This window comes from Pseudomonas sp. B707, from assembly GCF_022496685.1.
GTDB lineage: Bacteria > Pseudomonadota > Gammaproteobacteria > Pseudomonadales > Pseudomonadaceae > Aquipseudomonas > Aquipseudomonas paraglycinae.
Genome location: NZ_WTVE01000034.1, coordinates 1 through 56422, shown reverse-complemented (window position 1 = coordinate 56422; position 56422 = coordinate 1). Strand labels below are relative to the sequence as shown.

Below are 56422 nucleotides of genomic sequence, written 5' to 3'. Positions count from 1 at the left end.
CCACAGCGTCGAACGCGCCTGAACCGGCACATGCAGGGTCGGCCGCAACGAGGCCCATGCCCCGGCCTGCGGCGAGACGCTTTCCGGCAGGCGCCAAACATAGATGCCCTGCAACACAAACAGCGCGAGCAGCAACCAATAGGTCAATTGCAACGGCGCCGGTGCGAACTCAGCCAGCAAGCCGCAGCCCATGCCGCCCAATGCCATGCCGAGCAACGGCGCAACGCTGTTGATCAACGGCCCTTGCTGGCGATCAGTGTCCAGCAGCGTCGCGCTCAACACAGCGGTGGCCATGCCGGTGGCGAAACCTTGCAGCACTCGCGCGCCGATCAGCCAGCCCACGCTGTCCGCGTAGATAAACAGCAGCATCGCCAGCGCATTGAGCGTCACGGCGGTGAAGATCACCGGTTTGCGTCCCAGGTGATCCGACAGCGAACCGACCGTCAGCAATGCGGCCAGTAGGCTCAACGCATAGACGCCGAAAATCAGGGTCAGTACCGCTGCCGAGAAATGCAGCTGATCCTGATACAGGTGATACAACGGCGTCGGCGCAGTGGAAGCGGCGAGAAAACTCAGTAAGGTGATCGCCAGAAACCACAGGCTGGAACGATGGGAAGCAAGGCTGGTCATGGGCACACTCCGCAAAAGCTAATTTTTTGCTTTTGCGGAGTGTGCTCTCGGCTTGCGCTTAAAGCAAATTCTTTGTGTTAAGGTCTGCCGCATGGCTATTAAAGAAGGTTTACGCCCTGGCGGTCGCAGTGCCCGGGTGCAGGAGTCGATTCATTCGGCAGTCCGCGCGCTTCTGCAAGAACAGGAGCGCTCAACGGTGACCGTCCCGCAAATCGCGGCGCGGGCCGGCGTGACGCCGTCGACGATTTATCGGCGTTGGGGAGATCTGGCCGCCTTGCTGGCCGACGTCGCCCTCGCCCGCATGCGTCCCGACAGCGAGCCGGCTGAAACCGGCAGCCTGCGTAGCGACATCCGTGCATGGGCCGAACAGTATCTCGACGAAATGAGTTCGGAGCCCGGACGCAACATGATGCGCGACGTGCAGGCGAGCGCGACGCCGGGCTATTGCGTAACGATCATCGGCGCGCAACTCCAGACCATCATCGAGCGCCACCCCAAGGAAACGGCGCCGAGCGTGGATCGTCTGATCAATCTGGTGGTGTCCCCGGTGGTGTTCCGCATTCTGTTTTCGGCAGCGCCGCTGGAAGTCGAAGAACTGCACCGCTTGATCGACATCGCGCTCAAACCGGACTGACCCCAGAACTGCCCGGTTCTGTTCCTGCGACACCCCGCCGCGCCACGACCTTGGTCGACACTGACTAACCGTCGCGCCCGTGCGAGACTGTCTGACCGGGCGCGAGTCCGGTCGTTTTCTGTCGGGAGTGTTCCATGTCGTTGTCCACCGGGCTGATCGCCGCAGTCGCCCTGGCCTATATGGCCATCATGTTCGCCATCGCCTTCTACGGCGACCGTCGCAGCGCACCGCTGCCGCCACGGGTGCGCGCCTGGGTGTACAGCCTGTCGCTGGCGGTCTACTGCACCAGCTGGACGTTTTTCGGCGCGGTCGGTCAGGCGGCCGAACAGCTGTGGTCGTTCCTGCCGATCTACCTGGGGCCGATCCTGCTGCTGCTCGGTGCGCCGTGGGTGCTGCAGAAGATGGTGATGATCAGCAAACAGGAGAACATCACCTCCATCGCCGACTTCATCGCCGCCCGGTACGGTAAATCCCAGTCGTTGGCGGTGGTCGTCGCGCTGATCTGTCTGGTCGGCGTTCTCCCTTATATAGCCTTGCAACTCAAAGGCATTGTCCTCGGCGTAAACCTGCTGATCGGTGCCGGCGCCGACGCCATGGGCACCCGCGCCCAGGACACGGCGCTGATCGTGTCACTGGTGCTGGCGCTGTTCACCATCGTTTTCGGTACGCGCAACCTCGATGCCACCGAGCACCACCGGGGCATGGTGCTGGCGATTGCTTTCGAGTCTCTGGTCAAACTGTTCGCCTTCCTCGCCGTCGGCGCCTTCGTCACCTACGGGCTGTATGACGGCTTCGACGACCTGTTCAATCAGGCGATGCTCGCCCCGCGCCTTGAGGAATACTGGAAAGAAACCATCAACTGGCCGTCGATGGTGGTGCAGACCGGCGTGGCGATGATGGCGATCATCTGCCTGCCCCGGCAGTTCCACGTGACGGTGGTCGAGAACATCGACCCGCAGGATCTGCGCCTGGCCAAATGGGTGTTCCCGGCCTACCTCGCACTGGCCGCGTTGTTTGTCGTCCCGATCGCCCTGGCCGGTCAGATGATGCTGCCCAGCTCGGTCATCCCCGACTCTTTCGTTATCAGCCTGCCATTGGCCCAGGCTCACCCGGCGCTGGCGATGCTGGCGTTTATCGGCGGTGCATCGGCCGCCACCGGCATGGTGATCGTGGCGAGTGTGGCGCTGTCGACCATGGTCTCCAACGACATGCTGTTGCCGTGGCTGCTGCGCCGCAACAATGCCGAGCGGCCGTTCGAAGTTTTCCGCCAGTGGATGCTCTCGGTGCGCCGGGTCAGCATCGTGGTGATTCTGTTGCTGGCTTACGTCAGCTACCGCTTGCTCGGATCGACCGCGAGCCTGGCGACCATCGGCCAGATCGCTTTCGCGGCAGTCACTCAACTGGCCCCGGCGATGCTCGGCGCGCTGTACTGGAAACAGGCCAACCGCCGCGGCGTGTTCGCCGGCCTCGCCGCCGGCACGTTCCTGTGGTTCTACACCCTGATCCTGCCGATCGCTGCGCGCAGCCTCGGCTGGTCGCTGGACAGTTTCCCCGGGCTCGCCTGGCTGCACAGCAACCCGCTGAACCTGCCGATCACCCCGCTGACCCAAGGCGTGGTGCTGTCGCTGGCGGGCAACTTCACGTTGTTTGCCTGGGTATCTGTGCTGTCGCGCACCCGGGTGTCGGAGCACTGGCAGGCCGGACGTTTTATCGGTCAGGAGATCAGCGCACGGCCGAGCGCCCGCTCGATGCTGGCGGTGCAGATTGATGACTTGCTGCAACTGGCCGCGCGGTTTGTCGGTGAAGAACGCGCGCGGCAGAGCTTCATCCGCTTTGCCTATCGCCAGGGCAAAGGCTTCAACCCGAATCAGAACGCTGACGGCGAATGGATCGCCCACACCGAGCGATTACTGGCCGGTGTCCTTGGCGCCTCTTCGACGCGAGCTGTAGTAAAAGCCGCCATCGAAGGTCGGGAAATGCAGTTGGAGGACGTCGTCCGGATCGCCGACGAAGCCTCGGAAGTGCTGCAGTTCAACCGTGCGCTGCTGCAAGGCGCCATCGAAAACATTACCCAAGGCATCAGCGTGGTCGACCAGTCGCTGAAACTGGTGGCCTGGAACCGGCGCTATCTGGAACTGTTCAACTATCCGGACGGTTTGATCAGCGTTGGCCGACCGATTGCCGACATCATTCGCCACAACGCCGAGCGTGGTTTGTGCGGCCCCGGTGAAGCAGAAGTTCATGTCGCCCGGCGCCTGCACTGGATGCGTCAGGGCCGCGCCCACACGTCTGAGCGGCTGTTCCCCAACGGCCGGGTGATCGAGCTGATCGGCAACCCGATGCCCGGCGGCGGTTTCGTCATGAGTTTCACCGACATCACCGCGTTCCGCGAAGCCGAGCAGGCTTTGACCGAGGCCAACGAAGGGCTGGAGCAACGGGTCAGCGAACGGACGCAGGAACTGTCGCAACTCAACGTCGCGCTGACCGAAGCCAAGGGCAATGCCGAGGCGGCCAACCAGTCCAAGACCCGTTTCCTCGCCGCCGTCAGCCACGATCTGATGCAGCCTCTGAACGCCGCACGGCTGTTCTCTGCCGCCCTCTCCCATCAGGAAGACGGCCTGAGCGGCGAAGCGCAGAAACTGGTGCAGCATCTGGACAGCTCGCTGCGTTCGGCCGAAGACCTGATCAGCGATCTGCTGGACATTTCCCGTCTGGAAAACGGCAAGATCAACCCGGATCGCAAGCCGTTCGCGGTCAATGAGCTGTTCGATATTCTCGGCGCGGAGTTCAAGGCGCTCGCCCAGGAACAGGGCTTGAGCTTCCGGGTACGCGGAAGTCAGTTACGCATCGACAGCGACATCAAACTGCTGCGGCGCATTCTGCAGAACTTCCTCACCAACGCATTCCGCTACGCAAAAGGCCCGGTACTGCTGGGCGTGCGTCGACGAAAAGGCGAAATCTGTCTGGAAGTGTGGGATCGCGGGCCGGGGATTCCGGAGGACAAACAGCAAGTGATCTTCGAGGAATTCAAACGCCTCGACAGCCACCAGACCCGCGCCGAAAAAGGTCTGGGCCTGGGTCTGGCGATCGCCGATGGTCTCTGCCGCGTGCTCGGCCATACCTTGCGCGTGCGCTCATGGCCGGGGCGCGGCAGCGTGTTCAGTGTCCGCGTACCGTTGGCCAAAGCGCAGACGGTACAGCCGGCGGCGGCGGTGGAAATCAATGGCAAATTGCACAGCGGCGCGCAGGTGCTGTGCATCGACAACGAAGACAGCATTCTGATCGGCATGAACAGCCTGCTCACGCGCTGGGGCTGCCAGGTCTGGACCGCACGCAACCGCGAAGAATGTGCGGCACTGCTCGACGACGGCGTGCGGCCACAATTGGCATTGGTGGACTATCACCTTGATCACGGCGAAACCGGCACCGATCTGATGGCCTGGTTGCGCACAAGGCTGGGCGAACCGGTGCCCGGCGTGGTGATCAGCGCCGACGGGCATCCGGAAACCGTGGCCCAGGTTCACGCAGCGGGGCTGGATTACCTGGCCAAACCGGTGAAACCGGCGGCGTTGCGGGCGTTGTTGAGTCGCTATTTGCCGCTCTAGCAGAGCGGCTTATTCAGGCAGTTCGACCAGGCCGTCGGCATCGGTCATTGCGCGCTCCAGCAGGTCTGCGGGCAGGCTTTTGCTGGCCCGCGCGCCGAGCAGCTTGAGCTGTTCGCTGCGGCTGACCAGGTTGCCCCGCCCTTCCGTCAGCTTGTTGCGCGCCGCGCTGTAGGCCTTGTCCAGTTGCTGCAAGCGATTGCCGACTTCGTCCAGATCCTGAATGAACAGCACGAACTTGTCGTAAAGCCAACCGGCGCGCTCGGCGATTTCCCGGGCGTTCTGGCTCTGGCGCTCCTGCTTCCACAGGCTGTCGATGACTCGCAAAGTGGCCAGCAGCGTGGTCGGGCTGACGATCACGATGTTGCGGTCGAAGGCCTCCTGAAACAGCGTCGGCTCGGCCTGCAACGCGGCGGAAAACGCCGCTTCGATGGGCACGAACAGCAAGACGAAATCGAGACTGTGCAAACCTTCCAGACGTTTGTAATCCTTGCCGGCCAGGCCTTTGACGTGGCTGCGCAAGGACAGCACGTGCTGCTTCATGGCGATCTGGCCGATGGCATCGTCGTCCGCCGCGACGTATTGCTGATACGCGGTGAGGCTCACCTTGGAGTCGACCACCACCTGCTTGTCGCCCGGCAGATAAATGATCACGTCCGGCTGGAAACGCTCGCCGTCCGGGCCCTTGAGATTGACCTGGGTCTGGTACTCGCGGCCCTTCTCCAGCCCGGCATGCTCAAGCACACGCTCGAGAATCAGCTCGCCCCAGTTGCCCTGAGTCTTCTGGCCCTTCAGGGCGCGGGTCAGGTTGGTCGCTTCGTCGCTGAGGCGCAGGTTCAGTTGCTGCAAACGCTCCAGCTCCTTGGCCAGCGAAAAACGCTCGCGGGCTTCGGCCTGATAGCTTTCCTCGACGCGTTTTTCGAACGACTGGATGCGTTCCTTCAAAGGATCAAGCAATTGGCCGAGGCGCTGCTGGCTGGTTTCGGCGAAGCGTTGTTCGCGCTCATCGAAGATCTTGCCGGCCAGTTCGGCGAACTGTGCGCGCAGCTCGTCACGGGAACCTTGCAGGTCATCCAGGCGTTGTTGATGGCTTTCCTGTTGCTCGCGCAATTCGGCATTCAGCGAAGCCGCTTGGGCGTCCAGGCGCCGTAACTCGGCTTCTTTGTTGGCGCGTTCGAGGTTCCAGGCATGGGCAGCGTCACGGGCATCATCGCGCTCGATCTGCAACAGCTCGACTTCCCGGCGCACGGCCGCGAGATCAGCTTGTTTGGAGGCGTTGGCCTGGCCGAGATCGGCGATTTCATCGCGGCAGGCTTCAAGTTGAGCAGTGAGGCCGTCTTGGGCCATTTGTGCCATGGCCAGCCGCTCTTCGAGCAAGGCGACTTCAGACTGGTTCTGACTGGCCCGGCGTTGCAGTTGCCAGGCCAGCGCCAGCAGCGGCACGGCCGCGCCTGCCAGCCCCAGCAGGATGCTGGTCAAGTCCATCGCCATAGTGATTCCCGCCGATCCGATAAAGCCTGAAGGTTAACCAAGGCGTCTGGTCTTGGACAGCTCAGTCTTCGATCAGGCCGAGTTCCTGTTGCGCGCGGCGGTCACCGGCGCGGGCGGCCTGACGCAACAGGTCCTGGCCGATCCGGCGATCCCGGGCATTGCCGCACTCGCGGCACATCAACTGGCCGAGGCGACTTTGCGCGGCGACCACCCCTTCCCGGGCCGGTTGCTTGAGCAGGCGGCCGGCGAGGTGCTTGGCATTCTGGCTATCGCCCAGGCGCGGGCTGTCCAGCAGCCATTCGGCCACGCGCACGGAAAATCGCTTGGGAGCGGTAACACGAAGGGGTTGGGAGGTAACAGATTCTGGAGCTGAACGAAACTTCATAAAGCACTGTGGGACAGATCGGAAGGCGCGCCACTCTACTCTTTTTTTCGCACAGGTAAAGTCGAAAAAAACCCGGCACGCCCGTGCTAGAGCAAGCGCTCGGGACAATCCACAGAAGCTGTGGATAACTCAGTGGACAACCGCCCTCCAGTCGCCGCAAAGCCTTGTGGAATGGGGCTCGCAGTCAAACTGACGATTTTTTCACCAGTTAAAAAAAGCGATGTTTTTCATTGACTTAAACTTTCGATGCAGGCAGCCATCAGGGTCAGGATCGTTGTGACAGCGCCGTTACAGTCCGCGCAACTAATGTGCACAAGTACCTGTTACGCGGTTATATCGATGCGCCTTTTCGGGTCGTTTTGGCATTCGGACTGGGGATAAGCGCCTGCGCCGAGCGTTCGCATCTGTCGGGTAGTGGCGACCGACGGTCGTTTAGCAAGCCAGATCGGGGCAGGCGCGGAGTTCGGGCACCGCGCCCGGGAATTTTTTTGATGACCGGGTTTGCCTTCTTCAGACCGTTCCGTTAGTATCCGCGGCGTTAGTACCAAGCTGAAAGTCAATTCCGGTCGAACAAACCCCCACAGTCAAGTTTCTCTTACATAGACCTTCACTGAAAAAAGCGGGATCGACCCCTCGATGGTTTCCAGGTAAATCTTGCGACGACACAGTCTTTGAATCGAATGCAAAGAGTGTTGCGAAGACCACTTACTCTGACCGAACCAACCTGCAAATTGATCAGGATCTTCACCAAGGGCCCAGAACCTCTGCCCTCGATGTGTTGCCTGTCCTCCTAAGTACCTACCTGCCAGCCCAAGCGCGCCAACTTTTATAGCGCTCGAACTGGCTGCCTTGTTCCAGTCGGGTTCTTCGCTCGACCAATGGTGGTTGACGTTACTGGAACGTTTTAACGTTGCACGGTTCTTATCCGTGTCATTTGTAGGAACACCTAATAACTATGTCGACTCAAATCCAGACTCAGGATGCCATTCGCACCCTAACCAACGCTTTTGCCCCAATGAACTGCCTGATCATGGCCGCTCGCAAAGGCTGCTTCAGCTTCACCGTGGTCAATGAACACGGGATCGCCCGCCACAGCGAGCGTCTGTACCCCGATCAATACTCCAGCGCCGAACCGCTGCAGGCCGTGATTGATCGCACCCGTCAGGCATTGATCGCCTGAGAGGCCGAAATGGCTGCAAAAGCAAAAGCCCCGCTGAGAACGCGGGGCTTTTTATTGCCCGATGTTTCACTTCTGTCACTTTCTGCCTAATCACTAACCGATATAACGGTTATAACGCCTCGCCGGAAATATTTTAAAAACAGGCCTTTACGTCGCGAATATGACACTACACTTCAACTCAAGCGGCGTGATCCGCTTCCGGCGAGCCTGAGTCGATCCACAGCTGCCAAGCTCCCCTTCAGGTCTCGCCGCCCGATAACAAGATCCGAGGGTTTTATGGGTATCGCTGCCAGCGAACTGTGCCGCTACGTGATCCGTCCCACGCTGATCTACCTGGGACGCCACTGCGCAACTGCCGAATCCCTTCTGCTGGGCATTGCTGCCAGCCAGTCCGCCCTCGGTTCCGCCCTGCATGACCGCCGTGGCCACGGCCTGTACCGGATTGCCGAACACCGTCACCAGGCCCTCTGGGATCATTACCTGGCGCTGGACCCGGAACGCGCCAGCCTGGTTCGCGGCCTCGCCAGCCAACATGCATTTCTCAGCGGGCCGCACCTCGAACTGACGGTCAACCTGCGTTACGCCACGGCCATTGCATGGCTTCTGGTGGAAGAACAAAACCCCATCCTCCCCGAGCCGGACGATCTGCTGGGCATGGCGCGCATCTGGCGTCAGACCTTCCAGCCTCAAGGTCGTCTGCGCGATTTCACCTGCGCCTGGCAAACCTGTGTTTCACCGCTGAATCAGGTCGCTTGCTGACCCGCCGGTTTCACAACATCGCCCAACGGGTCGCGAATCTGGTCGGATTGTCCTACAAAACCGCTCTAACTCAAGGCATACGGACTATAGCGCTGGGACGAAAATGTTGGTAATTTTCGCCCCGGTGATCACCAGGAGTTCTAATAATGAAAAAAGTCATGCTCAAAACCACCCTTAGCCTTGCCGTAACCGTGGCATCCACCCAGATCTTCGCAGCTGGCTTTGCCATCAACGAACACAGCATCAGCGGGATGGGGACTGGGTACGCCGGGCGATCTTCTTCTGCCGACGACGCAAGCACTGTTTACGGCAACCCTGCCGGCATGTCGCGCATCACGCGCGAACAAGTCACTGGCGGTGTTGCATTCCTCGACGCAAAAACCGATATCAGCGATGGCAGCTCCAGCCCTAACGGCGGCAGCAACAAAGGCGATATGGTGCCCTTCACCTCCGTACCTATGGGCTACTACGTCAAGCCGATCGACGAGCATTGGGCATTCGGCCTGGGTGTGTACGTACCCTTCGGCCTGATCACCGACTATGAAAACGGCTTCGCCGGCCGTTACTTCGGCAGCAAGTCAGAAGTCAAGATCATCACCTTCCAGCCAACGATCAGCTACAAGTTCAACGATGTCGTGTCGATCGGTTTCGGCCCGACCATCAACCGCATCGACGGGTCGCTGGAATCCAACCTGTCGATTACCCAGGCACTGCCGGACGGCAAGGTCAAGATCAAGGGTGACGACACCGCGCTGGGCTACAACATCGGCGTGCTGGTACAAGCTACCGATACCACTCGCCTGGGTCTGACTTACCACTCGAAAGTCGACTACAAGCTCGAAGGCAACACCAAGGTCAACTACGGCGCACTGGCGGCAGTCGGTCTGGGTGCCAACCAGAAGTACGACGCTTCGCTGAAGATCACCACGCCAGAATCCGTGGACCTCTCGGTCACTCAGGCGATCAACGATCGCTGGAACGTCTACGCCGGTACCACCTGGACCCGCTGGAGCCAGCTGGAAAAGATCACCGTCAAGAACTCCGGTGTACAGCCGCTGCTGGCTGGCCAGTTCGGCGAAATTACCGAAGAACAGAACTGGCATGACACCTGGGCTTACGCCATCGGTACGTCCTACCAGCTGAATAAGGAATGGGTACTGCGTACCGGTCTGACGTTCGACCAGTCGCCGACCAACAACGTCGACCGTTCGCCACGCATCCCGACCGGCGACCGGACCATCTTCAGCATCGGTGCCGGCTGGAGCCCGACCGAAGACCTGACCATCGACGTTGCCTACTCGTACCTGAAGGAAGAGAAGGTCAACATCCGCAACGAAAACGATCGCGGCCAGACCTACAACTCCCAGTATGAAAACTCGGCAAATGGCTTCGGTGTCGGCGCAACCTACCGCTTCTGATGCTGTACGGCGAGGCTGAGCTCCTTACCATTTGAGGCCTCGCCCATTAAAAAGCCCCGCTCTCTTCACAGAGGCGGGGCTTTTTGATGGGCGTCGATCAGGGTTTCAGCGGCTGGGAGGCAATGGCTTTCTCGATGGCTGCGAGAAATTCCGGATCATCCGGTTTGGTCAGGCTGGAGAAATTGGCGATCACCTTGCCCTGGCGGTCGATGACGTATTTGTAGAAATTCCACTTCGGTGCGCTGCTCTGTTTAGCCAGCACCTGGAACAGGTGAGTCGCATCGTCACCCCGGACCTTCTGTGGCTCGGTCATGGTAAACGTCACGCCGTAGTTGGCGTAGCAGACCTTGGCGGTCTCGGCGCTGTCCTTGGACTCCTGCTTGAAGTCATTGGAGGGCACGCCGAGCATTTCCAGGCCTTGGGCCTTGTAGCGCTGATTGAGCGCTTCCAGGCCCTCGAACTGCGGCGCGAAACCACAGAAGCTGGCCGTATTGATCACCACCAGCGGTTTGTCGGCGTAGCGCTGACACAGGTCGATGGATTCCTTGGCCCGCAACTTAGGCAACGAACCTCGCAACAGATCCGGACAGTCCGCGGCCTGGGCCAGTCCGGTCAACGCCATCAGCAACGCGGGAACAGCACACCAGCGCTTGAGCATGTCGGGCATCCTTGAGCAATCGTCAGACCTCGACGTTACTCGCCCTCCCGCCGGTCTAGCAAGCACCCATGCCCAACTGCATCAGCGCCAGCCCGCCCTGATGCCAGCCCCACCACACCAGCGCCAGCAACGCGGCGCCGAGTGCGGTGACGACGATCTGCGGCCAGAAACGGTTCATGCAGCGCTCGCACGCGGTTGCAGGCGCTCGACCGGACGCTCGCGCACCGGCCAGTTCAGCGCTGCCGCCAACAGGCTCAAAAGAATCGCTACTTGCCAGATCAAGTCATAACTCCCGGTCCGGTCATACACCACCCCGCCCAGCCAGCCACCGAGGAACGACCCCAACTGATGGAACAGGAACACGATACCGCCGAGCATGGACAGGTTTCGCACGCCAAACAAGGTTGCCACCGTACCGTTGGTCAACGGCACCGTCGACAGCCACAGGAAGCCCATGGCCATGCCGAAGAGATAGGCCGAGGTCGTCGTCACCGGCAGCCACAGGAACAGCACGATCACCACGGCGCGCAGCAGATAAAGTCCGGTCAGCAGACGCGGTTTAGACATGCGCCCACCGAGCCAACCGGCGGTGTAAGTACCGAAGATGTTGAACAGACCGATCAACGCCAGCACGGTGGTGCCGACACTCACCGGCAGATGCTGATCGACCAGATACGCAGGCAAGTGCACGCCGATGAACACCACCTGAAATCCGCAGACGAAGAAGCCGAACGCAAGCAGCCAGAACCCGGAGTGCGAACACGCCTCGCGCAGGGCTTCGGACAGGGTTTGTTCATGGCCGAGCACCGGCAGCGGCTTGTCCTTGAGCATGCTCACCAGCGGCACGATCAGCGCCACCAGCAAGCCCAGCACCAGCAACGCCGCCGACCAGCCGAGCCAGCCGATCAGCCCGAGGGTACCCGGCAGCATGGCGAACTGGCCGAAAGAACCGGCAGCACTGGCGATGCCCATGCCCATGCTGCGTTTCTCCGGCGGCACAGCGCGGCCGACCACGCCGAGGATGACCGAGAACGAGGTGCCGGACAGACCGATGCCGATCAGCAAACCGGCGCTCAGGGACAGACCCAACGCCGTTTCCGACAGCCCCATAAACACCAGGCCCAAGGCGTAGAGCACACCGCCGATCAGCACCACTTTTGCCGCGCCGAAGCGGTCGGCCAGTGCGCCGGTGAACGGTTGCGCCAGGCCCCAGATCAGATTCTGCAAGGCGATGGCAAAGGCGAACACTTCACGGCCCCAGCCGAACTGGGCACTCATCGGCGACAGAAACAGCCCGAAACCGTGCCGCACGCCCAACGACAACGCCAGAATCAGCGCACTCCCCAGCAACACCCAACCGCACGTACGCCACATCGAACTCATTGTTATTCTCCAGTCGCGGGTATATACCCGCTTAGATTCGGAAAAAACCGGCCCTCAGGCCAGTTCATCCAATAGCCGCAGCAAGGTTTCACGCTTCTCGGCACCCAGCCGGTCGATCAACCGCTGTTGCGCCGCTTCCCAGGCCGGCAGGGCTGCTGCCAGGCGTTGTGCACCGGTTTCGGTGAGCCGGACGATGCGGTTGCGCATGTCCTCGCCCTCGGCCAGCGCCACCAGGCCCTCGCCTTCCAGCACCCGCAAATTGCGCCCGAGGGTGCTGCGATCCAGGCCCATCGCTTCGGCCAGTTCGGAAATGCTCGGCTGATCCAGCCGCTGCAGGTTGCACAGCAAAGAATACTGGGCAACGTTGATCCCGAAGCCGTCGAGAGCGCCGTCGTAATGCCTGCTGACGCCACGCGCGGCGCGACGCAGGTTGGTGCACAAACACTGAGAAGGAAGCATGATGCGTGTATATACCCGCGACTGTGTTAAATCAAGTTACAGATCAAAGTTACTTATCAAAACAAGGCCAGCCCGACCAGCACTGACATCTCCAGCAATTCCAGCAACGCACCGGCCGTATCACCGGTGGTTCCGCCCAATCGCCGCAGCATCAAATGCCGCAGCCAGATGAACACGACGACCGCCAGCAGCAACGCCACGAAGGCGCTGAACCCGGCGATCACCACGCATACCGCTGCACTCACCGCCAGCACCTGCCAACCCGTCTTGCGCGGCAGATGATCGGCCAGCGCCTGTCCCAATCCACCGGCCCGCACATAAGTCGTGGTGAGGAACAGTCCGAGCAGCGCCGCACGCCCGATCAGCGGCACGATGATCAACGCCATGCCCTGCTGTTGTTCGATCAAGGCCAGCAACGCGGCGAACTTGAGCAGCAACACCAGCACCAGCGTCACCACCGCGATCGGCCCGCTGCGCGGATCCTTCATGATCGTCAGCGTGCGCTCGCGATCACCGAAACCGCCGAGCCATGCATCGGCGCTGTCCGCCAGGCCATCAAGGTGCAACGCGCCGCTGAGCAGCACCCACACCGCCAGCAACAGCGCCGCGTGCAACAGCAATGGCGCGCCCGCCAACGCAATGTTCAGCGCCCACAGAATCACGCCGAACAGCAAGCCCACCAGCGGATAAAACAGCAGCGACCGGCCAAGTTGTTCGGGCGTCGGCATGCCCGGCAGACGAATCGGCAGGCTGCTGAGAAATTGCAGGGCAATCCACAGGGGCAGCATCTCAGCACACTTCCCTGAGCGAACCGTCGGCCTCGACGATCAGCGAAAACAGCGCGCCGTGGCCGACTTCGACATTGAGCAGTTGTTCACGGGGCAAACCACGGGCCCGCGCCAGCAACAGACGCATGACGCCGCCGTGGCTGACCAACAACACCCGCTCGCCCGCGTGCGACGCATGCAGTCGCATCACCGCCGCCATCACCCGCGCAGAAAAATCGCTGACCGGCTCCCCCTGCGGCGGGGTAAAAACATAGGGATCAGCCCAGAACAGCCCGAGCGCTTCGGCATCAGTCTGCATCAGCGCCGCCGCGCTCTGCCCTTCCCAGGCACCGAAATGCAGTTCTTGCAGATTCTTGTCCAGAGACACCGGCAGATCCCGTTGCGCGCTCAACTCTTCAGCAAACCGCGCGCAACGCTGCAACGGCGAACTGACCAGCCGATCCCACGGCCCCTGCCCGTTCACCGCCTCGCGCATCTGCGCCCAGCCTTTTTCGGTCAATGCATCGTCGAGGCTGCCGCGCAGGCCGCCGCCGAGTTCGGTTTCACCGTGGCGCAGCAGATCCAGACGCAAGGTCATGCCGGACGATCCGCCACCGCAGCTTCGGCGAAGGTCGCCATCTGCCCGTGCAGGTCACAGGCCAGACGCAGCAACGGCACCGCCAGCGCCGCACCACTGCCCTCGCCCAGACGCAGACCCAGTTCCAAAAGCGGTTCAGCGCCAAGGGTTTCCAGTACATGACGATGACCCGGTTCGGCCCCGCGATGTCCGAACAGCAGCCACTCACGGCACGCCGGATTCAGGCGCACCGCCACCAGCGCGGCGACCGTGCAGATAAAACCGTCCACCAAAACCGCCACACCTTCCTGCGCACAGGCCAGATACGCGCCGACCAAAGCCGCAATCTCGAAGCCGCCGAGATTGAACAGAGTCTGCAGTGCATCACCGCGCCGTGCCGCATGCAGCGCCAGCGCGCGCTCGATCACCTGCGCCTTGTGGCTGACGCCTTCGGCATTCAGCCCGGTGCCAGGACCGGTCAAATGCGCCACCGGGCAATCGAGCAGCGCACAGGCCAGCGCACTGGCGGCAGTGGTGTTGCCGATGCCCATTTCACCGCCGATGAACAATTGCGCACCAGCAGCCTTCGCGCGCAGCACGCTGTCACGGCCGCCCTGCAAGGCGAGTTCACCCTGGGCCCGAGTCATCGCCGCGCCCTTGGCGAAATTCGCCGTGCCCGGGCCGATGTTCAGGTGACGCACGCCCGGAAGATTCAGCGACGGGGTCACTGTGCCCAGATCCACCACTTCCAGCTGCGCGCCAAGTTGCCGCGCCAGCACGCTGATCGCCGCGCCGCCGCTGACGAAATTCAGCAGCATCTGCCCGGTGACCTCCTGCGGAAATGCGGAAACCCCTTCGGCGACAACACCGTGGTCACCGGCAAAAATCGAAATCCAGACCTGATCGAGTGTCGGTTTGACCTGGCCCTGCAATCCGGCCAGTTGCACCGCCACCGATTCAAGCTGACCGAGCGAGCCGGCGGGTTTGGTCAATTGCTGCTGACGCGCCGCCGCGTTTTCAACGGCGTCCGTATCCACCGGTTTGCACGGGTTCAGCCACCAGGCTTGGGTCATAACGCAGGTCCTTTCAGAGTCAGAGGCAGGCCGGCGACCGTCAGGACGACTCGCTGACAACGCTCGGCCAGAGCTTGATGCAGCCAACCGGCTTCATCGACGTAGCGGCGAGTCAATTCGCCCAGCGGCACGACACCCATTCCGGTCTCGTTGCTGACAAAAATGATTTCACCCGGCAGCGACGCCAGGCATTCGAGCAGGGCTTCGCGTTCGGCGGCGAGGCGTTCGGCGTCGTCGAGCATCAGCAGATTGGTCAGCCACAGCGTCAGGCAATCCACCAGCAGGCAACGCTCGGCACTGGCGGTTTCGCGCAGGACACGGGCCAGTTCCAGCGGTTCTTCGATCAGCCCCCATTCAGCGGGACGGCGGGCGCGATGATGAGCGACACGCTCATTCATCTCGCCATCCAGCGGCTGGCTGGTAGCGATGTATGTCACGGCCAGCGCGCTGTCAGTGGCGAGTTTTTCGGCGAGGCGACTTTTGCCGGAGCGGGCGCCGCCGAGGATCAACTGGAGCATGGGGAGATTCCACAGAGTTCACGTAACAGCCCGGTATCCAGGTGCTTCTCCACCAGATCCGCCAGCCGCTCGATATCGCGTTCGCGCAGGCCGTGGTAATCCACTTCCTGTACATCGTTCAGGCCGGCCCAGCGCAACAGCGCCGCACTGGCCGCCGGCGATTCGAACAGGCCATGCAGGTAGGTGCCGAAAATCTGCCCGTCGAGACTTTGCGCGCCGTCGCAACGACCGTCGTCCAGATGCACAGCAGCATTTTCCAACGCAGTTCCTGTCGTCACGCCGGCATGAATTTCATAACCGCTGACCTCGGCATCTTCCAGCGCCAGACGCCCGCGCACGTTGCGCAATTGCTTCTCGGCTTCGAGCTGCGTTTCAAACGCCAGCAGCCCCAGACCGGCGCTGGAACCTGGCGCGCCTTCAAGGCCCAGCGGATCGTGCACCTGCTCGCCGAGCATTTGCAGACCGCCGCAGATCCCCAACAGCTTGCCGCCGTAACGAAGGTGACGGCGGATGGCCGATTCCCAACCATTGGCGCGCAGATACGCCAGGTCACTGCGCACGCTTTTCGAGCCCGGCAGGATGATCAGGTCGGCGGGTGGAATTGTTTGTCCGGGCCCTACGAATTGCAGATCCACCTGTGGATGCAGACGCAGCGGATCGAAATCGGTGTGGTTGCTGATGCGCGGCAGCACCGGCACCACCACTTTCAGGACTTGCTCGGCCTTATCGGTCTGGCGCTGGTCGATGCCGTCCTCGGCTTCCAGATGCAGGTCCATCACGTACGGCAGCACGCCCACCACCGGTTTGCCGGTGCGCTGTTCCAGCCAGTCGAGGCCCGGTTGCAGCAAGGCGATGTCGCCGCGAAAACGGTTGATGATGAAGCCTTTGACCCGCGCCTGTTCGCTCGGCGACAGCAGTTCCAGCGTGCCCACCAGATGGGCAAACACCCCGCCACGATTGATATCGGCGATCAGCAGCACCGGACAATCCACCGCTTCGGCGAAGCCCATGTTGGCGATGTCGCCGGCACGCAGATTGATCTCGGCTGGCGAGCCCGCACCTTCGACCATCACCAGCGGATAGGCGGCGCTCAAGCGCTCGTGGGAAGCGAGCACGGCCTGCATGGCGATGGCTTTGTAGTCGTGATAGGCGACGGCGTTCATGCTGGTGACCGCGCGGCCGTGGATGATGACCTGGGCGCCGGTGTCGCTGTTGGGCTTGAGCAGCACCGGATTCATGTCGGTGTGCGGTTCGAGAAACGCCGCCTGGGCCTGCACCGCTTGCGCGCGACCGATCTCGCCGCCGTCGGCAGTCACCGCGCTGTTGAGCGCCATGTTCTGCGGCTTGAACGGCACCACGGCAACGCCCTGGCGGGTGGCCCAGCGGCAGAGCGCCGTCACCAGCGTGCTTTTGCCGGCGTCGGAGGTAGTGCCCTGCACCATTAATGTGGTCATGCTGGTTTTTCCATGGAGCAATGCTTGGCGAATGCTTGCAGGGCTTGCTCAAGGCGCGCCTCGTCGGCGGCATCGGCGGGCAGCCCGAAACGCAGGCTGCTGTTGTGCGCGAACAGGCGCAGAAGAATGCCGCGGCGGGCCATGAATTCGTGCAGCGCGGCGGCCTGTTCGGTGATCAGCCACTGAAACAGCGCGCAGCCGCCCTGCGGTTTGAAGCCGTGCCGCTCAAGCAGCGCAGCCAGCCGTTCGCTGGCCTCGTCGCTGCGGATGCGCTGGCGGGTATGGCCTTCGGTGTCGCGCAGACAGGCCTGGCCGAGTACCCGGGTCGGCCCGCTGACTGCCCAGGGCCCGACCTGTTCGGCCAGCAACCTGAGCAACTTGCGCTCGGCCAGCACGAACCCCAGCCGCACACCGGCCAGACCGAAAAACTTGCCGAACGAACGCAGCACGATCAACCCCACTTGATGCGCATGCGGGGCAAGGCTCAACTGCGGCGTGTTGTCCATGAACGCTTCATCGACCACCAGCCAGCCGCCGCGCTGGGCCAGCCGCGCGTGCCAGTCGAGCAGACGCGCCGGGGTCAGGTTCAGGCCTGTTGGATTGTTCGGATTGACCACCACCAGCACGTCGAGGCTGTCGAGAAAGAAATCGACTTCCTGCTCCAGCACCTCACGCACGATATAGCCGCTGCGCCGCCAGGCTTCGGCATGCTCGGCGTAACACGGTGAGAGCACACCGACCTTACCGGCGCGGCGCAATCGCGGCAGCAGTTGAATGGCCATCTGCGAACCGGCCACCGGCAGCACTTGGCTGGCACCGTAATAATCGCAGGCGGCCTGCTCCAGACCGTCATCGTTTTCCGGCAGGCGCGCCCACGCCCGCAGCGGAATCTCCGGGACCGGAAACGGCCACGGCGCAAGACCCGTGGACAGGTCGAGCCAGTCTTCTTCCGCGATGCCGTATTCGAGCGCCGCCCTGCGCAACCGGCCACCGTGCTCAAGCATAGAATTCAGCCCCCACGCAGAGAATCAGCAGCCATAACCATACCCCGCGCTGGACCAATTGCCAGCCGCGATCAATGGAATCGGCATCCGCCTGCACGCCCTCGCCCAGTTGCGGACGCTCGTGCAGCTCGCCGTGGTAAATCGCCGGACCGCCCAGCTCGACGCCCAAGGCACCCGCCCCGGCGGCCATCACCGGGCCGGCGTTCGGGCTGTCCCATTTCGGCGCCTGGGTGCGCCAGCATTTCAACGCCTGTCGGGTCTTGCCCAGCAAGGCGTAGGTCAACGCCACCAGCCGTGCAGGAATGTAGTTGAGGACGTCGTCGATTTTTGCCGCTGCCCAGCCGAAACGCTCGAAGCGTTCGTTGCGATAGCCCCACATCGCGTCGAGCGTATTGCTCAGACGATAGAGCACCACGCCCGGCGCACCGGCCACGGCAAACCAGAACAGCGCGGCGAACACCGCATCGCTGCCGTTCTCCAGCACCGATTCAGTGGCGGCGCGGGCGACGGCGGTGCTGTCCAGCTCATCGGTCTGACGGCTGACCAGATAACCCACACGCTTGCGCGCCTCCTCCAGATCATCGGCGCGCAAAGCCTTGGCCACCGGCTCGACGTGCTCACCCAGGCTGCGCATGCCGAGGGCGCAATACAGCGCAAGAATCTCGACGACCCAGCCCACATACGGCGCCCAGGAAAACGCCGTGACCAGCAGGGTCAGCGGCAACACCGCGATCACCCACGCGGTGACACCATGGCTGCGCCAACCACGACCAGCGCTATTGAAGCGTTGCTCGATGCGCCCGGCGAAATTGCCGAACGCCACCAGCGGATGCCAGCGTTTCGGTTCACCCAGCAGCGCATCCAGCGCAACCGCGGCGACACTCAACAACGCCACACTCATTGACTCACTCCCCAAAAATTTTCATACAGCAGCTCATTGAGCGGACGCGCCTGCGCCCACCCTTCGAGTACCAGCATCGGCGCCGGATAGAATTCCTTGACCGGCCCCAGGCAAAGCACCGCCAGCGGCTTGGCCCCGGCCGGCAGTTTCAGCAGATCGGCCAGCGCCTGTGGCTCGAACAGCGACACCCAGCCCATGCCCAGGCCTTCGGCACGCGCGGCGAGCCAGAGATTCTGGATTGCGCAGGACAACGACGCCATGTCCATTTCCGGCAGCGTGCGACGACCGAAAATATGCCGCTCGCGATCGTCCATCAACGCCGCGACCAACACTTCGGCGCAGTCGTTGATGCCTTCGACCTTGAGCTTCATGAATTCGTCACTGCGCTCGCCGAGGGCTTCGGCGGTGCGCACGCGCTCCTCTTCAACAAGGTTCTGGATCTGGCCACGTAGCGCGCGGTCGCTGATACGGATGAAGCGCCACGGCTGCATCAGGCCGACACTCGGCGCCTGATGCGCGGCTTCAAGCAAACGGCGCAACAGTTCAGGCTCGACCGTGCCGCCGCTGAAGTGGCGCATGTCGCGGCGTTCGGCGATGGCGCGGTAGACCGCTTCGCGCTCGGCGTCAGTGAAGGCGTTGTCGGTCATGGCACCAACAGTGCGGCAATCGCCGACGGATTCGACGGGAAGTAAAAATGCACGTACGACGCGGTCATCCGTCCTTGCCGATACACCGCTTCGGCACCGCGCCCGCCGTTGGGGCTGTGGCCACGGGCAATCGGCGTCAGTTCGGTGGTGGTCAGGGAATGGTGATAGGTGTGGCCGCGCAGCATGCCTTCCGGCAGGTCGACCTCTTGCAGCGCCAGTGCGGCGAGGCGCTTTTGCATCACGGCGTCGCCACTCAACAAGCCGACCAAATCAGCGCGGGTGCCTTCGACATCGGTCAGTGAGTCGAGCAGGTAGAGCATGCCGCCACATTCGGCAAGCAGCGGTTTGCCAGCGGCGTGATGCGCGCGGATCGCTTCGAGCATGTCGGCGTTCTGCGACAAGGCAACGTGGTGCAATTCCGGATATCCGCCGGGCAGGTACAAGCTGTCGGCATCGGGCAATTGCGTATCGCGGATCGGCGAGAAGAAACTCAACTCGGCACCCATCGCCCGCAGCAGATCGAGACTGGCGCCGTAGGTAAAAGCGAAGGCTTCGTCGCGGGCGACGGCAATTCGTACGCCTTCTAGTAGTTTTTCTGTCTCAACGATTGCTGGCGCGGCGAACTCCACGGCGGGTGGCAGCGCTACCTCGCAAGTGCCGGCCAGCGCTTCGGCGGCGGCGTCGAGGCGCACATCGAGGTCATTGAGTTCGCTGGCCTGCACCAGCCCCAGATGACGGCTCGGCAGTTCGATCCCGGTTTCCCGGGACAACGCGCCGTACCAGCGCAGGCCTTCAGTGAGGCTACCTTCCAGCAACTGCGCATGGCGCACCGTGCCGACACGATTGGCCAGCACGCCGGCGAACGGCAGATCCGGCTGATAGCGCGCCAGGCCTAGCGCCAGTGCGCCGAAGGTCTGGGCCATGGCCGTGCCGTCAATCACGCCAAGTACCGGAACGCCGAAATGCCGCGCCAGATCGGCGCTCGACGGCGTGCCGTCGAACAGGCCCATCACGCCTTCGATCAGAATCAGATCGGCTTCAGCGGCGGCTTCCCACAACAGGCGACGACTTTCCTGCTCGCCGACCATCCACATGTCCAGTTGATAGACCGGCGCACCGCTGGCGCGCTCAAGGATCATCGGGTCGAGAAAGTCCGGGCCGCATTTGAATACGCGAACCTTGCGCCCCTGATTGCGATGCAGACGGGCCAGCGCGGCGGTGACGGTGGTCTTGCCCTGGCCGGAGGCCGGTGCGGCGATCAGTACCGCCGGGCAGTGACGTGGTTGATTCAAAGTTCGACGCCTTTCTGCGCTTTGATGCCGGCCTGGAAGGCGTGCTTGATCATGCCCATTTCGGTGACGGTGTCGCCCATCTCGATCATTTCCGGCTTGGCAGCGCGGCCGGTGACGATCACGTGCTGCATCGGCGGACGCGCTTGCAGATCGCTGAGCACCTGATCCAGATCGAGGTAACCGTGCTTGAGGGCGATGTTCAGTTCATCGAGCACCACCAGACCGATCGACGGATCACGCAGCAGTTCGCGGGAGACTTCCCAGGCCGCTTCGGCGGCGGCGATGTCGCGCTGGCGGTCCTGGGTTTCCCAGGTGAAGCCCTCGCCCATCACATGAAAACGCACTTGCTCGGGGAAGCGGCGGAAGAACAGTTCTTCGCCGGTGCTGTTGCGCCCCTTGATGAACTGCACCACGCCGCACTGCATGCCGTGGCCCATGGCGCGCGCGAGCATGCCGAATGCCGAGCTGCTTTTGCCTTTGCCGTTGCCGGTCAGCACCAGCACCAGACCGCATTCGTCTGGCGAATTGGCGATGCGCTCGTCGATCACGGCTTTTTTGCGCTGCATGCGCGCCAGGTGGCGCTCGTCGCGTTCGGGGGAATCAGTCATGGGGGAGCTCTCCGTTGAGGCTGGATAACGGCGGGCAGGCACAAGAATAGACGGCAACAAGCCTGGCATCGCCCACCGTGATGCCGCTGGATGGATCAGGCCGGTCTCCGGGCTCATGAGCGGCTGGTGCCTGGCTGCGCGCCTTCCCGCTTTTACGCAGTGGCATCAGACGCAGCTTTTACTCATTTACCGTTGCGGGGGCAGCGCCGGGATCGTGAGGGTTCATCGCTTGAAGACCCGCCTCACCGGCTTCCCTGTTTCACTCTGTCGACATGCGCCACAGAGCACCTGAAACAAGCCGCGAAGGTTAGAGGGTTGGGGGTGGAGCGTCAATTGAAGAGGGGCTTGTGCGGCGAATAACTGCCGCCGATCAATTAACTGACGCCAATCTTGTGCCACACTGCCAGCAGTGATATCAAAGAGCCATGCTTTTTGACTGCAGAGAGCACATCACAATAACAAGGGAGAGCACCATGCAAGGCATGATCATCAGCAATCCGCGGCTGGAATTCCTGCGCCCGGTGCTGGAACGCTGGTTTGACTGTATCGACCGCTACAACGCCGTGCGCGGCGACAATGACACACCTTATTGGCACGACGAAAAAGCCAACCTCGGCCTGCTTTCGGCCGCTGCCTGGATGGCCGAACTGGTCACCCTGCGCGACACCGCCACCCGCAAACAAAACGAAGAAGGCGAGCGCAATGCCCGCGCCGACCTGTTTATCGCTAGCGCCGAGGATCGCGCCTTCATTCAGGCCACCCAACGCTGGCCACGCGTCACCAGCCTGAATCTGACGCAGGCCCTGGCGGATATCACCAGCGACGCCAAGCGCATCAGCTACGCCAGCGACCTGAAACTCGGTTGTCTGTTCGTCGCCCCGCAAAAGGCCCAGCACAGCGCCAGCCCGGAAGAACTGCAGGACATGGTCGACGACCTGCAAAAGGAACACTCCTGCGCCGTCGCCTGGTACTTCCCTTACGCCTACCGCAAATTGCGCAGCGAAGCCGGCAACTATCACCCCGGCATTGCCGTGCTGTTCAAGGAAGCCCGCGGCTGAGGGTTGAACCATCGGGCTTGTGCGCTTCTCTATGTTTAGGAATGCATTCATAGGGAAGATCAGCAATGCGCAAGCCCCAGCTCGTTTTCGTCATCATGATCGCCGGAGGGCTCGCCGCCTGTGGTGAATCCTCCAGCTTGCAAGTCTCTGACGGCACCGGCCCGTCACCGAAACTGCCCGAACCGAACAAGACCCTGATCCCGACGGTGAACATCGCCCCGGCCATCGGCTGGCCGGCCGGCGCCAAACCGACGGCAGCGACAGGTACGCAGGTGGCAGCCTTTGCCGAGAATCTCGATCACCCGCGCTGGCTGTACGTGCTGCCCAACGGCGACGTGCTGGTGGCGGAAACCAACGCTCCGCCAAAACCGGACGACAGCAAGGGCATTCGTGGCTGGGTGATGAAAAAGGTCATGGGGCGTGCCGGTGCTGGCGTTCCCAGCCCGAACCGCATCACCCTGCTGCGCGATGCCGATCATGACGGCGTGGCCGAGACCCGCACGGTGTTCCTGCAGAACCTCAACTCGCCGTTCGGCATGACCCTGGTCGGCAACGATCTGTACGTGGCAGATACCGATCGCCTGCTGCGCTTCAACTACGAGCCCGGCGCGACCGAAATCAAGAGCCAGCCAATCAAGGTCGTCGACCTGCCGGGCGGGACGCTCAACCATCACTGGACCAAAAACGTCATCGCCAGCAAAGACGGCAGCAAGCTGTACGTCACCGTCGGCTCGAACAGCAACGTCGGCGAAAACGGCCTCGATCAGGAAGAAGGCCGCGCGGCGATCTGGGAAGTGGATCGCGCCACCGGCAACCACCGGATTTTCGCTTCGGGCATCCGCAACCCCAACGGCCTGGCCTGGGAGCCGCAAAGCGGTGCGCTGTGGACTGCCGTCAACGAACGCGATGAGATTGGCAGCGATCTGGTGCCGGACTACATCACATCGGTCAAGGACGGTGGTTTCTATGGCTGGCCGTTCAGCTACTACGGCCAGCACGTTGATGTGCGCGTGGAACCCCAGCGGCCGGACATGGTGGCCAAGGCCATCGCTCCGGACTACGCCGTCGGCCCGCACACCGCATCACTGGGGCTGACCTTCGCCGAGGGCAATCGCTTGCCGGCACAGTTCAAGGAAGGCGCATTCATCGGCCAGCACGGCTCGTGGAACCGCAAGCCGCACAGTGGCTACAAGGTGATCTTTGTGCCGTTTGCCGCTGGCAAGCCGAGCGGAACACCAGTGGACGTACTGACCGGATTCCTCGACAAGGACGAGAACGCGCTGGGTCGCCCAGTTGGCGTAGTGATCGACCAGCAAGGTGGATTGCTGGTAGCCGATGACGTGGGGAACAAAGTGTGGCGGGTGTCAGCGGCCCGCTAATGTATTGCGGGCATTAAAAAACCCGTGGGAGCCATTCAGCTCCCACGGGTTTTTAGGTATCTGGACTACGGGTTGTGCGCCAGATGCTCCGGCTGCAGAACGCGCTTGGCGCTCAGATAGGCTTTCTGCCAATACGATTTCGACAGGCTGTCCAGCTTCACCGTGCCGCCGGTGGCCGGCGCATGAACGAAGCGCCCTTCCCCGACGTAGATCCCCGCATGGCTGACCTGTGAGCCGCCATTGGTGGCGAAGAAAATCAGGTCGCCGGTCTGCAGCCCTTCCTTGCCGACATTCGGCGCCTGCATGACGATCATCTCGCGGGTAGAACGCGGCAGGCTGATGCCGGCGGCATCGCGGTAGACGAAACCGATCAGACCGCTGCAATCAAATCCCGAATCCGGCGTATTGCCGCCCCAGCGATAAGGCGTGCCCACCAGCCCGAGCGCGCGGAACAGCACGTCTTCGGCAGCGGGTGAAAAGGTCTGGGAGGATCCGAACACGATCGGAGCACGAACCACCGGCGCAGGCGGCGGAGTGCGGCTGGCGCAGGCGCTGAGCAGCGCGGCGAAGAACATCAAGGCAAAGCGGGCCGACATCGTCATATGCAGAACATCCTGATCTGGCTGCGGCTTTGACTGCCGATTCGATAGAAAACAAAACCGCCTGCGTTGGGACGCAGGCGGTTTGCCATCAATATAGATCAGGATTCTAGCGGCTACGCGGCAAACTTCAAGTAAGACTTTAACTTCACCTTGTAAAGTTTAAGTCTATTGCCTCAGAAGGGCTGCTTTGCCGCCACGAGCGTGGCGACAATCGAGTGATTACTTGCGAGCGGTAACCACGGTTGGAGCGTTCGCCAAAGCGCGTTTGGCTTCGATGAAGGTCTTGCTCCAGTAGCTGTCGCCCAGGCTGTCGATGCGAACACCGCCGCTGCGACGAGAGCTGGAATGGATGAACTGGTTGTCGCCCAGGTAGATCCCGGCGTGGCTTACACGACCGCGACGACCATTGGTGGCGAAGAACAGCAGGTCGCCCGGCTCGAGGTTGCTGCGCGAAACCAGCGGCGCATCAACGTTGATCATTTCGCGGGTGGAGCGCGGCAGATTCATGCCGGCTTCTTCGCGGAACAGGTAGCCGATGAAACCGCTGCAATCGAAACCGGCTTCAGAGGTACCGCCGAAACGGTAACGGGTGCCGATCAGGGACATGCCGCGTTCGAGGATGCTGTCGGCCAGAACCGGAAGCTGGTAAGGCTTCTTGCCGTTGAAGTCGGCGAGTTCTTTTTCGGTGTCCAGCTCTTCCTGGTAAATAACGGAAGACTGGGCGGTGGCAGAATTTTTAGCCTGTTGCTGCTGCTCTTGATTAACAGGTGAATGAGCAGCGCAACCGAACAACAGGGTGACGAGTGCGAGAGGCACGAGGGGTGCGAAGCGCTTTAGCATGGGCACGACCGTGGCTGATAGTTGTAAAGAAGCCGAGACTATGCCCGCTATCAGCCTCATTTGCAAATTCAATCGATCTTTTTGTGACTTCCCGGTTTCTCGTTAACATCTAAGCGCTTAAGCCTATTTGAATCGAGACGCGGCCTGTGCAACCCACAGGAAAGCGGGTTTTGTGGCGCCTGAAATATGCCGAAACCGGCTGAAAGCCCCGGTTTTACCAGCCCAGAGTTTCTTTCAGGAAGGGAATGGTCAGCTTGCGCTGAGCCTGCAGAGAAGCCTGATCGAGCTGCTCCAGCAGATCAAAAAGCGCGCTCATGCTGCGGGTACCGCGAGTCAAAATAAAATGCCCGACTTCGTCGGTCAGGTGCAGACCGCGACGGGATGCGCGCAATTGCAGGGCACGTAATTTGTCTTCATCGGAGAGAGGACGCATCTGGAAGATCAGCGCCAGGGTCAGGCGTGATTTCAGGTCGGCGAGTTTGATCGGCAGTTCACGCGGTGAAGTGGATGCGGCGATCAGCAGACGCCGACCGCTGTCGCGCAAACGGTTGAACAAATGAAACATCGCCTCTTCCCAGTCCGCCTTGCCGGCAATCACCTGCAAGTCATCCAGACAGACCAGTTCGTACTGTTCGAGGTTGTCGAGAATTTCGATGCCGCGATCCATCAACTCGGCCAGCGGCAGGTACACCGCCGGCTCCCCCATCTGCTCGAAGCGCAGGCACGCGGCCTGCAACAGATGCGTGCGCCCTACCCCGTGCTTGCCCCACAGATAGATCAGGCTTTCGGTCCAGCCGGCGTCGGCTTCGCATAGACGCTCGACATAGCCGAGTGCAGCGGCATTGGCGCCTGGGTAGTAGTTGATGAAGGTGGCGTCGTCACGCAGACGCACACCTAGGGGCAGCTGAATCGGTTTCATGCTGACTGAACAGTTCCCAAGGAACCGTTAGTGGCCTCTGTGTAAAGTGAGCGAAGTTTATACCCGTGAAGCGGAGCGCACAATGCGACAGACCCCAAGCAAAATCAAAGGTTTGCGTTAACGTGCTGGTTTTATGACAGTTTCTTTGGCGCCACGGCCTGCATGAGACGGGCCAACCCGGTGATCCACCGGGCAACCCGCGCGTCACGATTACAACTCCGGCTCATCCACCCCGCTATAGATGTCGGAATCCTTGTACAGATCGTGAACGTGTCGCACCAGCACCATGATCACCGCCGCCACCGGCAAAGCCAGCAGCACCCCGGTGAAGCCGAACAGCTCGCCACCGGCCAGAATCGCGAAGATTACCGCTACAGGGTGCAGACCGATCCGGTCCCCTACCAGCAACGGCGTCAGCACCATGCCTTCCAGCGCCTGACCGACCATGAACACCGCGACGATTCCGATCATCGGATACAGATCGCCACCGAACTGGAACAACCCGGCAATCAGCGCGGCGCCAATACCGATCACGAACCCCATGTACGGAACGATCGCCGCCAGCCCTGCTATCAGACCGATCAACAGACCCAGTTCCAACCCGACAATCATCAGGCCGGCCGCATAGATCACACCCAAGGCCAGCATCACCAGCAACTGCCCGCGCACGAACGCGCCCAGCACCTCATGGCATTCACCCGCCAGCGCCACCACGCGCTCTTCGCGATCACGGGGCAACAGGCCGCGGATCTTGGCCATCATCACGTCCCAGTCGCGCAGCAGGTAAAAGCTCACCACCGGGATCAGCACCAGATTCGCCAGCCAGCCGATCAGCGCCAGGCTCGAAGCCGTCGCCTGACTCAGCACTACACCGACGATGTCGGTGGTCTGGCCCATGTGTTCGCTGATCGCGGCCTTGACCTTGTCGAACTTCCAGAAGCCGTCCGACAGCCCCAGCTTCGATTGCGCCCACGGCACGGCGGTGTGTTGCAACCAGTCGAGCATTTGCGGCGCCAGCTCATACAGCCGCAGCAATTGCTTGGCGAGCATCGGCACCAGCACCAGCAACAGCGCGGTGACGATCAGGGTGAACAAGGCGAACACCGTGATCACACCCCAGGTGCGGGACAACCCCAGGCGCTCCAGACGATCAACGAGCGGATCGAACAGATACGCGAGCAACAGCGCCACCAGAAACGGCGTGAGTATCGGATGCAGCAACCAGACAAACGCGCAAAGCAGGAGCACCCCACCGAGCCAGAACCAACGCCGCGTATCGGCCATGTAACACTCCATTGCTTATATATAAGAAAGAAAACCTACCAGCGGAACCGCAAGGACGGCGCCGCCGGTGTCGGCGTCGGCGCAGCAACTGGCGGCGCCCCGGCGACCGCAGGCTGAGGCGCAGCGACCGGAGCCGGCGCCTCGGCCGGAAGTTCCTGCAACTTCGCCAGCGACAATTGCGCTCGCAATTGATCGGCACTGCCGTTGACCCGATAGAGGATGCGATCGGCATCGACACTCTGCAGACGCACGCCGAACGGTTCGAGTAACCGCAGCAGCGCTGCGTAGTGCTCGAGATTCATGCCCTGCACTTCCAGGGTCTGCTGGCCGGACGCGCCGGGCTTGGCTACAAAGCGTGGCGCCAGACGTTCGGTGACCGCCAGCATCACCGCATCGGCCACCGCGGTCTGATCCGCGCCCTGCACGTTGCCAGCCTCTTTTTTGTCGCCCAGCCACAATTGCCATTTGGCCTGCCATTGCCCACCGTCTTCGCGGGCATGCACGGCGAGCAAGGCGTCAGCGTTGTAGCGCTCGGAAGCGCTGCGCAGCGGCGCCGGGTCGGCACCTTCGAGCGTTGGTGCCGTGGCGACCAATTGCTCACTCAAGTCCGCCAACGGCAGACGCAAAGGCAATCCACGGTGCTGGGCCGCGCGGCGCAACGGTGCGGCACTGGCCTGACCGTCACCCACCAGACTCGAACCCTCGGTCGAATCGTTCAGCCACCAGCTCAGGATCGAGGGCCGGTTGGCACCCCACAGCGCCAGCCCGGCGCGGCGCAACGCCTGCTCGGTGGTTCCCGGATCGAAATCGACTTTCAGCACTTCCGGCGGCCCAGCATCGAAACCGAACTGACTGATGATCTGCTGCGGATCCTTGCGAACCGGCGCCAGCCCCGGGTTCTGCGGGGCTTTCGGGTCGCCGGTCAGCCGCAGCACCAGCGTATCCAGCGCAGCCTGGGTCGCGCGATCACGCTCCTCCGGCGACTGACCCGTGACCGGTTCGCGCACCTGATAAAGACCTTTGAGATTTTCGGCCTGGCTCGCCAGGCTGATCAGAGACAAGCCACCTACTAACAGCCATTTACAAAAACGCATGGAGAATTCCCGTCGACAAGAGCGGCTGGAACAGGCCGCGTGCACCGTTGTGGCAAGCCTGTGACCACAGGCCGTCGCAAAACATTCACACGCGGTCGGTAAGTTTTTGCACAGTCCTAACGATAGACGGTTCCTTATACAGGCACCCGTGATGTCGCCCACAGCGTCAATTGCAAAATTTTTCCACCGATATGCCCCTGCCCGTCGGCGTGAGGATGGCCGCTGCCCCTCAAGCCTGATAAAATCGCGCGCCTTCGCAGACCGGCAACAGCCGGGCACCCCGAACTTCGCGTGAGGCAATCGCCCCTGTCGGATTCGGCGTTCCCGCTGAACTCGGTCGTTACCCCTGAATCCCCTCCCCTAAAGGCCTGGATCATGAGCAAGCAACCCTCCCTGAGCTACAAGGACGCCGGTGTAGACATCGACGCCGGTGAAGCATTGGTCGAACGCATCAAGAGCGTCGCCAAGCGCACTGCGCGCCCGGAAGTCATGGGCGGCCTGGGCGGTTTCGGCGCCCTCTGCGAGATCCCGGCCGGTTACAAACAGCCGGTGCTGGTTTCCGGTACTGACGGCGTGGGCACCAAGCTGCGCCTGGCGCTTAACCTGAACAAGCACGACAGCATCGGCCAGGACCTGGTCGCCATGTGCGTCAACGATCTGGTGGTGTGCGGCGCCGAGCCGCTGTTCTTCCTCGACTACTACGCCACCGGCAAGCTGAACGTCGACGTGGCCGCCACTGTGGTCACCGGTATCGGTGCAGGCTGCGAACTGGCTGGCTGCTCGCTGGTCGGCGGCGAAACCGCTGAAATGCCTGGCATGTACGAAGGCGAAGACTACGACCTGGCCGGTTTCTGCGTCGGTGTCGTGGAAAAAGCCGAAATCATCGACGGCTCGAAAGTCGCCACCGGTGACGCCCTGATCGCCCTGCCATCGTCCGGTCCGCACTCCAACGGCTACTCGCTGATCCGCAAGATCATCGAAGTGTCCGGTGCCGACATCGAAACCGTTCAGCTCGACGGCAAGCCACTGACCGAACTGCTGATGGCCCCGACCCGCATCTACGTGAAGCCGCTGCTCAAGCTGATCAAGGACACCGGCGCCGTCAAGGCCATGGCCCACATCACCGGTGGCGGCCTGCTGGACAACATCCCGCGCGTTCTGCCAAAAGGCGCTCAAGCCGTGGTTGACGTGGCCAGCTGGAACCGCCCGGCCGTCTTCGACTGGCTGCAAGAGAAAGGCAACGTCGACGAAACCGAAATGCACCGCGTGTTGAACTGCGGCGTGGGCATGGTGATCTGCGTGGCTCAGGAACACGTTGAAGTGGCCCTGAACACCCTGCGTGACGCCGGCGAGCAGCCTTGGGTCATCGGTCAGATCGCTGTCGCTGCCGAAGGCGCGGCTCAGGTCGAACTGAAGAACCTCAAGGCTCACTGATGTCCCAGACCTGTAATGTCGTGGTGCTGTTGTCCGGCACCGGCAGTAACTTGCAGGCCCTGATCGACAGCACGCGGACCGGCGACAGCCCGGTCCGCATCGCTGCGGTGATTTCCAACCGCGCCGACGCCTACGGCCTGCAACGCGCCAGTGACGCGGGTATCGCCACCCGCTCGCTGGATCACAAGGGATTCGAGGGCCGCGAGGCCTTCGATACCGCGCTGATCGAACTGATCGACGAATTCAACCCCAAACTCGTGGTACTGGCCGGCTTCATGCGCATTCTCAGCGCTGACTTCGTCCGTCACTACCAGGGTCGCCTGCTCAACATCCACCCGTCGCTGCTACCCAAATACAAAGGGTTACACACGCATCAGCGCGCGCTGGAAGCCGGCGACGTCGAACACGGCTGCTCCGTGCACTTCGTCACCGAGGAACTCGATGGCGGACCACTGGTCGTACAGGCAGTAATACCGGTAGAGTTGCACGATTCGCCGCAAAGTCTGGCGCAACGGGTTCACGTTCAGGAACACCTGATCTACCCGATGGCCGTACGCTGGTTCGCCGAAGGACGGCTGAGCCTCGGCGAGCAAGGTGCTTTACTGGATGGCCAGCTACTCGGGGCCAGCGGTCACTTGATTCGAAACTAGGAGATTTTATGCGTCGCGCCCTGCTCTTCGCTTGCGCTCTGCTCGCCCTGCCTTTTGCCCAGGCGGCAGACCTTCAACCGTTCTCCGCCAGCTACACCGCCGACTGGAAGCAGTTGCCCATGAGCGGCACTGCCGAACGCAGTCTGACCAAGGAAGCCAACGGCGTCTGGAAGCTCAGCTTCAAGGCCTCGATGATGATTGCCAGCCTGTCCGAGGAAAGCACCCTCACCCTGGACAAGGACACCCTGCTGCCACAGTCCTACCACTTCGAACGCGGTGGTCTGGGCAAGGCGAAAAAGGCTGACCTGGACTTCGACTGGGCCAACAAGCTGGTGACCGGCACCGACCGCGGCGACGCGGTGAAAATCCCGCTCAACCGCGGCATGGTCGACAAATCCACCTATCAACTGGCGCTGCAGCATGACGTGGCCGCCGGCAAGAAAAGCATGAGCTATCAGGTGGTCGATGATGGTGAAGTCGATACCTACGACTTCCGCGTGCTGGGTTCGGAGAAAGTCGAAACCAAGGCTGGCCAGATCGATGCGATCAAGGTCGAGCGCGTCCGCGATCCGACACAAAGCAAGCGCATCACCGTCCTGTGGTTCGCCAAGGACTGGGATTACCTGCTGGTTCGCCTGCAACAGGTCGAAACCGACGGCAAGGAGTACAACATCATGCTCCTCGACGGCACGGTCAACGGCAAGACGGTCAAAGGCAGCTGATTCAACGAAAAGCCCCGCAAACGCGGGGCTTTTTTTTCGCCTGTCGAACGCTGATCAAACCGAGAACTTGGCGACCATGCTGTTCAGGTCCACCGCCAGCCGCGACAACTCCTGACTCGCGGCGCTGGTCTGATTGGCCCCTGCAGACGTCTGCATCGCCAGGTCACGGATGTTCATCAGGTTGCGATCAACTTCCCGCGCCACGGCCGCCTGCTCTTCCGACGCACTGGCGATCACCAGATTGCGCTCGTTGATCAAGGTGAACGCCGAAGCAATTTCCTCCAGCGCCACGCCAGCCGCCTTCGCCAACTCCAGGGTCGAGCGCGCCCGGACATTGCTCTGTTGCATCGAGCTGACCGCCGAATCGGTGCCCTGCTGGATGCCGCCGATCATCTGTTCGATTTCCTGCGTCGACTGCTGAGTGCGATGGGCCAGCGCCCGCACTTCGTCCGCCACCACCGCAAAACCCCGCCCGGCATCCCCCGCCCGCGCAGCCTCGATCGCCGCGTTCAACGCCAGCAGATTGGTCTGCTCGGCAATCGAGCGAATCACATCCAGTACTTTGCTGATGCTGTAGACCTTCTGCGCCAGATCCTCCACCTGCGCGGCATTGGCGGTGACATCGTCCGCCAGCAACTCGATGGACGATACCGTCTGCTGGACCTGCTCGCGACCATGCTGGGCAATGCGATCAGACTCACGGGAAGCCTCGGAAGTCGCGACGGCATTGCTCGCCACCTCCTCCACCGCGGCGGTCATCTGATTGACCGCCGTGGCCGCCTGTTCAATTTCCAGACTCTGCTGGTGCAGCCCTCGCGTGGCGTCTTCGGTGACGCAGCTCAACTCCTCCGAGGCCGAAGCCAGTTGACTGGAGGACTCCGAGATCCGGCGGATGGTGTCACGCAGGTTGTGCTGCATGCTCTTGAGCGCGTGCAGCAGCCGCGCCGGCTCGTCCTTGCCGGAAATGCTGATATCCCCGGTCAGATCGCCGCCGGCCACCACTTCCGCCACATTGAGCGATTGCGACAGCGGCAGCACGATGCTGCGGGTCAGCAATAACGCCAGCGCGATGGTAATCAGCGCAGTGATGCCGATCATCACCCCGACCCACACCCGCGAGTTGGTGAACACCAGCCGTGCGGCCTCTGTGGCGAGGTTGGCGTTGTGCTTGTTCAGTTCGACCAATTCACGCAGGGTCACTGCAATCTCATCCGCCAACGGGCTCATCTGCCCGTTGAGAATGGCGGCCGCCTCCTCCACTCGTCCCTGAGCAGATAGCGTCATCACCTGCGCCTGAAACTCCAGGTACTTGTGTTCGGCAACCTTGAAGCGGTCGAACAGCGCGCGCTCTTCGGGCAATACGATCAGGATGTCGTAACGCTGCTGGGCTTCGCTCAGCACACCGCGCAGATCATTGAGCTTGGCCACATTCTGATCCAGCGCCTGCGGATCGCGATTAAGCAACAGGCGCATGGTCAGCGCACGCAGGCGCAACATGTCCTGGCTCATCTCGCCCACCGCCATCACGCTGGGCAGCCAGTTATTGTCGACCTCGTCGGATTGCGCGCGCATGTTCGACATCTGCAGCAGGGCAAACGCGCCAAGGGCAAACACCATCAGCGCCAGTACGCCAAAACCCAGCCCAGCTCGGGGCGCAATATTGAGACTACGGATACTCATTGCTCTGGTTCCTTCCAAAAGCGCTGCATCAACCCTGCAGCTGGTTGCTCTAGAAGGTATCGGCCCTTTGGAAAATTGCGTAAGACCAAAACGTGATATCAAAAGGCCTTAATACTTCGAACCTGGAGCATTAACGATTCAGCGCGGTTTTGCCGGACTTGAGCGCTGTTCGCGGCAATATCCCCAGGAAGTTGTCCCGTGCGACTTTTTTCGCGACCGCCTCAGGCAAGGCGTCGAGAAACGGCTTGAAACCATGGATTTCCTTGCCGAGTTTGTTGAATCGCCCGACCACGTCCGAACCGATCATGAAGCGATCCGGATAGCGCTCCACCAATTGCACCCACTCGGCTCGCGGCTGGCTCTTTTCGTCCAGCAGATAAGGCGTCAGCAGGCTCCACGACAGATCGATGAACAGGTTCGGATACGCCTCCAGCATTCGGGTAAGGGTCGGCAGCAGAAAATCCAGCTGCGTCTGATGACGATGGATTTCAGCACTGGTGCCGGCATGCGCCCAGATAAACCGGGTGTGCGGATGATTACGCAGCGGCTCTTCGATTTCCTTCAGGTACAGCGGATTCTTCTCACGCTTGGAGGTGATGTTGGAATGCAGCATCACCGGCAGATCGTGCTCGGCGGCCAGGTGATAGATGCGGGTCATGGCTTCGTTATTGGCACGCGGCGTATCGCCGGAGGTCAGTGCGGTGAGGTCGTCGTGACGGGTGAAGACCTCGCCGATGCCCTGCCACAAGCCGGGATACAGATCGAGCATGCGCTGGATGTGCGTGGCGGAGTTCTTGTCGTTGGGGTTGAAGCCTGAAAGAAACGGGTGAAAGTACTGGCGTTGCTCAGGTGTCAGCTTCTGCACCGCGTCGGCGACGATCACGTCAGTCGCGCTGTACCAATAGGCATCGGCATCATCGCCAGCGTAATAACGCGGGCGCTTCGGCTCGTCTTCGTGCCATTTCTTCGCCACGGGAATGCCGGAAATCATCACGTGCTCGATGGAGTTTTCCTTCATGGCCGTCAGCAATTTCGGCATGCCGGCAGTTTCCTGGAAAAAATCCACGTAATGCAGGTGCGCGTCACTGTAGGTGTATTCCCGGGCACTGGCGGCGCCGGTGAAAGCCATCAGGCAGGCAAGGCTCAAACGAAACACGGACACAAGCATTCTCCGGCAGACAGGCATAGCCTAGACCCTCGCCGGGCAACGAGGGTTCACCCGGCAAGAAAGTGGAACGCGCCTGTGTGGAAAATGCTCTATACCTGCAAGGTCCTTTTTTGATCGAATCCCTTTTCCTACTGCTTGCGAGGTTCACATGACCGTTACCGTCAATACCGTGTCCGCCGAGGGTTTTCGCCACACCGTTCAGATCGATGAGCATGAGCTGTTTGCCGATGTCCCGACGACTGCCGGCGGTGAAGGCTCGGCTCCGGAGCCGCACGATTACTTCGACGCCGCCCTCGGTGCCTGCAAGGCTCTGACCCTGAAGCTGTACGCAAAGAAAAAGGACATCCCGCTGACCGGCGTCGGCGTTGAGGTCAAACGCGACAACAGCCAGGAACAGAAAGGCAAGTACGCGCTGCACGTGACCCTTACCCTGAAGGGTGTGCTCACCGATGCCCAGCGCGAAGAACTGCTGCGCGTTGCCGATCGCTGCCCGATCCACAAGCTGATGACCACCAGCGAAGTCACCATCGAAACCCACGCCCCCGTCGGCTTCGACAGCCAGTAATCACCCCGACGACACCGGCGGGTTATGCTCCACGCATCACCCGCTCAGCCTGGAATGGACCATGGACACCCAACCCCTGATCATCCGCCCGCGCGCCGAAGACGTCGAAGGCCAGCCGATCCTGCGCCCGCTGCCGTCAGCCAAATGCCGCAGCGTCGGGCCTTTCGTGTTTTTCGACCACATGCTCGAAACGGTTTATCCGGCGGGCAAAGGCATGAACATCCGACAGCATCCGCACATCGGTCTGTCGACCCTCACGTATTTGTTCGACGGGCAGATCCAGCACAAGGACAGCCTGGGCTCGGATCAGGTGGTCAGCGCCGGCGATGTCAGCTGGATGACCGCCGGCACGGCGATCGCTCACGTCGAGCGCACGCCCGAACCGCTGTGGGAGCAAAGCTTCAAGATGCACGGCCTGCAAATCTGGCTCGCCTCGCCCAAGGATCACGAACAAGGCCCGGGGCATTACAGCCATCACCCGGCCTCGACCTTGCCGGTCAGCGACAACCTCGGCGTACAGATCCGCATGATCGCCGGGTCAGGCTTTTGCCTGGAATCGCCGGTGCCGGTGCTTTCTCCTACGCTGTATGCCGAACTGAAGATGCAGACCGCGACCACACTGCTGATCCCGACCGAACATGAAGAACGGGCGCTGTATGTCTTGAGCGGTGACGTGCAATTGAATGGCGAAGCGGTCGAACCCCATGCGCTGGTGGTATTGCCGGCCGGGGAAGAGATGAGCCTGTTTGCCGAAAGCGACAGCCACGCGGTGTTGTTCGGCGGTGCGCCACTGGACGGGCCACGGCGGATCAACTGGAATTTTGTCGCGAGCGATCCGGCGGCGATCGATGAGGCGCGGCGCAAGTGGGCGGCCGGGGATTGGCCGACCGTGCCGGGGGAAGTCGAGCGGATTGAATTACCGCGTTAAACCGCCTGCCCTCACCCCAGCCCTCTCCCAGGAGGAGAGGGAGCCGACCGAGGTGTCTTATGTCATACATCGACCTGAAACACCGAGTCGATTATGGATTCGGTGATTCACTTTCAGGTCGATGCAACTCTCGAGAAACTTACGGTCAGTCCCCTCTCCCTCTGGGAGAGGGTTAGGGTGAGGGGCTTTTGCTCTTAGGCTTCAGCCCTTGAACACTTCTTCCAGCAAGTCATGCATCGACTTGAACGCACGCGCTGCGGTCTTCGCGTCGTACATCATCTTGCCCGGCACATTGGCGTGCGGATCGGTGAACGAGTGCACCGCGCCGCCGTAGCTCAGCAACTGCCAGTCCACACCAGCAGCGTTCATCTCGTCTTCGAATGCCGGCAACTGCTCTTTCGGCACCAGCGGATCGGAAGCACCGTGCAGCACCAGCACCGAGCCCTTGATGTTCTTCGCGTCCGCCGGGTTCGGCGAATCCAGCGTGCCGTGGAACGACACCGCCGCTTTCACCGGCGCACCGGTGCGGGCCAGATCCAGCGCACAGCAACCGCCGAAGCAGAAGCCGAACACCGCCAGTTTCGAGGTATCGACCGCCGCCTCGCCCTGCTTCTGCAATTGTTCGAACGCGGCCTGCATACGCTTGCGCAGCAGCGCGCGGTCGTCCTTCAGCGGCATCATCGCCGCACCGGCCTGATCGGCATTCTGCGGACGCACCGCCTGGCCGTACACGTCAGCGATCAGCACCACATAACCCTTGGCCGCCACCGATTTGGCGATCTCTTCAGCGCCAGCGCTGACACCCATCCAGTTCGGCGCCATCAACAGACCCGGACGCGCGCCTTTGTGCTCGGCGTCGAACGCCAGGCGACCTTCATAAGGCTGGCCGTCAATCTGATAGACCACGGAACGTACAGTGACTTGGCTCATTTCTGACTCCTGATTGGTTGAACACCAGAATGAAAAAACCCGCCGAAGCGGGTTTTTCTGCAGCTTGGTTAAACCGACAGTTCAACCAGCAGCTTGTTCAGACGCTTCACGTAAGCGGCCGGGTCTTTCAAGCTGTCGCCCGCCGCCAGGGCGGCCTGGTCGAAGAGGATGTGCGACAGGTCGCTGAAGCGATCTTCGCTGGCCTCGTTGTCGAGCTTCTCGATCAGCGGGTGGCTCGGGTTGAATTCGAAGATCGGCTTCGAATCCGGCACCTTTTGCCCGCTGGCTTCGAGGATCTGACGCATTTGCAGACCCAGGTCCTGCTCGCCAATCGCCAGGATGGCCGGCGAATCGGTCAGGCGATGGGAAACCCGGACTTCGGCAACGGAATCGCCCAGTGCGGTTTTCAGACGCTCGACCAGACCTTCTTTCGACTTGGCGACTTCTTCTGCGGCCTTCTTGTCCTCTTCCGAGTCCAGGTTGCCCAGGTCCAGGTCACCGCGCGCGACGTCGACAAACGTCTTGCCGTCGAATTCGCTGAGGTAGCTCATCAGCCACTCGTCGATACGGTCGGTCAGCAGCAGCACTTCGATGCCTTTCTTGCGGAAGACTTCCAGGTGCGGGCTGTTCTTGACCTGCGCGTAGGTTTCGCCGGTGAGGTAGTAGATCTTGTCCTGACCTTCCTTGGCGCGCGCCAGGTACTCGGCCAGACCGACGATCTGCTCGCCATCGGTGCCGTTGGTCGATGCGAAACGCAGCAGACCGGCAATTTTTTCCTTGTTGGCGAAATCTTCTGCCGGGCCTTCTTTCATGACCTGACCGAAGTTTTTCCAGAAGCCCTTGTATTGCTCAGGCTCGTTCTTCGCCAGTTTTTCCAGCATGTCCAGAACACGCTTGGTCAGCGCCGATTTCATCGAGTCGATGATCGGGTCTTTCTGCAGGATTTCCCGCGACACGTTCAGCGACAGGTCGTTGGAGTCGACCACGCCCTTGATGAAGCGCAGGTACAGCGGCAGGAAGGACTCGGCCTGATCCATCACGAACACGCGCTGTACGTACAGCTTCAGGCCTTTTGGCGCTTCACGCTGGTACAGATCGAACGGTGCGCGGGCCGGCACGTACAGCAGCGAGCTGTACTCGAGCTTGCCTTCGACCTTGTTGTGGCTCCACGACAGCGGATTTTCGAAGTCGTGGGCGATGTGTTTGTAGAACTCCTGGTATTCCTCGTCCTTCACTTCGGTGCGAGGACGGGTCCACAGAGCGCTGGCGCGGTTGACGGTTTCCCATTCAACTTCAGGCTTCTCTTCGCCTTCGGCAGCGGCCACTTCTTTCGGCAGCTCGATCGGCAGCGCGATGTGGTCGGAGTACTTCTTGATGATGTTGCGCAGACGCCAGCCATCGGCGAACTCGTCTTCACCGGATTTCAGGTGCAGAACGATGCGGGTGCCGCGCTCCGGCTTGTCGATGGTGGCGACTTCGAATTCGCCCTCGCCTTTCGACGACCAGTGCACGCCTTCGCTGGCGGCGGTGCCGGCGCGACGGCTGTACACGTCAACTTTGTCAGCGACGATGAAGGCCGAGTAGAAGCCCACACCGAACTGACCGATCAGGTGCGAATCCTTCTTCTGATCGCCGGACAGGTTTTTCATGAAATCGGCGGTGCCGGATTTGGCGATGGTACCCAGGTGGGTGATCACATCGTCACGGTTCATGCCAATGCCGTTGTCTTCGAGGGTGACGGTCTTGGCGTCCTTGTCGAAGCTCACACGGATTTTCAGTTCATCGCCACCTTCAAGCAACTCAGGCTTGGCCAGGGCTTCGAAGCGCAATTTGTCGACGGCGTCAGAGGCGTTCGAGATCAATTCGCGAAGGAAGATTTCCTTGTTGGAATACAGCGAATGGATCATGAGGTGCAGCAGTTGCTTCACCTCGGTCTGGAAGCCCAGGGTTTCCTTTTGAGTTTCCACACTCATGGTCATCAAACTCCAATCAGATGGCATTGGCCGCGACCTTGCTGGTCGGCGGCGGGTTGTTCTGTGAGTTGGGGGCGTGCTTCAGGATTTCAAGGGCTCATCGATTTTGAAGTGCGCGCGGGCAGTGGCAATCGGTTCGCTTTCGGTGCTTTGCCACGCCGTGACCGCGACGTTGGCCACCCGCCGGCCCTGACGGCAGACCTGACACCGGGCCCAGGTGTCGCGAAACTGCCCGGCCTGCAGGTAATCGAGGGAGAAATCGATAATCTTCGGCACACCCGGCGCGCCGGTGAAAATCAGCAGGTGCAGGGCCGCAGACAGCTCCATGAACCCGGCAATCACCCCGCCGTGGATCGCCGGCAATAAAGGGTTACCAATGTTGTCCTTGTTGGCCGGCAACTTGAACAGTAAATCATCACCGACTCGCGAGCACTCGACGCCGATGAGTCCGGCGTAGGGGATCAGTTTCAGCAGCGGCGCGTAGTCACCCTTCTCGTGGGCCTCTTGCAGCTGCTGCTTGAAATCATCGCTCATCGTTTTTCTCCCTTGATCGCGCCACCAAAGCCTTTGGTGCCTTTAAGGCCTTTGCCCATGCGCATGAAGGTGCCGACGACGTGGGCAATCGGCTGCTCGGGATCATCCTGATAGGCGAAGCCGCGAGCGAAGATCACATCGGTGGTGATTCGATAACATTGGGCGAAGCCATAGACGTCTTTATGCGGCTCGGCGGCGTGCATGTAGTCGATGCGCAGATCGAGGGTCGGGCAGACTTCGAATTCCGGCAGCACGCACAGGGTCGACATGCCGCACGCGGTGTCCATCAGCGACGTGATCGCCCCGCCGTGGATGACGCCGGTCAGCGGGTTGCCAACGATCTGCGCACTGTATGGCAGCACCACCGTCAGACCTTCGCTACTTGCGCTGTGCACCTTCAATCCCAGCACCTGACAGTGGCGCAAGGCCGAGAGAAACCGTGTCGCACGCTCAAAAACGGGGTTTTCGGCCATTTGATAATTACTCTTGTTAGTCGTCATTCCCAGTAGTGGAAAGAACAGCAAAAGTTCCATTGCAAAACAAACTTATATATCTGAAAGAAATGAGGAACTTAAGCCTTGGGCCTGAGCTCTTAAGGCCAGTAGTTATTTTCCATAAGGAGAAACACCCCATGCGTAAGACTTTAGCTATTGCCTTGATGTTGACCGCTTCCCTCGGTCTCGCTGCCTGCGATAAAAAATCCGAGGACAAAGCTCAAGATGCCAACCAACATGCTGAACAAGCTCAGCAAGACATGAACAAAGCTCAGGAAAAAGTGAACGACGCAGCGAAAGAAAACGCCGAAGCTGCCAAAGCTCAGGCCGAATCGAACGCTGCAGCGCAAGAAGAAGCTGCCAAGAAGCAATAAGCCGCTTCTCGATGGCAAAAAAGAACACCCGCCAAGTGCGGGTTTTCTTTTGCCGGTCATTTTTTGCCAGTGCCGGCTTAGAGCAAGACTGTTCTAAAAGTCGGACTAATCATCAGCAACAATGAACACACTAAGCCGACCAGCCAGACCAGACTGCGCAATTTTGGAATATCCGCCAGATAAAACCACAAATAGAAAATCCTTGAGATCACGAAGATGATCGCTAATGTATCGATCAGCCATCCCGCCGTCTGCGTGGTATGCGCCATCAGCACGCCAACGGCAAACAGAATGAAGGCTTCGATGCTGTTCTGATGTGCCGCCAGCGCCCGGGCTCCGTAACCGGTGAGTTGCGCCTGCTGCTGACGCGGCAGATGGTTGTTGTAACCGCCCTGCTCTTTCATGGCCTTGCCGACCGGCATCCGCGCCACGTAGATCAACAATGCACTGATAAACACACACCAGAACGGAATACTCATCAAGCAACCTCTTTGTTCGCTTCGGGCAATGGCGCCTCTGTAGGGGTATAGACCATTACATCGAGCACGTCGGAATGAAACTCCCGGCGATACAACACCAGCACCACGCCTGCGCTCATCAACATGAACAGCCACGGGCTGACGAACCACGCCAGCATGCTCATCCCGAAGTAGTAGGAACGCAGACCGAAGTTGAACTGGTTGGCCGCCATCGAAATCACTCGAGCCGCCCGCGAGGCGAACGCCTTGCGCTCCTGCTCCGACACCTGCCGCTCACCGATCATCGGGGCCGAGCCGACCAGAATGGCGGCGAAGTTGTACTGGCGCATGCACCAGCTGAAAGTGAAGAAGGCATAGACAAACACCAGCGCCAGGCACAGCAACTTGATCTCCGACATGCCCTGCGAGGCCTGTTGCACCATCGGAATGTCCGCCAGCAGCGACACCGCGCGCTCGGACGCGCCAAGCACGGTCAGGATGCCCGCCAGGATAATCAGCGTGCTGGAGGCGAAGAACGAGGCGTTGCGCTCCAGGTTGCCGATCACGCTGGCGTCGGCAATACGGTTGTCACGCAGCAGCATGCGGCGCATCCAGTCTTCGCGGTACAGATGCAGCACGCTGGCCAGGCACGCGGTGTCACGGGCCTTCCAGGTGGCATAACGGGTGTAACCGCCCCAGCAGATGACAAACCAGAGCGCGGCCAGCAGGTGGATCAGGTTGGCTTGGATGAACGACATGCAATTCCCTGTGATGAAGATTTCGGCACCCCTTCGACGTTAGTCGGGGGAAAAAGACACTGCCTGAAGCCCATAAAAAATGCCCCGTATCGATTGATACGGGGCATTTCTGTTTAATCGCTCGGCAGCCGCTCGTGGCGGCCCGGCAATCTTAGGCGAGTGCTTCGGCGCGCTTGCCCAGCAGGCGGTCGCAAACCACGGCAACCACCAGGGTCATCACGCACGGCACCAGCCACGCCAGACCTTGCTCGCTCAGCGGCAGGTGGGCCAGTTGCGATGGCATCCAGTCCGCCAGACCGGCGCCTTTCAACGCATCGATGGTGCCGAACACGAACGACACCAGCATCACCGGGCCCATGATGCGGCTCTGCTCATGCCAGAACGCTGCACAGAAGCTCAGCGCCACCAGCACGATGCACGGCGGGTAGATTGCGGTCAGCACCGGGATCGAGAACGCGATCAGCTTGGTCAGGCCCAGGTTGGACACCAGCAGCGAGAACGCCGCCAGGATGATCACCAGGGTCTTGTACGACAGCGGCAGTACGCGGCTGAAGTATTCGGCACAGGCGCAGGTCAGGCCGACAGCGGTCACCAGGCACGCCAGGGAGATCAGCACGGCAAGGAAGCCACTGCCCAGCGAACCGAAGGTGTGTTGCACGTAAGCGTGCAGCACCGCCGCGCCGTTGGTCGCGCCCGCCGCCACTTCATGGCTGCCGGAACCCAGACGGAACAGGCTGACATACACCAGCGCCAGACCGACACCGGCAATCAGCCCGGCGATGATCGCGTAGCGGGTGATCAGCGCCGGCGACTCGACGCCACGGGAGCGGATCGCGTTGACGATGACGATGCCGAACACCAGCGCGCCCAGGGTATCCATGGTCAGGTAACCATTGATGAACCCTTGGGAGAACGGTGCCGCGACATATTCCGGGGTAGCCACACCGATATCACCGGCCGGCAGTGCGAACGCAGCGATGCCGAGCACAGCCAGGGCGATGATCTTCAGCGGCGCGAGGAAGCGACCGACGGTGTCCAGCAGACGCCCAGGGTAGAGCGAAATGAAGAACACCAGCAGGAAGTACACCGAGCTGTAGAGGAACAGTGCCAGCGGGCTCTCGCCGGTCAACGGCGCCAGCCCCACTTCAAAGGAAACGGTCGCGGTACGCGGGGTGGCGAACAGCGGACCGACCGCGAGATAGCACGCTGCAGCCAGTACACCACCGGCGATCTTGCCGATCGGGCTGCTCAGGGCGTCCATTGCGCCACCAACCTTGGCCAGTGCGACCACAGTGACCACCGGCAGACCGACCGCCGTGATCAGGAAGCCCAGCGCCGCCATCCAGACGTTTGGCCCGGACTGCAAACCGACGATAGGCGGGAAGATGATGTTGCCGGCCCCGACGAACAGGGCGAATGTCATAAAGCCAAGTGCCAGGATGTCCTGACCTTTCAAAACTTTCATTAAGGAAATACCACACTACTGAATCGGAATTTAGAGGGGGATTTCCCTGTGGGGTTAGGGAAATGCTGTCAATCCGTATAAGACTGACCCGTTTAGCGCGTTGCATGCCTTGTGGGCGGCAGACGCAAAATGGCGGCTAGCCTAACGAATTTGCCCGACAAACGCACTGTTAGAGGGCGAACTATCCGATACGCGACGTTTCTGTGTCGCGTTTTTGCATGTTATTGGGTGAGTGCTTATAAATTGCCATCGTCCACCCGAACGCCAGAAACGACAAAGGCCACCCTAAGGTGGCCTTTGTTGCTGGAGCAGAGAAGTCAGCCGAAGCTTACTTCTTCACTTCCCAGCCAGTCAGCTCGGCCAGGGCCTTGCCGATGTCTGCCAGCGAACGCACGGTTTTCACGCCTGCGTCTTGCAGAGCAGCGAATTTCTCGTCTGCAGTGCCTTTGCCGCCGGAGATGATTGCGCCAGCATGGCCCATGCGCTTGCCCGGAGGAGCAGTCACACCAGCGATGTAGGAAACAACCGGCTTGGTCACGTGTGCCTTGATGTAGGCAGCCGCTTCTTCTTCAGCCGAACCGCCGATCTCGCCGATCATGACGATCGCTTCGGTCTTCGGGTCTTCCTGGAACAGCTTCAGGATGTCGATGAAGTTCGAACCCGGGATCGGGTCACCACCGATGCCGACGCAAGTCGACTGACCGAAACCGGCGTCAGTAGTCTGCTTCACAGCTTCGTAGGTCAGGGTGCCGGAACGGGAAACGATACCGACCTTGCCTGGCAAGTGAATGTGACCTGGCATGATGCCGATCTTGCATTCGCCTGGGGTGATCACGCCTGGGCAGTTAGGGCCGATCAGGGTAACACCCAGCTCGTCGCACTTAACTTTGGCGTCCAGCATGTCCAGGGTAGGAATGCCTTCGGTGATGCAGACGATCAGCTTGATGCCGCCGAAAGCTGCTTCCAGGATCGAGTCCTTGCAGAAAGGAGCCGGAACGTAGATGACGCTGGCGGTGGCGCCAGTGGCTTCTACAGCTTCTTTCACGGTGTTGAACACAGGCAGGTTCAGGTGAGTGGTGCCACCTTTGCCTGGAGTCACGCCGCCAACCATTTTGGTGCCGTAGGCAATGGCTTGTTCGGAGTGGAAAGTACCCTGCGCACCGGTGAAGCCCTGGCAGATTACTTTGGTGTCTTTATTGATCAGGACGCTCATTACTTGCCCTCCGCAGCTTTAACGACTTGTTGAGCAGCGTCGGTCAGGCTGGTAGCAGCGATGATGTTCAAACCGCTTTCTGCCAGTACTTTAGCGCCCAGTTCAGCGTTGTTGCCTTCAAGACGAACAACAACCGGGATTTTCACGCCGACTTCTTTCACTGCACCGATGATGCCTTCGGCAATCATGTCGCAACGAACGATGCCGCCGAAGATGTTAACCAGTACTGCAGCGACATTGCTGTCGGACAGAATGATTTTGAAAGCTTCGGTTACGCGTTCTTTGGTAGCACCACCGCCTACGTCGAGGAAGTTGGCTGGCTTGCCGCCGTGCAGGTTGACGATGTCCATGGTACCCATGGCCAGGCCGGCACCGTTCACCATGCAGCCGATGTTGCCTTCCAGCGCTACGTAGTTCAGTTCGAACTTGGCAGCGTGCGCTTCGCGCGGATCGTCCTGCGACGGATCGTGGAAAGTCTTCAGCTTGGGCTGACGGTACATTGCGTTGGCGTCGATGTTGATCTTGGCATCCAGGCAGTGCAGATCGCCATCAGCCTTGATCACCAGCGGGTTCACTTCCAGCAGAGCCAGGTCGTGATCCTTGAACAGCTTGGCCAGACCTACGAAGATCTTGGCGAACTGAGCAACCTGCTTGCCTTCCAGACCCAGCTGGAATGCCAGCTCGCGACCCTGGAATGGCTGAGCGCCAACCAGTGGATCGATAGTGGCTTTCAGAATTTTTTCTGGAGTGTCGTGAGCGATTTTCTCGATGTCCACGCCACCTTCGGTGGAGGCCATGAACACGATGCGACGGCTCGAACGGTCAACGACAGCGCCCAGGTACAGCTCTTTAGCGATATCAGTGCACGATTCAACCAGGATCTTGGTGACTGGCTGGCCGTTGGCGTCAGTCTGGTAAGTCACCAGACGCTTGCCCAGCCACTGCTGTGCGAAGGCTTTGGCGTCTTCTTTGCTGCGAACCAGCTTGACGCCGCCCGCTTTACCGCGACCACCGGCGTGAACCTGGGCTTTGACAACCCACTCGTTGCCGCCGATTTTGTCGCAAGCTTCTGCTGCTGCTTCCGGGGTGTCTACTGCGAAACCAGTGGAAACTGGCAGGCCGTATTCAGCGAACAGCTGCTTACCCTGATACTCGTGAAGATTCATGCTTTTTACCGTCTTCGTTAGGTACTGCGCATTCGGCGCTGCGCTCTTTATGAGTGCCGCGCCACCTGTGACTGCTGCTTGCGTAGCCTTTCCGGATACCCGGTGCAGCTACGCAAGGCTGCGTCCAGCGGACATTCCGCGGTGAGTCTTGCACGCAAGGCTCACGACGGGCCGTACCGCCGTGGTTTCTTATTGTGTCTTAACGCTTCTTGCGGTTGGCAATGTGGATGGCGCCGCCATTCACTGCCAGAGCTGCTTCGTGCAAGGCTTCGGACAGGGTCGGATGGGAGAAAACCATCATGCCCAGGTCTTCAGCGCTGGTGCCGAATTCCATACCGATCGCGCCCTGCTGAACCAGTTCTGCAGCGCTCGGGCCAATCACGTGCACGCCCAATACGCGGTCAGTCTTGGCATCGGCGATGACCTTGACGAAACCACCGGTATCGTTGGCGGCCATGGCACGGCCGGATGCTGCGAACGGGAAGGTGCCGACGTTAACTTCAACGCCTTCAGCTTTCAAGGCCTGCTCGGTTTTACCGACCCATGCGATTTCCGGGTGAGTATAAATAACCGAAGGGATCAGGTCATAGTTCATCTGGGCCTTGTGGCCTTTGATGCGCTCTACAACCATGATGCCCTCTTCCGAGGCCTTGTGAGCCAGCATCATGCCGCGAACCACGTCACCGATGGCGTAAACGCCCGGTACGGTGGTGGCGCAGTGATCGTCAACGTGCACGAAACCGCGCTCGTCCAGGGTCACGCCGCTGTCGGCAGCCAGCAGATCAGTGGTCACCGGACGGCGACCAACGGCTACGATCAGCTTGTCGAAAGTGATGGTCTGTTCGCCGTTGGCGTCGGTGTAGTTCACAACGACTTCGTCGCCGTTCACTTTCGAGCCGGTTACGCGAGCGCCCAGTTTGATGTCCAGACCCTGTTTGGTCAGGGTTTTCAGCGCTTCCTTGGAAACAGCGGTGTCCGCTGCCATCAGGAAGGTGTCCAGTGCTTCCAGGACAGTTACTTCTGCACCCAGACGCGACCAGACCGAACCCAGTTCCAGACCGATCACGCCAGCACCGATCACGCCCAGACGCTTGGGTACGGTCTGGAATTCCAGTGCGCCAGTCGAATCGACGATGACTTTCTGATCGACCGGAGCCGGTGGAATGTCGATCGGACGCGAACCTGGAGCCAGGATGACGTTTTCGGCTTCGATGACTTCAACCGAGCCGTCCGGCTTGGTGACTTCGACTTTCTTGCCGGCCAGCAGTTTGCCGTGGCCCTGGATCGAAGTAACGCCGTTGGCCTTGAACAGAGTGGCAACACCACCGGTCAGGTTCTTGACGATGCCAGCCTTGCGGCCAACCATCGCAGCGACGTCCATTTTGACTTCGCCGGTCGAGATACCGTGGACGTTGAAGCTTTCTTTCGCTTCCTTGTATTTCCAGGAGCTGTCCAGCAGCGCCTTGGAAGGAATGCAGCCTACGTTCAGGCAGGTGCCGCCCAGGGCTTGCTTGCCTTCAGCATCGGTGTACTTCTCGATGCAGGCAGTGCTCAGGCCGAGTTGCGCGGCCTTGATAGCTGCCACGTAGCCGCCAGGGCCCGCACCGATCACTACTACGTCAAATTTCTGCGACATTCAAAAAATCCTCTTTAGCGAAAAGCTTCAAGCCGCGCGCTGCAAGCCAGGCTGCGTTTTCCCGCAGCTTGAAGCTTGCAGCGCGTGACTGCTTCTATCAGATATCCAGCAACAGACGAGCCGGATCTTCCAGCAGGTTCTTGATGGTCACCAGGAAGGTTACAGCTTCTTTGCCATCGATCAGACGGTGATCGTAGGACAGTGCCAGGTACATCATCGGACGGATCACGACCTGACCGTTGATGGCCATCGGACGCTGGATGATGTTGTGCATGCCCAGAATCGCTGCCTGCGGCGGGTTGACGATCGGAGTCGACATCATCGAACCGAAGGTACCACCGTTGGTGATGGTGAAGGTGCCGCCGGTCATTTCGTCCATCGACAGTTTGCCGTCACGGGCTTTCTTGCCGAAGGTGGCGATGCCGCCTTCGATTTCAGCCAGGCTCATGTGTTCGGCGTTACGCAGAACCGGAACCACCAGGCCACGGTCGCTGGAAACAGCGACGCCGATGTCGGCATAACCGTGGTAAACGATGTCGTTGCCGTCGATCGAAGCGTTGACCGCCGGGAAGCGTTTCAGCGCTTCGGTGGCAGCCTTCACGAAGAACGACATGAAGCCCAGGCGTACGCCGTTGTGGGACTTCTCGAACAGGTCCTTGTACTTCGAACGCAGGGCCATGACTTCGGTCATGTCGACTTCGTTGAAAGTGGTCAGCATCGCCATGTTCGATTGAGCTTCAACCAGACGCTTGGCAACGGTGGCACGAACGCGAGTCATCGGAACGCGCTTCTCGATGCGGTCGCCAGCGGCGAACACAGGAGCGGCGGCGGCCGGAGCAGCAGCCTTGGCAGGCGCGGCAGCCGGAGCGGCTTTCTTGGCAGCAACGGCTGCAACCACGTCTTCCTTGGTCACGCGACCGCCTTTGCCGGTGCCGGCAACGGAAGCGATGTTGATGCCGTTCTCTTCAGCCAGCTTGCGCGCGGCAGGAGCGGCGATCGGGTCGTCTTCGCCATCGGCGGCTGGAGCAGCGGCAGCAGCGGCCGGAGCAGCAGCGGCAGCCGGGGCGGCAGCAGCAGCGCCGCCTTCAACGATGGAGCCCAGCACTTCGTCGGACAGGACGGTTTCGCCCTCGCCCTTGACGATTGCGCCCAGCACGCCGTCGGCGGTAGCCAGCACTTCCAGTACGACTTTGTCGGTTTCGATGTCGACGATCAGTTCGTCACGCTTGACGGCGTCGCCCGGTTGTTTGTGCCAGGTGGCAACGGTGCCATCGGCAACCGATTCCGGGAAAGTGGGGGCTTTGATCTCGATAGCCATTATCTGTGGTTCCTTAAATTCGGTTTCAGGTGCGCGAAGGCGTTAAACGGTAAACGCGTCTTGCAGCAGTTGTTCCTGCTGCTCGGCGTGCATCGATGCGTAACCACATGCTGGGGCAGCAGAAGCCTCACGGCCCGCGTACTCGAGTACGAGAGATTTGTTGAGGTTGCTGATGCTGCGACGCAGGTGGTGCTGGCTGCAGTACCAGGCGCCCTGGTTCATCGGCTCTTCCTGACACCACACGGCCGCTTTGGCGTTGGTGTAAGGAGCCAGGACTTCTTTCAAGTCGTCCTCAGGGAACGGGTACAGCTGCTCGATACGCACGATGGCGATATCTTCGCGGCCTTCGGCACGACGTTTTTCCAGCAGGTCGTAGTAAACCTTGCCACTGCACAGAACAACGCGCTCGACCTTTTTCGGGTCCAGGGCATCGATTTCCGGGATAACGGTCTGGAACGAACCTTCGGCCAGATCTTCCAGGGTCGAGATGGCCAGTTTGTGGCGCAGCAGCGACTTTGGAGTCAGAACGACCAATGGCTTGCGCAGCGGGCGAATCACCTGACGGCGCAGCAAGTGGTAGATCTGGGCCGGAGTGGTCGGCATGCACACCTGAATGTTGTGCTCGGCGCACAGCTGCAGGTAACGCTCAAGACGTGCCGAGCTGTGCTCAGGGCCCTGACCTTCGTAGCCGTGTGGCAGCAGCATGGTCAGACCGCAGAGACGGCCCCACTTGTGCTCGCCGCTGGTGATGAACTGGTCGATAACGACCTGTGCACCGTTGGCGAAGTCGCCGAACTGGGCTTCCCAGATCACCAGCGCGTTCGGCGTGGTGGTCGAGTAACCGTATTCGAACGCCAGTACGGCTTCTTCCGACAGGAACGAGTCGTACAGGTCGAAGCGTGGCTGACCTTCATACAGATGCTTGAGCGGAATGTAGGTACCGGCATCTTTCTGGTTGTGCAGCACAGCGTGACGGTGCGAGAACGTACCGCGGCCGATGTCCTGACCGGTCATGCGGATCGGGTGACCTTCGAACGCCAGGGTCGCGTACGCCATGGTTTCGGCGTAACCCCAGTTGATCGGCAGGCCGCCGGCTTGCATCTTCTGACGGTCTTCGTAGATCTTCGCGACCTGGCGCTGAACCACGAAGCCTTCCGGAATTTCCAGCAGCTTGGCGGACAGTTCCTGCAGGGTCTTGAGGTCGAAACGAGTGTCGTGACGCGCAGTCCAGGCGTGGCCCAGATACGGACGCCAGTCCACGAACAGCTCTTTGTTCGGCTCTTTGACCAGCGATTTCACTACGTGCAGACCGTTGTCCAGCGCGTTGCGGTATTCGTCGACTTTCGCCTGAACACGCTCTGCGTCCAGCACACCGGCCTGGGTCAGACGATCAGCGTACAGCTCACGGGTGGTGCGCTGCTTGGTGATCTGCTGATACATCAGAGGCTGGGTGCCGCTTGGCTCGTCGGCCTCGTTGTGGCCGCGACGACGGTAGCAGACCAGGTCGATCACCACGTCACGCTTGAACTGCATGCGGTAGTCGATGGCCAGCTGGGTCACGAACAATACGGCTTCCGGATCATCACCATTCACATGGAGGATCGGCGCCTGGATCATTTTCGCAACGTCGGTCGCGTACTCGGTGGAACGCGAGTCCAGCGGGTTGCTGATGGTGAAACCAACCTGGTTGTTGATCACGATGTGCACGGTACCGCCGGTCTTGAAACCGCGGGTCTGCGACATCTGGAAGGTTTCCATCACCACGCCCTGACCGGCGAATGCCGCATCACCGTGGATGGAGATCGGCAGAACCTTCTCACCGGTAGGGTCGTTGCGACGATCCTGACGGGCGCGAACCGAACCCTCGACCACCGGGGAAACGATTTCCAGGTGGGACGGGTTGAACGCCATGGCCAGGTGAACTTCACCGCCGGTGGTCATTACGTTGGACGAGAAGCCCTGGTGGTATTTAACGTCACCGGAACCCAGCTCGACCTTCTTCTTGCCTTCGAACTCGTCGAACAGCTCGCGCGGGTTCTTGCCGAAGGTGTTGACCAGTACGTTCAGACGGCCACGGTGGGCCATGCCGATGACGACTTCCTTGGTGCCGTAGGAACCGGAACGCTGGATCAGTTCGTCGAGCATCGGAATCAGGCTTTCGCCGCCTTCCAGACCGAAACGCTTGGTGCCCGGGTATTTGGTGCCCAGGTATTTTTCCAGGCCTTCACCGGCCGTCACGCGCTCGAGCAGGTGGCTCTTGATGTCCGCGGAATATTCCGGACGGCCACGCACGCTTTCCAGACGCTGCTGGAACCACTGGCGCTGCTCGGAATCGGTGATGTGCGTAAATTCAGCGCCGATGGTGCGGCAATATGTCTGCTGCAACGCTTCGTGAATTTCGCGTAGGCTCGCTTCCTCTTTGCCGATGAACAGGTCGCCGGCACGGAAGGTCGTATCAAGATCGGCATTGGTCAAGCCGTAGTGATTGATCGACAGGTCTGCAGGTGCAGGACGCTGCCACAGCCCCAGCGGGTCAAGCTGGGCTGCCTGGTGGCCACGCATACGGTAGGCCTGGATCAATCGCAGCACTTCAACTTGCTTCTTCTCGTGCTCACTGCTCACGCTGCCGGCGGAAACCGGTTGGGCGCGGCGCTGGTTCTTTGCCAGCAGCACGAAATGATCGCGAATTGTGGAGTGCGAAACATCGGTGGCAGAGCTGCCGTCGGCAGGCAGCTTCTGAAAGTAGGTGCGCCACTCTTCTGGCACAGCGTTAGGGTCGTGCAGGTAGAGCTCGTAGAGCTCTTCCACATAGGCAGCGTTTCCACCTGAAAGGTAGGCGCTGTTCCACATGCGCTGCATCACGCTTTCTTGCATGCTTGGTCACCCTCGGTTAGGGGAACACCATCGGTGCCGACACCGAGCAAGCTTGCAGAAGTCCGAATGCAGCGACCAAAACAAGCCACTTAGGATCACACTGATAGTCCGGGTACCAGCCCGGATGCCCCTGCTTGTCTCATTTCTTCAAAATAAGAGCCGCAGCTTATGGCTGCTGCTCTGGTTATAGCCATGGCGCGGGTTGAAGCCCGCGCCTAAGCCCTCTGCGGGTACAGCGGTTACAGCAGCTGAATCACACGCCGCTCGAAAGCAGCATGTTACGGATGTGACCGATGGCCTTAGTCGGGTTCAGGCCTTTCGGACATACGTTGACGCAGTTCATGATGCCCCGGCAGCGGAAGACGCTGAACGGGTCATCGAGGGACGCCAGACGCTCGGAGGTCTTGGTATCACGGCTGTCTGCCAGGAAGCGGTACGCTTGCAGCAGTGCAGCTGGACCCAGGAACTTGTCCGGGTTCCACCAGAAGGACGGGCAAGAGGTCGAGCAGCAGGCGCACAGGATGCACTCGTACAGACCGTCGAGCTTTTCACGCTCTTCAGGGGACTGCAGACGCTCGATGGCCGGAGCCGGCGTGTCGTTCTGCAGGAATGGCTTAACCTTCTCGTATTGCTTGTAGAAGATGCTCATATCGACAACCAGGTCACGGATAACCGGCAAACCTGGCAGCGGACGAACGATCAGCTTGTTACCTTTGACGACAGCGGACAACGGCGTGATGCACGCCAGGCCGTTCTTGCCGTTGATGTTCATGCCGTCGGAGCCACAGACGCCTTCACGGCAGGAGCGACGATAGGAGAAACCTTCGTCCTGCTCTTTGATCAGGGCGAGCACGTCCAGCACCATCAGGTCTTTACCACCGGTATCGACCTGGAATTCCTGCATGAACGGCGCAGCGTCCTGATCAGGGTTGTAACGATAAACACTGACTTGCAACATGGCGGTCACCCTTAATAAGTCCGGACTTTAGGTTCGAAAGTCGGAACAGTCTTCGGCGAGAAGTTCACGGCACGCTTGGCGACGCGTTTCTCACCCGGGAAGTACAGGGTGTGGCACAGCCAGTTTTCGTCGTCACGGTCTTCGAAGTCTTCACGGGCGTGAGCGCCGCGGGACTCTTTACGTACTTCGGCAGCGATGGCGGTAGCTTCAGCCACTTCCAGCAGGTTTTGCAGTTCCAGCGCTTCGATACGTGCAGTGTTGAACGCCTGCGACTTGTCGTTGATCTTCACATTGGCGATGCGCTTGCGCAGATCAGCCAGCTGGGCAATACCCTTCTGCATGTATTCGCCGGTACGGAATACACCGAAGTAGTTCTGCATGCAGCTTTGCAGCTCGCGACGCAGGGTAGCGACGTCTTCGCCGTCGGTACGGTTGTTCAGGGCGTTCAGACGCGCCAGGGCAGCGTCGATGTCGGCTTCGGTAGCGTCGTCGTATTCGATGCCGTCGGTCAGCGCCTTCTCCAGGTGCAGACCGGCAGCGCGGCCGAATACCACCAGGTCGAGCAGCGAGTTGCCGCCCAGACGGTTGGCACCGTGAACCGATACGCAAGCCACTTCACCTACCGCGAACAGACCAGGAATGATCTGATCCACGCCTTCGGCGTCCTGGGTGATCGCCTGACCGTGAATGTTGGTGGCAACGCCGCCCATCATGTAGTGGCAAGTCGGAACAACCGGAACCGGCGCAACCACCGGGTCAACGTGGGCGAAAGTCTTCGACAGTTCGCAGATGCCTGGCAGACGGCTGTGCAGCACTTCCTCGCCCAGGTGGTCGAGTTTGAGCATCACGTGGTCGCCATTCGGACCGCAACCGTTGCCGGCGATGATTTCCTTAACCATCGAACGGGCAACAACGTCACGACCGGCAAGGTCTTTGGCGTTCGGAGCATAACGCTCCATGAAACGCTCGCCGTGCTTGTTGATCAGGTAACCACCTTCACCACGGCAACCTTCGGTAACCAGTACACCGGCGCCGGCGATGCCGGTCGGGTGGAACTGCCACATTTCGATGTCTTGTACCGGCACGCCAGCACGCAGAGCCATGCCGACGCCGTCACCGGTGTTGATCAGGGCGTTGGTGGTGGATGCATAGATACGACCTGCACCGCCGGTAGCCAGTACGGTGGCTTTGGCGCGGATGTAGGTGGTTTCACCGGTTTCGATGCAGATCGCGATCACACCGACGAATTCGCCTTCCTGGTTTTTCACCAGGTCGACAGCGTAGTACTCGTTCAGGAACGTGGTACCGGCTTTCAGGTTGCCCTGATAAAGGGTGTGCAGCAGCGCGTGACCGGTACGGTCGGAAGCGGCGCAGGTACGGGCAGCCTGCCCGCCTTTACCGTAATCCTTCGACTGACCGCCGAACGGACGCTGGTAGATACGGCCTTGCTCGGTACGCGAGAACGGCAGACCCATGTGGTCCAGCTCGAAAACGGCAGCCGGGCCTTCCTGACACATGTATTCGATAGCGTCCTGGTCACCGATGTAGTCGGAACCCTTGACGGTATCGTACATGTGCCAGCGCCAGTCATCGTTCGGGTCGGCCGAAGCGATGGCGCAGGTGATCCCGCCCTGTGCGGACACAGTGTGCGAACGGGTCGGGAAAACCTTGGTGATCACGGCAGTCTTGTGACCGCCCTGTGCCAGTTGCAGCGCTGCGCGCATGCCGGCACCGCCGCCACCAATAATGATGGCGTCGAAAGAAATCGTTGGAATGTTAGCCATGAATCAGATACCCCAGAGAATCTGCACACCCCAGACGAAGTAAGCGAACATCGCGACGCCGCATACTGCCTGGAAAAGGAAACGTACTGCAGTCGCGGACTTGCCCAGCGCCATTGGCGTCAGGTAGTCGGTCGCGATGGTCCACATGCCGACCCAGGCGTGAGCGCCCAGGGCAACCAGTGCCAGCAGACTGAAGATACGCATTCCGTTGTGGGCGAACAGGCCGTGCCATTGGTCGTAGCCAATGCCCGGGTTCGCGGCGAGGTAGCCGATCAGGAATATGAAATAAGCCGCGAGAACGACCGCAGACACACGCTGTGCCATCCAGTCATAGAGGCCCGAACGCGAAAGGTTTGTAACGCTGGTTACCATATCCAAACTCCTGCCAGAACGATCAGCACCACGGAAACGGCGATGATCAGTTTCGAGCCCAGGCGGCCGCCTTCCAGCGTCTCACCGATGCCCATGTCCATGATCAAGTGGCGCACACCGGCAACCAGGTGATACAGAAGAGCGGACAGGAGGCCCCATGCTACGAACTTGGCCAGCGGGCTGGTCAAGCATGCCTTCACCTCGACATAACCTTCCTCGGAACCCAGGGATTTGCCCAATGCATAAAGCATGATGCCAAGGCCCAGGAAGAGGATGATGCCGGAAACACGGTGAAGAAACGACGTAACGCCGGTGATGGGGAGTTTGATGGTCCTTAGGTCTAGGTTTACAGGTCGTTGGCTTTTCACGGCTTTTTTTTCACACTGAAGAGCCCCTAACAATCAGGGCAAAGTTGTTGGGGAGTGCACTGGTCAGGTAACCACCACCCAGGGATGCGACCCCCAATGAAAGCAAGCCCAAAAGCCCTTGGCGGTCGGTCGCCGAGTATAGACAGTTAGGCTACTAATGACAACGCAATCGCCTACCCCCAATAGCGGATTGCACAAGTCGTATAAAAGGCGTAAATGGCAGGCAATTTCGAGGAAAAAGTACGGTTAAAGCCTTCTGGAGCAAGACTTTAGGCAAATTGACATTCGAATTTATCTCACTATAGTGGTGCGGGCCCTGCGTGGGGGGTCTGTCTGATGATTTCAAGCATAAATAGGAGGCCACATGGCTGACAAAAAAGCGCAGTTGATCATCGAGGGCGCAGCCCCCGTCGAGCTGCCCATTTTAACCGGCACCGTTGGTCCCGATGTTATCGATGTTCGGGGCCTGACGGCCACGGGCCGCTTCACTTTCGACCCCGGTTTCATGTCGACCGCTTCCTGCGAATCGAAGATCACCTATATCGACGGCGACAACGGCATCCTGCTGCACCGCGGCTACCCGATCGAACAGCTGGCTGAAAAGTCGGACTACCTGGAAACCTGCTACCTGCTGCTGAACGGCGAACTGCCGACTGCAGAGCAAAAGGCCCAGTTCGTCGGCACCGTGAAGAACCACACCATGGTTCACGAGCAGCTGAAAACCTTTTTCAACGGCTTCCGCCGTGACGCCCACCCGATGGCCGTCATGTGTGGTGTAGTCGGCGCCCTCTCGGCCTTCTACCACGACTCCCTCGACATCAATAACCCGCAGCATCGCGAAATCTCCGCGATCCGCCTGGTTGCCAAGATGCCGACCCTGGCCGCGATGGTTTACAAGTACTCCATGGGCCAACCCATGATGTACCCGCGCAACGATCTGTCGTACGCGGAAAACTTCCTGCACATGATGTTCAACACCCCGTGCGAGATCAAACCGATCAGCCCGGTACTCGCCAAGGCCATGGACCGGATCTTCATCCTCCACGCCGACCACGAGCAGAACGCTTCGACCTCCACCGTGCGTCTGGCGGGCTCTTCGGGTGCCAACCCGTTCGCCTGTATCGCCGCCGGCATCGCCGCACTGTGGGGCCCTGCCCACGGCGGTGCGAACGAAGCCGTGCTGACCATGCTCGATGAAATCGGCGATGTTTCGAACATCGACAAGTTCATCGCCAAGGCCAAGGACAAGAACGATCCGTTCAAGCTGATGGGCTTCGGTCACCGCGTCTACAAGAACCGCGACCCTCGCGCGACTGTAATGAAGCAGACCTGCGACGAAGTGTTGAAGGAACTGGGCATCCAGAACGATCCGCAACTCGAACTGGCCATGCGTCTGGAAGAGATCGCTCTGACCGATCCGTACTTCATCGAGCGCTCGCTGTACCCGAACGTCGACTTCTACTCGGGGATCATCCTCAAGGCGATCGGCATTCCGACCAGCATGTTCACTGTGATCTTCGCCCTGGCACGTACTGTCGGCTGGATTTCGCACTGGAAGGAAATGCTCTCCAGCCCGTACAAGATTGGCCGTCCGCGTCAGCTTTACACTGGCTACGAGTCGCGGGATATCACCAAGCTGGAAGACCGCAAATAAGAGCTGTCTTGCGATAGCCTCTTAGCGTTGTACCGGGAACGGCCTCCATGAGAATGGGGGCCGTTTTTTGTTTTTGCGGTTTTTTTGCGATCTTTGGATTGGGTGTATATCCGTTGCTGCGGTAACGGCTTCTTAGGGTTCCGCCCTTACGGCGGGTCACTTTTTCCAAACGCCGAAAAAGTAACCAAAAAGGCTGAGCCCCGGCGTACGGCACTTCGCCTAGGCTCAGTGTTCCCTCGCTACGGTGTCCATCAGGGGGCATCGCCTACGGTTTGCTTCGCTGCACCTCCTCTCGATGTATGCGGCTTCGCCGCACGGCGCTGCGCGCCT

General features: G+C 60.6%; 54 protein-coding genes and 1 riboswitch (1 of these 55 cut by a window edge). Of the genes, 14 read left to right on the top strand and 40 right to left on the bottom strand.

The features are described from left to right. Positions 1–630: the 5' portion of an MFS transporter gene (locus GQX66_RS24910; RefSeq protein WP_236189126.1), read on the bottom strand. It extends 558 nt beyond the left edge of the window; only the first 630 of its 1188 coding nucleotides appear in the window; the start codon lies at positions 628–630; the stop codon falls past the left edge of the window. Between the two features lie 91 nt (positions 631–721). Here GQX66_RS24910 and GQX66_RS24905 point away from each other — a divergent pair, with 91 nt between their 5' ends. Then, positions 722–1264: a TetR/AcrR family transcriptional regulator gene (locus GQX66_RS24905; RefSeq protein ID WP_102718411.1), complete on the top strand. Its 543-nt coding sequence runs from the start codon at positions 722–724 to the stop codon at positions 1262–1264. A 134-nt stretch (positions 1265–1398) separates the two neighbouring features. Further along, complete coding sequence (locus GQX66_RS24900) at positions 1399–4869, top strand: hybrid sensor histidine kinase/response regulator (RefSeq protein WP_085747055.1); 3471 nt, start codon at positions 1399–1401, stop codon at positions 4867–4869. A gap of 9 nt (positions 4870–4878) precedes the next feature. On the opposite strand, the gene rmuC is transcribed toward GQX66_RS24900, so the two are convergent. Both rmuC and GQX66_RS24890 read right to left on the bottom strand, forming a co-directional pair. Then, entirely contained in the window at positions 4879–6243 is a 1365-nt protein-coding gene (rmuC, locus tag GQX66_RS24895; protein ID WP_165369556.1) for a DNA recombination protein RmuC, read from the bottom strand. 175 nt (positions 6244–6418) lie between these two features. Next, positions 6419–6742 (bottom strand): hypothetical protein, encoded by a 324-nt coding sequence (locus GQX66_RS24890; protein WP_085747057.1) that lies wholly within the window; start codon positions 6740–6742, stop codon positions 6419–6421. Between the two features lie 955 nt (positions 6743–7697). Between GQX66_RS24890 and GQX66_RS24885 the strand changes: the two genes are divergently transcribed. The 3 genes from GQX66_RS24885 to GQX66_RS24875 all read left to right on the top strand — a co-directional run bounded on the left by GQX66_RS24885 (position 7698) and on the right by GQX66_RS24875 (position 10099). Further along, entirely contained in the window at positions 7698–7922 is a 225-nt protein-coding gene (locus GQX66_RS24885) for a hypothetical protein (protein WP_007950419.1), read from the top strand. Positions 7923–8198: 276 nt separating this feature from the next. Next, on the top strand, positions 8199–8681 hold the full coding sequence (locus GQX66_RS24880; RefSeq protein WP_011333151.1) for a hypothetical protein: 483 nt from the start codon (positions 8199–8201) through the stop codon (positions 8679–8681). A 146-nt stretch (positions 8682–8827) separates the two neighbouring features. Further along, positions 8828–10099 (top strand): outer membrane protein transport protein, encoded by a 1272-nt coding sequence (locus GQX66_RS24875; RefSeq protein ID WP_085747058.1) that lies wholly within the window; start codon positions 8828–8830, stop codon positions 10097–10099. Between the two features lie 97 nt (positions 10100–10196). On the opposite strand, the gene GQX66_RS24870 is transcribed toward GQX66_RS24875, so the two are convergent. The 14 genes from GQX66_RS24870 to cobO are packed head-to-tail and all read right to left on the bottom strand — an operon-like array spanning position 10197 to position 21440. Continuing rightward, complete coding sequence (locus tag GQX66_RS24870) at positions 10197–10757, bottom strand: glutathione peroxidase (protein ID WP_102687988.1); 561 nt, start codon at positions 10755–10757, stop codon at positions 10197–10199. Positions 10758–10812: 55 nt separating this feature from the next. Continuing rightward, entirely contained in the window at positions 10813–10935 is a 123-nt protein-coding gene (locus tag GQX66_RS28530; protein WP_007950415.1) for a hypothetical protein, read from the bottom strand. After that, positions 10932–12140, bottom strand: a complete 1209-nt coding sequence (locus GQX66_RS24865) for an MFS transporter (RefSeq protein ID WP_102718415.1) — start codon at positions 12138–12140, stop codon at positions 10932–10934. Before GQX66_RS24865 ends, GQX66_RS28530 begins: the two co-directional genes overlap by 4 nt. 54 nt (positions 12141–12194) lie before the next feature. Beyond that, positions 12195–12599 (bottom strand): MarR family transcriptional regulator, encoded by a 405-nt coding sequence (locus GQX66_RS24860; RefSeq protein WP_007950413.1) that lies wholly within the window; start codon positions 12597–12599, stop codon positions 12195–12197. Positions 12600–12655: 56 nt separating this feature from the next. Then, on the bottom strand, positions 12656–13387 hold the full coding sequence (locus GQX66_RS24855) for an adenosylcobinamide-GDP ribazoletransferase (RefSeq protein WP_240871926.1): 732 nt from the start codon (positions 13385–13387) through the stop codon (positions 12656–12658). 1 nt (position 13388) lies between these two features. Next, positions 13389–13964, bottom strand: coding sequence for an alpha-ribazole phosphatase family protein (gene cobC / locus GQX66_RS24850; RefSeq protein WP_240871925.1), 576 nt, complete (start codon positions 13962–13964; stop codon positions 13389–13391). Next, positions 13961–15016 carry a nicotinate-nucleotide--dimethylbenzimidazole phosphoribosyltransferase gene (gene cobT / locus GQX66_RS24845; protein ID WP_236189134.1) on the bottom strand — a complete coding sequence of 352 codons (1056 nt, stop codon included), beginning with the start codon at positions 15014–15016 and terminating at the stop codon, positions 13961–13963. The genes cobC and cobT overlap by 4 nt, the downstream gene beginning before the upstream one ends. After that, positions 15013–15534: a bifunctional adenosylcobinamide kinase/adenosylcobinamide-phosphate guanylyltransferase gene (gene cobU / locus GQX66_RS24840; RefSeq protein ID WP_102687982.1), complete on the bottom strand. Its 522-nt coding sequence runs from the start codon at positions 15532–15534 to the stop codon at positions 15013–15015. Before cobU ends, cobT begins: the two co-directional genes overlap by 4 nt. Beyond that, positions 15522–16988, bottom strand: coding sequence for a cobyric acid synthase (locus GQX66_RS24835; RefSeq protein WP_240871924.1), 1467 nt, complete (start codon positions 16986–16988; stop codon positions 15522–15524). Before GQX66_RS24835 ends, cobU begins: the two co-directional genes overlap by 13 nt. After that, positions 16985–17992: a threonine-phosphate decarboxylase CobD gene (cobD, locus tag GQX66_RS24830; protein WP_039769822.1), complete on the bottom strand. Its 1008-nt coding sequence runs from the start codon at positions 17990–17992 to the stop codon at positions 16985–16987. The genes GQX66_RS24835 and cobD overlap by 4 nt, the downstream gene beginning before the upstream one ends. Then, the gene (gene cbiB, locus GQX66_RS24825) at positions 17985–18893 is read right to left on the bottom strand and encodes an adenosylcobinamide-phosphate synthase CbiB (protein ID WP_240871923.1); all 909 of its coding nucleotides are present in this window, start codon (positions 18891–18893) and stop codon (positions 17985–17987) included. The genes cobD and cbiB overlap by 8 nt, the downstream gene beginning before the upstream one ends. Continuing rightward, positions 18890–19540, bottom strand: coding sequence for a 5,6-dimethylbenzimidazole synthase (gene bluB / locus GQX66_RS24820; RefSeq protein WP_085747066.1), 651 nt, complete (start codon positions 19538–19540; stop codon positions 18890–18892). Before bluB ends, cbiB begins: the two co-directional genes overlap by 4 nt. Next, on the bottom strand, positions 19537–20832 hold the full coding sequence (locus tag GQX66_RS24815; RefSeq protein WP_085747067.1) for a cobyrinate a,c-diamide synthase: 1296 nt from the start codon (positions 20830–20832) through the stop codon (positions 19537–19539). The genes bluB and GQX66_RS24815 overlap by 4 nt, the downstream gene beginning before the upstream one ends. Beyond that, positions 20829–21440, bottom strand: a complete 612-nt coding sequence (cobO, locus tag GQX66_RS24810; protein ID WP_007950401.1) for a cob(I)yrinic acid a,c-diamide adenosyltransferase — start codon at positions 21438–21440, stop codon at positions 20829–20831. The genes GQX66_RS24815 and cobO overlap by 4 nt, the downstream gene beginning before the upstream one ends. Positions 21441–21520: 80 nt before the next feature. Continuing rightward, positions 21521–21747, bottom strand: a riboswitch (cobalamin riboswitch). A 166-nt stretch (positions 21748–21913) separates the two neighbouring features. On the opposite strand from cobO, the gene GQX66_RS24805 reads away from it, so the two are divergent. Continuing rightward, on the top strand, positions 21914–22498 hold the full coding sequence (locus tag GQX66_RS24805; protein ID WP_240871922.1) for a hypothetical protein: 585 nt from the start codon (positions 21914–21916) through the stop codon (positions 22496–22498). A 65-nt stretch (positions 22499–22563) separates the two neighbouring features. Next, entirely contained in the window at positions 22564–23877 is a 1314-nt protein-coding gene (locus tag GQX66_RS24800; protein WP_236189163.1) for a sorbosone dehydrogenase family protein, read from the top strand. A gap of 65 nt (positions 23878–23942) precedes the next feature. Here GQX66_RS24800 and GQX66_RS24795 read toward each other — a convergent pair whose 3' ends face one another. The 5 genes from GQX66_RS24795 to GQX66_RS24775 all read right to left on the bottom strand — a co-directional run bounded on the left by GQX66_RS24795 (position 23943) and on the right by GQX66_RS24775 (position 28616). Continuing rightward, positions 23943–24479, bottom strand: a complete 537-nt coding sequence (locus tag GQX66_RS24795) for a C40 family peptidase (protein WP_240871921.1) — start codon at positions 24477–24479, stop codon at positions 23943–23945. A gap of 219 nt (positions 24480–24698) precedes the next feature. Beyond that, on the bottom strand, positions 24699–25319 hold the full coding sequence (locus tag GQX66_RS24790) for an NlpC/P60 family protein (protein ID WP_007950397.1): 621 nt from the start codon (positions 25317–25319) through the stop codon (positions 24699–24701). A 214-nt stretch (positions 25320–25533) separates the two neighbouring features. Next, complete coding sequence (hda, locus tag GQX66_RS24785; RefSeq protein ID WP_007950396.1) at positions 25534–26238, bottom strand: DnaA regulatory inactivator Hda; 705 nt, start codon at positions 26236–26238, stop codon at positions 25534–25536. Positions 26239–26448: 210 nt separating this feature from the next. Next, on the bottom strand, positions 26449–27522 hold the full coding sequence (locus tag GQX66_RS24780; protein ID WP_007950395.1) for an AI-2E family transporter: 1074 nt from the start codon (positions 27520–27522) through the stop codon (positions 26449–26451). Positions 27523–27557: 35 nt separating this feature from the next. Beyond that, on the bottom strand, positions 27558–28616 hold the full coding sequence (locus tag GQX66_RS24775) for a DUF2066 domain-containing protein (RefSeq protein ID WP_240871920.1): 1059 nt from the start codon (positions 28614–28616) through the stop codon (positions 27558–27560). Between the two features lie 375 nt (positions 28617–28991). Here GQX66_RS24775 and purM point away from each other — a divergent pair, with 375 nt between their 5' ends. From purM to GQX66_RS24760, 3 genes are read left to right on the top strand one after another with little or no spacing between them, the layout of a single operon-like run. Further along, complete coding sequence (purM, locus tag GQX66_RS24770) at positions 28992–30050, top strand: phosphoribosylformylglycinamidine cyclo-ligase (RefSeq protein WP_007950393.1); 1059 nt, start codon at positions 28992–28994, stop codon at positions 30048–30050. After that, positions 30050–30700, top strand: a complete 651-nt coding sequence (gene purN, locus GQX66_RS24765; RefSeq protein WP_240871919.1) for a phosphoribosylglycinamide formyltransferase — start codon at positions 30050–30052, stop codon at positions 30698–30700. Before purM ends, purN begins: the two co-directional genes overlap by 1 nt. 8 nt (positions 30701–30708) lie before the next feature. Beyond that, on the top strand, positions 30709–31422 hold the full coding sequence (locus GQX66_RS24760) for a DUF3108 domain-containing protein (protein WP_085747072.1): 714 nt from the start codon (positions 30709–30711) through the stop codon (positions 31420–31422). 54 nt (positions 31423–31476) lie between these two features. Here the strand turns inward: GQX66_RS24760 and GQX66_RS24755 are convergent, their stop codons facing one another. Further along, the gene (locus GQX66_RS24755) at positions 31477–33102 is read right to left on the bottom strand and encodes a methyl-accepting chemotaxis protein (RefSeq protein WP_240871918.1); all 1626 of its coding nucleotides are present in this window, start codon (positions 33100–33102) and stop codon (positions 31477–31479) included. Positions 33103–33232: 130 nt separating this feature from the next. Then, positions 33233–34264, bottom strand: a complete 1032-nt coding sequence (locus GQX66_RS24750) for an amidohydrolase family protein (RefSeq protein ID WP_176240488.1) — start codon at positions 34262–34264, stop codon at positions 33233–33235. Positions 34265–34418: 154 nt separating this feature from the next. Between GQX66_RS24750 and GQX66_RS24745 the strand changes: the two genes are divergently transcribed. Both GQX66_RS24745 and GQX66_RS24740 read left to right on the top strand, forming a co-directional pair. Continuing rightward, positions 34419–34835: an OsmC family protein gene (locus GQX66_RS24745; RefSeq protein ID WP_007959010.1), complete on the top strand. Its 417-nt coding sequence runs from the start codon at positions 34419–34421 to the stop codon at positions 34833–34835. A 61-nt stretch (positions 34836–34896) separates the two neighbouring features. Then, positions 34897–35763 carry a pirin family protein gene (locus GQX66_RS24740; RefSeq protein WP_240871917.1) on the top strand — a complete coding sequence of 289 codons (867 nt, stop codon included), beginning with the start codon at positions 34897–34899 and terminating at the stop codon, positions 35761–35763. A gap of 201 nt (positions 35764–35964) precedes the next feature. Here GQX66_RS24740 and GQX66_RS24735 read toward each other — a convergent pair whose 3' ends face one another. From GQX66_RS24735 to GQX66_RS24720, 4 genes are all read right to left on the bottom strand, one after another. Further along, on the bottom strand, positions 35965–36693 hold the full coding sequence (locus tag GQX66_RS24735; protein ID WP_085747076.1) for a dienelactone hydrolase family protein: 729 nt from the start codon (positions 36691–36693) through the stop codon (positions 35965–35967). Positions 36694–36761: 68 nt separating this feature from the next. Next, a complete protein-coding gene (gene htpG, locus GQX66_RS24730) occupies positions 36762–38666 on the bottom strand; it encodes a molecular chaperone HtpG (RefSeq protein ID WP_102718433.1) in 1905 nt (634 codons plus the stop codon). Positions 38667–38747: 81 nt separating this feature from the next. Continuing rightward, on the bottom strand, positions 38748–39200 hold the full coding sequence (locus tag GQX66_RS24725; protein WP_240871916.1) for a PaaI family thioesterase: 453 nt from the start codon (positions 39198–39200) through the stop codon (positions 38748–38750). Further along, positions 39197–39673: a PaaI family thioesterase gene (locus GQX66_RS24720; protein ID WP_240871915.1), complete on the bottom strand. Its 477-nt coding sequence runs from the start codon at positions 39671–39673 to the stop codon at positions 39197–39199. Before GQX66_RS24720 ends, GQX66_RS24725 begins: the two co-directional genes overlap by 4 nt. 158 nt (positions 39674–39831) lie before the next feature. Between GQX66_RS24720 and GQX66_RS24715 the strand changes: the two genes are divergently transcribed. Next, positions 39832–40068: a hypothetical protein gene (locus tag GQX66_RS24715; protein ID WP_102687970.1), complete on the top strand. Its 237-nt coding sequence runs from the start codon at positions 39832–39834 to the stop codon at positions 40066–40068. A 77-nt stretch (positions 40069–40145) separates the two neighbouring features. On the opposite strand, the gene GQX66_RS24710 is transcribed toward GQX66_RS24715, so the two are convergent. From GQX66_RS24710 to sdhC, 12 genes are all read right to left on the bottom strand, one after another. Further along, on the bottom strand, positions 40146–40547 hold the full coding sequence (locus tag GQX66_RS24710) for an MAPEG family protein (protein WP_064594489.1): 402 nt from the start codon (positions 40545–40547) through the stop codon (positions 40146–40148). Further along, positions 40547–41284 (bottom strand): DUF599 family protein, encoded by a 738-nt coding sequence (locus tag GQX66_RS24705; RefSeq protein ID WP_102718431.1) that lies wholly within the window; start codon positions 41282–41284, stop codon positions 40547–40549. Before GQX66_RS24705 ends, GQX66_RS24710 begins: the two co-directional genes overlap by 1 nt. A 151-nt stretch (positions 41285–41435) precedes the next feature. Next, positions 41436–42749: a branched-chain amino acid transport system II carrier protein gene (gene brnQ / locus GQX66_RS24700; RefSeq protein WP_007959023.1), complete on the bottom strand. Its 1314-nt coding sequence runs from the start codon at positions 42747–42749 to the stop codon at positions 41436–41438. Positions 42750–43077: 328 nt separating this feature from the next. After that, positions 43078–43962 (bottom strand): succinate--CoA ligase subunit alpha, encoded by an 885-nt coding sequence (gene sucD, locus GQX66_RS24695; RefSeq protein WP_007959025.1) that lies wholly within the window; start codon positions 43960–43962, stop codon positions 43078–43080. Then, on the bottom strand, positions 43962–45128 hold the full coding sequence (sucC, locus tag GQX66_RS24690) for an ADP-forming succinate--CoA ligase subunit beta (RefSeq protein WP_007959029.1): 1167 nt from the start codon (positions 45126–45128) through the stop codon (positions 43962–43964). Before sucC ends, sucD begins: the two co-directional genes overlap by 1 nt. Before the next feature lie 199 nt (positions 45129–45327). Further along, positions 45328–46764 carry a dihydrolipoyl dehydrogenase gene (lpdA, locus tag GQX66_RS24685; protein ID WP_085682946.1) on the bottom strand — a complete coding sequence of 479 codons (1437 nt, stop codon included), beginning with the start codon at positions 46762–46764 and terminating at the stop codon, positions 45328–45330. Positions 46765–46861: 97 nt separating this feature from the next. Next, positions 46862–48082: a 2-oxoglutarate dehydrogenase complex dihydrolipoyllysine-residue succinyltransferase gene (odhB, locus tag GQX66_RS24680; protein WP_007959031.1), complete on the bottom strand. Its 1221-nt coding sequence runs from the start codon at positions 48080–48082 to the stop codon at positions 46862–46864. A gap of 42 nt (positions 48083–48124) precedes the next feature. Further along, positions 48125–50956, bottom strand: coding sequence for a 2-oxoglutarate dehydrogenase E1 component (locus GQX66_RS24675; RefSeq protein WP_011333115.1), 2832 nt, complete (start codon positions 50954–50956; stop codon positions 48125–48127). A 253-nt stretch (positions 50957–51209) separates the two neighbouring features. Next, positions 51210–51914: a succinate dehydrogenase iron-sulfur subunit gene (locus GQX66_RS24670; protein ID WP_007959035.1), complete on the bottom strand. Its 705-nt coding sequence runs from the start codon at positions 51912–51914 to the stop codon at positions 51210–51212. 11 nt (positions 51915–51925) lie between these two features. Continuing rightward, on the bottom strand, positions 51926–53698 hold the full coding sequence (gene sdhA, locus GQX66_RS24665) for a succinate dehydrogenase flavoprotein subunit (RefSeq protein WP_085747080.1): 1773 nt from the start codon (positions 53696–53698) through the stop codon (positions 51926–51928). A 3-nt stretch (positions 53699–53701) separates the two neighbouring features. Further along, the gene (gene sdhD / locus GQX66_RS24660; RefSeq protein ID WP_007977503.1) at positions 53702–54070 is read right to left on the bottom strand and encodes a succinate dehydrogenase, hydrophobic membrane anchor protein; all 369 of its coding nucleotides are present in this window, start codon (positions 54068–54070) and stop codon (positions 53702–53704) included. Continuing rightward, the gene (gene sdhC / locus GQX66_RS24655) at positions 54064–54438 is read right to left on the bottom strand and encodes a succinate dehydrogenase, cytochrome b556 subunit (RefSeq protein WP_011333113.1); all 375 of its coding nucleotides are present in this window, start codon (positions 54436–54438) and stop codon (positions 54064–54066) included. The genes sdhD and sdhC overlap by 7 nt, the downstream gene beginning before the upstream one ends. Before the next feature lie 364 nt (positions 54439–54802). Between sdhC and gltA the strand changes: the two genes are divergently transcribed. After that, the gene (gltA, locus tag GQX66_RS24650) at positions 54803–56092 is read left to right on the top strand and encodes a citrate synthase (RefSeq protein WP_007959044.1); all 1290 of its coding nucleotides are present in this window, start codon (positions 54803–54805) and stop codon (positions 56090–56092) included. Positions 56093–56422: the final 330 nt, after the last annotated feature.

Excerpts from the sequence above, each read along its gene's own strand:
- GQX66_RS24905 (WP_102718411.1), top strand. The coding sequence starts at position 722 with ATGGCTATTAAAGAAGGTTTACGCCCTGGCGGTCGCAGTGCCCGGGTG.
- GQX66_RS24900 (WP_085747055.1), top strand. The coding sequence starts at position 1,399 with ATGTCGTTGTCCACCGGGCTGATCGCCGCAGTCGCCCTGGCCTATATG.
- GQX66_RS24890 (WP_085747057.1), bottom strand. The coding sequence starts at position 6,742 with ATGAAGTTTCGTTCAGCTCCAGAATCTGTTACCTCCCAACCCCTTCGT.
- GQX66_RS24885 (WP_007950419.1), top strand. The coding sequence starts at position 7,698 with ATGTCGACTCAAATCCAGACTCAGGATGCCATTCGCACCCTAACCAAC.
- GQX66_RS24880 (WP_011333151.1), top strand. The coding sequence starts at position 8,199 with ATGGGTATCGCTGCCAGCGAACTGTGCCGCTACGTGATCCGTCCCACG.
- GQX66_RS24875 (WP_085747058.1), top strand. The coding sequence starts at position 8,828 with ATGAAAAAAGTCATGCTCAAAACCACCCTTAGCCTTGCCGTAACCGTG.
- GQX66_RS24870 (WP_102687988.1), bottom strand. The coding sequence starts at position 10,757 with ATGCTCAAGCGCTGGTGTGCTGTTCCCGCGTTGCTGATGGCGTTGACC.
- GQX66_RS28530 (WP_007950415.1), bottom strand. The coding sequence starts at position 10,935 with ATGAACCGTTTCTGGCCGCAGATCGTCGTCACCGCACTCGGCGCCGCG.
- GQX66_RS24865 (WP_102718415.1), bottom strand. The coding sequence starts at position 12,140 with ATGAGTTCGATGTGGCGTACGTGCGGTTGGGTGTTGCTGGGGAGTGCG.
- GQX66_RS24860 (WP_007950413.1), bottom strand. The coding sequence starts at position 12,599 with ATGCTTCCTTCTCAGTGTTTGTGCACCAACCTGCGTCGCGCCGCGCGT.
- GQX66_RS24855 (WP_240871926.1), bottom strand. The coding sequence starts at position 13,387 with ATGCTGCCCCTGTGGATTGCCCTGCAATTTCTCAGCAGCCTGCCGATT.
- cobC (WP_240871925.1), bottom strand. The coding sequence starts at position 13,964 with ATGACCTTGCGTCTGGATCTGCTGCGCCACGGTGAAACCGAACTCGGC.
- cobT (WP_236189134.1), bottom strand. The coding sequence starts at position 15,016 with ATGACCCAAGCCTGGTGGCTGAACCCGTGCAAACCGGTGGATACGGAC.
- cobU (WP_102687982.1), bottom strand. The coding sequence starts at position 15,534 with ATGCTCCAGTTGATCCTCGGCGGCGCCCGCTCCGGCAAAAGTCGCCTC.
- GQX66_RS24835 (WP_240871924.1), bottom strand. The coding sequence starts at position 16,988 with ATGACCACATTAATGGTGCAGGGCACTACCTCCGACGCCGGCAAAAGC.
- cobD (WP_039769822.1), bottom strand. The coding sequence starts at position 17,992 with ATGCTTGAGCACGGTGGCCGGTTGCGCAGGGCGGCGCTCGAATACGGC.
- cbiB (WP_240871923.1), bottom strand. The coding sequence starts at position 18,893 with ATGAGTGTGGCGTTGTTGAGTGTCGCCGCGGTTGCGCTGGATGCGCTG.
- bluB (WP_085747066.1), bottom strand. The coding sequence starts at position 19,540 with ATGACCGACAACGCCTTCACTGACGCCGAGCGCGAAGCGGTCTACCGC.
- cobO (WP_007950401.1), bottom strand. The coding sequence starts at position 21,440 with ATGACTGATTCCCCCGAACGCGACGAGCGCCACCTGGCGCGCATGCAG.
- GQX66_RS24805 (WP_240871922.1), top strand. The coding sequence starts at position 21,914 with ATGCAAGGCATGATCATCAGCAATCCGCGGCTGGAATTCCTGCGCCCG.
- GQX66_RS24800 (WP_236189163.1), top strand. The coding sequence starts at position 22,564 with ATGCGCAAGCCCCAGCTCGTTTTCGTCATCATGATCGCCGGAGGGCTC.
- GQX66_RS24795 (WP_240871921.1), bottom strand. The coding sequence starts at position 24,479 with ATGACGATGTCGGCCCGCTTTGCCTTGATGTTCTTCGCCGCGCTGCTC.
- GQX66_RS24790 (WP_007950397.1), bottom strand. The coding sequence starts at position 25,319 with ATGCTAAAGCGCTTCGCACCCCTCGTGCCTCTCGCACTCGTCACCCTG.
- hda (WP_007950396.1), bottom strand. The coding sequence starts at position 26,238 with ATGAAACCGATTCAGCTGCCCCTAGGTGTGCGTCTGCGTGACGACGCC.
- GQX66_RS24780 (WP_007950395.1), bottom strand. The coding sequence starts at position 27,522 with ATGGCCGATACGCGGCGTTGGTTCTGGCTCGGTGGGGTGCTCCTGCTT.
- GQX66_RS24775 (WP_240871920.1), bottom strand. The coding sequence starts at position 28,616 with ATGCGTTTTTGTAAATGGCTGTTAGTAGGTGGCTTGTCTCTGATCAGC.
- purM (WP_007950393.1), top strand. The coding sequence starts at position 28,992 with ATGAGCAAGCAACCCTCCCTGAGCTACAAGGACGCCGGTGTAGACATC.
- purN (WP_240871919.1), top strand. The coding sequence starts at position 30,050 with ATGTCCCAGACCTGTAATGTCGTGGTGCTGTTGTCCGGCACCGGCAGT.
- GQX66_RS24760 (WP_085747072.1), top strand. The coding sequence starts at position 30,709 with ATGCGTCGCGCCCTGCTCTTCGCTTGCGCTCTGCTCGCCCTGCCTTTT.
- GQX66_RS24755 (WP_240871918.1), bottom strand. The coding sequence starts at position 33,102 with ATGAGTATCCGTAGTCTCAATATTGCGCCCCGAGCTGGGCTGGGTTTT.
- GQX66_RS24745 (WP_007959010.1), top strand. The coding sequence starts at position 34,419 with ATGACCGTTACCGTCAATACCGTGTCCGCCGAGGGTTTTCGCCACACC.
- GQX66_RS24740 (WP_240871917.1), top strand. The coding sequence starts at position 34,897 with ATGGACACCCAACCCCTGATCATCCGCCCGCGCGCCGAAGACGTCGAA.
- GQX66_RS24735 (WP_085747076.1), bottom strand. The coding sequence starts at position 36,693 with ATGAGCCAAGTCACTGTACGTTCCGTGGTCTATCAGATTGACGGCCAG.
- htpG (WP_102718433.1), bottom strand. The coding sequence starts at position 38,666 with ATGAGTGTGGAAACTCAAAAGGAAACCCTGGGCTTCCAGACCGAGGTG.
- GQX66_RS24725 (WP_240871916.1), bottom strand. The coding sequence starts at position 39,200 with ATGAGCGATGATTTCAAGCAGCAGCTGCAAGAGGCCCACGAGAAGGGT.
- GQX66_RS24720 (WP_240871915.1), bottom strand. The coding sequence starts at position 39,673 with ATGGCCGAAAACCCCGTTTTTGAGCGTGCGACACGGTTTCTCTCGGCC.
- GQX66_RS24715 (WP_102687970.1), top strand. The coding sequence starts at position 39,832 with ATGCGTAAGACTTTAGCTATTGCCTTGATGTTGACCGCTTCCCTCGGT.
- GQX66_RS24710 (WP_064594489.1), bottom strand. The coding sequence starts at position 40,547 with ATGAGTATTCCGTTCTGGTGTGTGTTTATCAGTGCATTGTTGATCTAC.
- GQX66_RS24705 (WP_102718431.1), bottom strand. The coding sequence starts at position 41,284 with ATGTCGTTCATCCAAGCCAACCTGATCCACCTGCTGGCCGCGCTCTGG.
- brnQ (WP_007959023.1), bottom strand. The coding sequence starts at position 42,749 with ATGAAAGTTTTGAAAGGTCAGGACATCCTGGCACTTGGCTTTATGACA.
- sucD (WP_007959025.1), bottom strand. The coding sequence starts at position 43,962 with ATGAGCGTCCTGATCAATAAAGACACCAAAGTAATCTGCCAGGGCTTC.
- sucC (WP_007959029.1), bottom strand. The coding sequence starts at position 45,128 with ATGAATCTTCACGAGTATCAGGGTAAGCAGCTGTTCGCTGAATACGGC.
- lpdA (WP_085682946.1), bottom strand. The coding sequence starts at position 46,764 with ATGTCGCAGAAATTTGACGTAGTAGTGATCGGTGCGGGCCCTGGCGGC.
- odhB (WP_007959031.1), bottom strand. The coding sequence starts at position 48,082 with ATGGCTATCGAGATCAAAGCCCCCACTTTCCCGGAATCGGTTGCCGAT.
- GQX66_RS24675 (WP_011333115.1), bottom strand. The coding sequence starts at position 50,956 with ATGCAAGAAAGCGTGATGCAGCGCATGTGGAACAGCGCCTACCTTTCA.
- GQX66_RS24670 (WP_007959035.1), bottom strand. The coding sequence starts at position 51,914 with ATGTTGCAAGTCAGTGTTTATCGTTACAACCCTGATCAGGACGCTGCG.
- sdhA (WP_085747080.1), bottom strand. The coding sequence starts at position 53,698 with ATGGCTAACATTCCAACGATTTCTTTCGACGCCATCATTATTGGTGGC.
- sdhD (WP_007977503.1), bottom strand. The coding sequence starts at position 54,070 with ATGGTAACCAGCGTTACAAACCTTTCGCGTTCGGGCCTCTATGACTGG.
- gltA (WP_007959044.1), top strand. The coding sequence starts at position 54,803 with ATGGCTGACAAAAAAGCGCAGTTGATCATCGAGGGCGCAGCCCCCGTC.